General features: G+C 47.1%; 42 protein-coding genes and 1 pseudogene (2 of these 43 cut by a window edge). 28 read left to right on the top strand and 15 right to left on the bottom strand.

Going from position 1 to position 57671, the window contains the following annotated elements; translation table 11 throughout:
* From RHEIN_RS21375 to RHEIN_RS16860, 7 genes are all read left to right on the top strand, one after another.
* Window positions 1–454, top strand: partial view of a prepilin-type N-terminal cleavage/methylation domain-containing protein gene (locus RHEIN_RS21375; RefSeq protein WP_008900196.1) — the 3' portion only. Its footprint begins 239 nt before the window's first position; only the last 454 of its 693 coding nucleotides appear in the window; the start codon falls outside the window, past its left edge; its stop codon occupies window positions 452–454.
* Between the two features lie 25 nt (window positions 455–479).
* Window positions 480–1055, top strand: coding sequence for a prepilin-type N-terminal cleavage/methylation domain-containing protein (locus tag RHEIN_RS20520; protein WP_008900195.1), 576 nt, complete (start codon window positions 480–482; stop codon window positions 1053–1055).
* A gap of 22 nt (window positions 1056–1077) precedes the next feature.
* Window positions 1078–1617 carry a type II secretion system protein gene (locus tag RHEIN_RS20515; protein WP_008900194.1) on the top strand — a complete coding sequence of 180 codons (540 nt, stop codon included), beginning with the start codon at window positions 1078–1080 and terminating at the stop codon, window positions 1615–1617.
* Complete coding sequence (locus RHEIN_RS16875; RefSeq protein ID WP_008900193.1) at window positions 1611–2201, top strand: type IV pilus modification PilV family protein; 591 nt, start codon at window positions 1611–1613, stop codon at window positions 2199–2201. The genes RHEIN_RS20515 and RHEIN_RS16875 overlap by 7 nt, the downstream gene beginning before the upstream one ends.
* Window positions 2201–2992, top strand: coding sequence for a prepilin-type N-terminal cleavage/methylation domain-containing protein (locus RHEIN_RS16870; RefSeq protein ID WP_008900192.1), 792 nt, complete (start codon window positions 2201–2203; stop codon window positions 2990–2992). The genes RHEIN_RS16875 and RHEIN_RS16870 overlap by 1 nt, the downstream gene beginning before the upstream one ends.
* On the top strand, window positions 2982–3425 hold the full coding sequence (locus RHEIN_RS16865; protein ID WP_008900191.1) for a hypothetical protein: 444 nt from the start codon (window positions 2982–2984) through the stop codon (window positions 3423–3425). Before RHEIN_RS16870 ends, RHEIN_RS16865 begins: the two co-directional genes overlap by 11 nt.
* 73 nt (window positions 3426–3498) lie before the next feature.
* On the top strand, window positions 3499–8991 hold the full coding sequence (locus RHEIN_RS16860; RefSeq protein ID WP_008900190.1) for a DUF6701 domain-containing protein: 5493 nt from the start codon (window positions 3499–3501) through the stop codon (window positions 8989–8991).
* A gap of 93 nt (window positions 8992–9084) precedes the next feature.
* Here the strand turns inward: RHEIN_RS16860 and RHEIN_RS16855 are convergent, their stop codons facing one another.
* Window positions 9085–11082 carry a hypothetical protein gene (locus RHEIN_RS16855; RefSeq protein ID WP_008900189.1) on the bottom strand — a complete coding sequence of 666 codons (1998 nt, stop codon included), beginning with the start codon at window positions 11080–11082 and terminating at the stop codon, window positions 9085–9087.
* 393 nt (window positions 11083–11475) lie between these two features.
* Between RHEIN_RS16855 and RHEIN_RS16850 the strand changes: the two are divergent.
* From RHEIN_RS16850 to pssA, 9 genes and pseudogenes are all read left to right on the top strand, one after another.
* Window positions 11476–12520 (top strand): annotated as a pseudogene (locus RHEIN_RS16850) (rod shape-determining protein).
* Between the two features lie 14 nt (window positions 12521–12534).
* Window positions 12535–13422, top strand: a complete 888-nt coding sequence (gene mreC / locus RHEIN_RS16845) for a rod shape-determining protein MreC (RefSeq protein ID WP_008900186.1) — start codon at window positions 12535–12537, stop codon at window positions 13420–13422.
* Entirely contained in the window at window positions 13422–13904 is a 483-nt protein-coding gene (gene mreD / locus RHEIN_RS16840) for a rod shape-determining protein MreD (protein ID WP_008900185.1), read from the top strand. The genes mreC and mreD overlap by 1 nt, the downstream gene beginning before the upstream one ends.
* Before the next feature lie 8 nt (window positions 13905–13912).
* On the top strand, window positions 13913–14476 hold the full coding sequence (locus RHEIN_RS16835; RefSeq protein ID WP_008900184.1) for a Maf family protein: 564 nt from the start codon (window positions 13913–13915) through the stop codon (window positions 14474–14476).
* Window positions 14473–15942, top strand: a complete 1470-nt coding sequence (gene rng / locus RHEIN_RS16830; protein ID WP_008900183.1) for a ribonuclease G — start codon at window positions 14473–14475, stop codon at window positions 15940–15942. Before RHEIN_RS16835 ends, rng begins: the two co-directional genes overlap by 4 nt.
* Entirely contained in the window at window positions 15942–19916 is a 3975-nt protein-coding gene (locus tag RHEIN_RS16825; protein WP_008900182.1) for a YhdP family protein, read from the top strand. The genes rng and RHEIN_RS16825 overlap by 1 nt, the downstream gene beginning before the upstream one ends.
* Window positions 19909–20751 carry a carbon-nitrogen hydrolase family protein gene (locus tag RHEIN_RS16820; RefSeq protein ID WP_008900181.1) on the top strand — a complete coding sequence of 281 codons (843 nt, stop codon included), beginning with the start codon at window positions 19909–19911 and terminating at the stop codon, window positions 20749–20751. The genes RHEIN_RS16825 and RHEIN_RS16820 overlap by 8 nt, the downstream gene beginning before the upstream one ends.
* On the top strand, window positions 20744–22183 hold the full coding sequence (gene tldD / locus RHEIN_RS16815; RefSeq protein WP_008900180.1) for a metalloprotease TldD: 1440 nt from the start codon (window positions 20744–20746) through the stop codon (window positions 22181–22183). The genes RHEIN_RS16820 and tldD overlap by 8 nt, the downstream gene beginning before the upstream one ends.
* Window positions 22184–22277: 94 nt before the next feature.
* A complete protein-coding gene (pssA, locus tag RHEIN_RS16810; protein WP_008900179.1) occupies window positions 22278–23621 on the top strand; it encodes a CDP-diacylglycerol--serine O-phosphatidyltransferase in 1344 nt (447 codons plus the stop codon).
* Window positions 23622–23648: 27 nt separating this feature from the next.
* Here pssA and yjgA read toward each other — a convergent pair whose 3' ends face one another.
* Window positions 23649–24176, bottom strand: a complete 528-nt coding sequence (gene yjgA / locus RHEIN_RS16805) for a ribosome biogenesis factor YjgA (RefSeq protein ID WP_008900178.1) — start codon at window positions 24174–24176, stop codon at window positions 23649–23651.
* Between the two features lie 167 nt (window positions 24177–24343).
* On the opposite strand from yjgA, the gene pmbA reads away from it, so the two are divergent.
* Window positions 24344–25690, top strand: a complete 1347-nt coding sequence (pmbA, locus tag RHEIN_RS16800) for a metalloprotease PmbA (RefSeq protein ID WP_008900177.1) — start codon at window positions 24344–24346, stop codon at window positions 25688–25690.
* 54 nt (window positions 25691–25744) lie between these two features.
* On the opposite strand, the gene RHEIN_RS16795 is transcribed toward pmbA, so the two are convergent.
* The 8 genes from RHEIN_RS16795 to agaR all read right to left on the bottom strand — a co-directional run bounded on the left by RHEIN_RS16795 (window position 25745) and on the right by agaR (window position 36285).
* A complete protein-coding gene (locus RHEIN_RS16795; protein WP_008900176.1) occupies window positions 25745–27928 on the bottom strand; it encodes a M3 family metallopeptidase in 2184 nt (727 codons plus the stop codon).
* 218 nt (window positions 27929–28146) lie between these two features.
* Complete coding sequence (locus RHEIN_RS16790; RefSeq protein ID WP_008900175.1) at window positions 28147–29454, bottom strand: sugar MFS transporter; 1308 nt, start codon at window positions 29452–29454, stop codon at window positions 28147–28149.
* Between the two features lie 153 nt (window positions 29455–29607).
* Window positions 29608–30747 carry an N-acetylglucosamine-6-phosphate deacetylase gene (gene nagA / locus RHEIN_RS16785; RefSeq protein ID WP_008900174.1) on the bottom strand — a complete coding sequence of 380 codons (1140 nt, stop codon included), beginning with the start codon at window positions 30745–30747 and terminating at the stop codon, window positions 29608–29610.
* On the bottom strand, window positions 30737–31663 hold the full coding sequence (locus RHEIN_RS16780) for an ROK family protein (RefSeq protein WP_008900173.1): 927 nt from the start codon (window positions 31661–31663) through the stop codon (window positions 30737–30739). Before RHEIN_RS16780 ends, nagA begins: the two co-directional genes overlap by 11 nt.
* A gap of 3 nt (window positions 31664–31666) precedes the next feature.
* Complete coding sequence (locus tag RHEIN_RS16775; protein ID WP_008900172.1) at window positions 31667–32809, bottom strand: SIS domain-containing protein; 1143 nt, start codon at window positions 32807–32809, stop codon at window positions 31667–31669.
* A complete protein-coding gene (locus RHEIN_RS16770) occupies window positions 32809–34092 on the bottom strand; it encodes a class II D-tagatose-bisphosphate aldolase, non-catalytic subunit (protein ID WP_008900171.1) in 1284 nt (427 codons plus the stop codon). The genes RHEIN_RS16775 and RHEIN_RS16770 overlap by 1 nt, the downstream gene beginning before the upstream one ends.
* 2 nt (window positions 34093–34094) lie before the next feature.
* A complete protein-coding gene (locus tag RHEIN_RS16765; RefSeq protein WP_008900170.1) occupies window positions 34095–35471 on the bottom strand; it encodes a Gfo/Idh/MocA family oxidoreductase in 1377 nt (458 codons plus the stop codon).
* Window positions 35472–35499: 28 nt separating this feature from the next.
* Window positions 35500–36285: a transcriptional repressor AgaR gene (gene agaR / locus RHEIN_RS16760; RefSeq protein ID WP_008900169.1), complete on the bottom strand. Its 786-nt coding sequence runs from the start codon at window positions 36283–36285 to the stop codon at window positions 35500–35502.
* Window positions 36286–36608: 323 nt separating this feature from the next.
* On the opposite strand from agaR, the gene RHEIN_RS16755 reads away from it, so the two are divergent.
* On the top strand, window positions 36609–39455 hold the full coding sequence (locus RHEIN_RS16755) for a TonB-dependent receptor (RefSeq protein ID WP_008900168.1): 2847 nt from the start codon (window positions 36609–36611) through the stop codon (window positions 39453–39455).
* Window positions 39456–39612: 157 nt separating this feature from the next.
* The gene (locus RHEIN_RS16750) at window positions 39613–40926 is read left to right on the top strand and encodes a DUF3472 domain-containing protein (RefSeq protein WP_008900167.1); all 1314 of its coding nucleotides are present in this window, start codon (window positions 39613–39615) and stop codon (window positions 40924–40926) included.
* 44 nt (window positions 40927–40970) lie between these two features.
* Here RHEIN_RS16750 and RHEIN_RS16745 read toward each other — a convergent pair whose 3' ends face one another.
* Window positions 40971–41801 (bottom strand): alpha/beta fold hydrolase, encoded by an 831-nt coding sequence (locus RHEIN_RS16745; RefSeq protein WP_008900166.1) that lies wholly within the window; start codon window positions 41799–41801, stop codon window positions 40971–40973.
* A gap of 309 nt (window positions 41802–42110) precedes the next feature.
* Between RHEIN_RS16745 and rnk the strand changes: the two genes are divergently transcribed.
* The 6 genes from rnk (at window position 42111) to RHEIN_RS16715 (ending at window position 50281) form a co-directional block, all read left to right on the top strand.
* Entirely contained in the window at window positions 42111–42971 is an 861-nt protein-coding gene (gene rnk / locus RHEIN_RS21420) for a nucleoside diphosphate kinase regulator (RefSeq protein ID WP_008900165.1), read from the top strand.
* A gap of 106 nt (window positions 42972–43077) precedes the next feature.
* The gene (locus RHEIN_RS16735; RefSeq protein WP_008900164.1) at window positions 43078–44106 is read left to right on the top strand and encodes an FAD:protein FMN transferase; all 1029 of its coding nucleotides are present in this window, start codon (window positions 43078–43080) and stop codon (window positions 44104–44106) included.
* Between the two features lie 27 nt (window positions 44107–44133).
* Complete coding sequence (locus tag RHEIN_RS16730; RefSeq protein ID WP_139056491.1) at window positions 44134–44535, top strand: hypothetical protein; 402 nt, start codon at window positions 44134–44136, stop codon at window positions 44533–44535.
* Window positions 44536–44594: 59 nt separating this feature from the next.
* Entirely contained in the window at window positions 44595–45908 is a 1314-nt protein-coding gene (locus RHEIN_RS20510; protein ID WP_008900162.1) for a TolC family protein, read from the top strand.
* A complete protein-coding gene (locus tag RHEIN_RS16720; RefSeq protein WP_008900161.1) occupies window positions 45905–47152 on the top strand; it encodes an efflux RND transporter periplasmic adaptor subunit in 1248 nt (415 codons plus the stop codon). Before RHEIN_RS20510 ends, RHEIN_RS16720 begins: the two co-directional genes overlap by 4 nt.
* 9 nt (window positions 47153–47161) lie before the next feature.
* Window positions 47162–50281 carry an efflux RND transporter permease subunit gene (locus tag RHEIN_RS16715; RefSeq protein WP_008900160.1) on the top strand — a complete coding sequence of 1040 codons (3120 nt, stop codon included), beginning with the start codon at window positions 47162–47164 and terminating at the stop codon, window positions 50279–50281.
* Window positions 50282–50353: 72 nt separating this feature from the next.
* Here RHEIN_RS16715 and RHEIN_RS16710 read toward each other — a convergent pair whose 3' ends face one another.
* Window positions 50354–51421: a pectate lyase gene (locus tag RHEIN_RS16710; protein ID WP_008900159.1), complete on the bottom strand. Its 1068-nt coding sequence runs from the start codon at window positions 51419–51421 to the stop codon at window positions 50354–50356.
* Between the two features lie 270 nt (window positions 51422–51691).
* Between RHEIN_RS16710 and RHEIN_RS16705 the strand changes: the two genes are divergently transcribed.
* Window positions 51692–53044: a GGDEF domain-containing protein gene (locus tag RHEIN_RS16705; RefSeq protein ID WP_008900158.1), complete on the top strand. Its 1353-nt coding sequence runs from the start codon at window positions 51692–51694 to the stop codon at window positions 53042–53044.
* A 265-nt stretch (window positions 53045–53309) separates the two neighbouring features.
* On the opposite strand, the gene RHEIN_RS20505 is transcribed toward RHEIN_RS16705, so the two are convergent.
* Window positions 53310–54086 (bottom strand): alpha/beta fold hydrolase, encoded by a 777-nt coding sequence (locus RHEIN_RS20505; RefSeq protein ID WP_008900157.1) that lies wholly within the window; start codon window positions 54084–54086, stop codon window positions 53310–53312.
* A gap of 78 nt (window positions 54087–54164) precedes the next feature.
* A complete protein-coding gene (locus RHEIN_RS16695) occupies window positions 54165–55049 on the bottom strand; it encodes an SMP-30/gluconolactonase/LRE family protein (RefSeq protein ID WP_008900156.1) in 885 nt (294 codons plus the stop codon).
* A gap of 201 nt (window positions 55050–55250) precedes the next feature.
* Here RHEIN_RS16695 and RHEIN_RS16690 point away from each other — a divergent pair, with 201 nt between their 5' ends.
* Complete coding sequence (locus RHEIN_RS16690) at window positions 55251–56759, top strand: S41 family peptidase (protein WP_158005495.1); 1509 nt, start codon at window positions 55251–55253, stop codon at window positions 56757–56759.
* Window positions 56760–56796: 37 nt separating this feature from the next.
* Here the strand turns inward: RHEIN_RS16690 and RHEIN_RS16685 are convergent, their stop codons facing one another.
* Complete coding sequence (locus RHEIN_RS16685; RefSeq protein WP_040555333.1) at window positions 56797–57285, bottom strand: arsinothricin resistance N-acetyltransferase ArsN1 family B; 489 nt, start codon at window positions 57283–57285, stop codon at window positions 56797–56799.
* Window positions 57286–57471: 186 nt separating this feature from the next.
* Between RHEIN_RS16685 and RHEIN_RS16680 the strand changes: the two genes are divergently transcribed.
* On the top strand, window positions 57472–57671 hold the beginning of the coding sequence (locus RHEIN_RS16680; RefSeq protein ID WP_008900153.1) for a hypothetical protein. 283 nt of this gene lie beyond the right edge of the window; 200 of the gene's 483 nt are visible here — the first part of the coding sequence; the start codon lies at window positions 57472–57474; its stop codon lies off the right edge, out of view.

Here is a 57671-nt window from a genome sequence, read left to right as displayed (position 1 = left end):
CAACTTGACCTTTGTGACTATCGATAACCGCAGAGTGGGCGTGGACGCCAGTACAGCTCAGGTTTTAGGTGGTTTCACCCGTGGTTATCCTACAGCTGGTGTAACTACTGCAGCAACTGCAGCAGTAGTGAGCGGCACCGCAAACAACACCCAGGTGGCGAACATGACAGAAGCACGTTGTCTGGAAGTGTTTAACCTGTTATTACAAAACCCACCTGCAGCCATTGTTGGCACTGGTGCTACTGCTGCTACTTTAGCGCAAAATAAATTTGTTGTTGTGGAAGGAACTGGTACTGCTGCTAACATCTGTTTCTATTTCCAGACGTCAGGCAACGCCGCTGTGCCGACGCCACCAGCAACTGCAACAAACAACGTTCCAACCACTGTTGCATTCAACTATTTTTGGTACAATCCAGCGACTGGCGTAGTGAACGCTGTTCGTAATAAGCCATAAAGAAATTTTTTTAACGAGGTGAAGTATGAAGACATTAAATAAACAACAAGGTTTTACGTTAGTAGAACTGATTATAGTCATAGTAATTTTAGGTATTTTAGCTGTAACAGCAGCGCCACGGTTTTTGAATTTCCAGGGCGATGCAAAAGCTTCAGTATTAGCAGGTGTTGAAGGCAGTTTGAGAGCGGCCATAAGTCTTGTAAATGGCAAAGCGTTAATTGCTGGTCAGAATACTGCGGCTTTAGCCTGTTTTGAAGCTAATAACGTACGTGCTGCGCTTCAAGCTGAAATTGATGCGACTCCAGCAGCTCCTGCAAATACAAATTGTGCTTCAGGGGTTGATGTAGCTTTCGGTGCGCCTGATTCTGATGTTACTTCTTTACAAGCAGTAGCTGACTTCCCAAATAATTTCGTATTACATGATACCGAGTCTGCTACAGCTTTGAATTTGACTCCAGCTTTAGTGGTAGCTGCTGGCAATGTAGATATGGCTGCAAATCTGGCTGACTTAACTGCAGGTAACTGTATCGTTCGCTACACTGCTGCAACTGCAACAACTGCAGCAACAGTAGAATTAGTTAATGAAGATGAATGTGAATAATAGTTAAAGTCTGAGGTGAGCAGTGCGAAAGACATCAACAGGCTTTACTCTTGTTGAACTTATTATTGTCATAGTACTGCTGGGTATAGTATCTGCTACAGCATTACCTAAGCTTTTTGGTAATGCTGGTACCGACGAAATTACGGCGCAGGACCAGATGATTTCTGTTCTGCGCCGTATGCAAATTCAGGCCATGCAGCAGACTAATACTGCTACATTTTGCCATCAGCTTATTCTGACTCAAACCCAACTGGGTTTTCCGAATGTTTTGCCCTGTGACCCCACCGAAACTAATACTCAATTAACAGCTGGGGCTAATCAAAACTCTGGTCTGCAGTTTATGCGTCCGGCCAATAGCTCCCTAGGTTTAAGCTTGTTTAATACTGCGTTACCTGCGGGTGGAACTAGTCAAACCTTACCTTTCCTGTTTAGATTTAATTCTTTAGGTCAGCCTGTTACTAATGCTGGTGCAGTGATCTCAAGCGGCTTGCGTATTGAAATCACTGATGTGGTGACGTACCGCATTTGTATTGAACGAGAAGGTTATATCCATCCATGTTAAAACCTTCAGATGTTGCCTCACCAAGACAACAAGCTGGTTTTACTTTGGTAGAGCTAGTGATTGGCATGGTAGTGTTGGCGATCGCTTTAACAGTAATTACAGGGGTTTTAGGCCCTTTGTATCAGCGCAGCACAGATCCATGGCATCAGGTACGGGCGGCAGAGTTAGGCCATAGTTTTATGAATGAAATTATGGCGCGTTCTTTTGATGAACAATCTGATCGTGCTGATGGTTCTTACCGCTGTGATGCACTAACAGAACCTACACCTGTTACTCCCTGGCCTTGTACTGATGCAATTAATTTTGGTCCTGAGGCGGGTGAAACCCGTATTTCATTTAATGATGTGGACGATTTTCATAATTTCTCTGCCAGCGGTGATGCTATTACCAATATTCTGGCAAACCCTCTGACAGGTTTGTACAGCAATTATCAGGTCGCTATTGATGTGGCCTATGATGGAAACTTTAATGGTGTAATGAACGAGGTCGATCCTGCTGAGCGTTTAGCTAAACGTATTCTGGTCTCTGTAACTACTCCCTCAGGTGAGGTGATCCAGTTTGCGGCCTACAGGAGCAATTGGTAATGTGGTATCGCAGCTCTGGTTTTACGCTGGTGGAAATGATTCTGGTGATTGTGGTTATGGGGATCCTCGCCACCGCAACGACCAGCTATTTAGGACTGGGCGCCCGAATGTACGCCGAAAGCAGTGACAGAGACAAACTATTAAGCCAAAGCCGTTTTGCTGTAGAGCGTATGGTCAGAGAGCTGAGGAATGTGGTCCCAAACAGTGTCAGAGTGGATACCAGCGGTAATTGCATTGAGTTTATGCCTCTGCTCAATGCCGGACGTTATGTTTCTATTCCTGTCACCCCTGCTACTGCAGCTGTGGTTCAAATTTTCAGTCACTTACCTGCTGCTGAGTGGAATGTACAAGCAAACGATTACCTGACCATTTACCCTACAGAACCTGCTCATATTTATAATCCGGCATTAGGTAGAACAGTGCGTTTAACCGGAGCAACCAATACCAACCCAATTCAATTTACTTTTCCTTCCACAAGTTTTCCTGTTAGTTCTCCTAGTAACAGGTTGTATGTATTCCGTTCCCCAGTTTCTTATTGTGTGCAAGGTAATCAATTGTTTCGTTATGGTAATTATGTTTTGCAAGCCTCACAACCGGCTCCTGGAAGTGATTTGGCAAACGGTGTGCTGATGGCTGAGGGTTTAAATAATCCAGGCAGCATCCCCTATTTTGTGTTTGATCAGGCAGTGCTGAGCAGGAATTCAGTAGTACACTTATTTTTATCCTTTGGCTCTGGTTTTAATGACGACCTGTTTTTTAATCAAGAGGTTCATATTCCTAATGTGCCTTAATCAGAGCAGCTCTTTTGTCTGCAAGCAGCGTGGCAGTGCTTTAGTAGTGGCTGTCTTTATTATCATTGTAATGGTATTGCTAATTGGATCTCTAACACAACAGCTCACCAGCAGTAGTGAAAGTGTGTCGTACGAAGTGTTAGGCACCAGAGCTTTTCTGGCGGCTCAATCTGGTATGGAACGCGGCTTGCAAATTTTATATGGGCTTGATGCCGCCATTCAAACCAGTTGTGCCAACCCGTTGTTTTCACAGAATTTTGAACTCTCGGCTGTTGATGGTTTAAGGCAATGTCAGGTTCAGGTGAATTGCACAGCTGCAACCAGTAGTCTGGACTCTTCTACTACGCATTTTTATCTGACCAGCACCGGAACCTGCGGTGATGTGGCCTCTGTCCAAAGCTCCCGTACTATAGAAATGGAAGTATGGCAGTAGTGGGTGCTATAACTAACAGACAGTTATTGATTGAATTAATGCAGTTGCCCTCTGGCAAAAGCGGAGTTGTGGTATGAAGAAGTTTTTGCTGCTGGTGTTGGTTGTTTGTAGCTTTTGGGCTAAAGCTGCAACCTATAATTTACCATCCAGCCCACCTCCTGGTTGTACTAATAACGCCCAAGTTGTTACTTGTAACGGTAATTTAAATTTAGGCTGGAATGACGTTATTAATGTGACGGGCAATGTTATTTTAAATATCGGTAACAATGCTAACTTTGAAAACGCAAAAATCAATCAAAATGGCCTGCCTTCAGCCCTGACTATTAATATTGGCAGGGACCTGGACACTAACAGCGATTTCAGAGCCAAAGCAAATTTTAATATCAATCGCAATGCTAATTTTGGCTATGCCAATATTATCAATGGCAATGTTAGCGCTGATGATATTAACACCTCCAGTGAAAGCATTTTTGTTGGTAATCTGACAGCTGAAAGCGAAATTCGTACTGCATCAGCTAATACCATTACTGGTACTTTGCAAGCTGAAGAGATTATCACCGGCAGCAGCAACACTATTAATGGCAACCTGATAGCCGGGTATGTAGAAACTGGTTCTGCCAATACTATTCAGGGCAATATAAGTGCAGACGAAATCAATATCAGATCCAGTGGTACTCAGGTCACTGGTGATCTGAATGCAGATGAAGATATTTTTATCGGTAGTCAGGCGGTGATCAATGGCAGTGTCACCAGCGGCGATGATATCAGTACGAATAGTCCTGTCACTATCAATGGTGCTGTTTCAGCAGCAGATCAGTTTACTCTGGCCAGTGGCAGTTCAGTCACAGGCCCAGTCACTGCAACTGATGTCACTATGCAGCCTTCAAACGCCCAGATTAACGGCAATATTACAGTCTCAGACACCTTAACAGTAGGCAGTGGAGGCGTGGTTATTGGTTCTGTGGTTGCAGAAAACGTGGTTCTTGAAAACGGTAATGGTCGTATAGAAGGCGATGTTGACGCTGAAGAAGACGTTGAAGTTGGCTATGGCGCTCAGATTATAGGTAATGTTACAGCAGAGAATGTAGCAAATAACGGCACTATTCAGGGCGATGTCGAAGCCGAAAATACAGTGGATAACGGCAGTAGTGGTCAGATCACTGGCGATGTAACTGCACCTCATATAGATAACGACGGTAACATTTCCGGTGGCACCAGTTGTGACAGTTCCTCAGGCGGTAACGCTGTAGAGTGCGACGCAGCAGGAAGCACAGATAATTTATGGTGGCGCTTTAATGAAGCCAGCTGGAACGGAACAGCGGGTGAAGTAAAAGATTCAGGTACTTTGGCATTACATGGCCGGGCCCGCAATTCAGCTACTGTGTTTGATGCCAGTCCTGCTATTTCAGGCAACCCTGGTACTTGTGGTTATGGCGAGTTTGTAGGCCAGGCTTCTGGAAGTACATCGCAGAATGTTGAAATTCCAAATACGACAGTGATCAACAACGCAAATACTTTTTCAGTCTCCTTCTGGATGAATGTTAATGCAGCCAGCCAGCCGGCCAGTAGTTTTCAGACTTTACTGGCTTATGGTGATACTACTTTAAACAATACTGGCCGCTTTGAACTGTATCGGAATACTGCGGGTAATCTGGTGTTTGAACTGCGTATGCAAAGTAATACGGTTCACAATATTTCTACAGCTGGTGCTGCTGTGTTTGACGGTACCTGGCAATATATTACAGCCACTTACAACAGAGACAGCCGGACCATGCGTCTTTATGTGAATGGTACCCAAATGGCAATCAGGGACAGCAGTAATATTGGTAATGCGACAGATGCAAAAACACCACGTACAGTCACCGGAGCTATGGCTATTGGTGCTATACCGGGTGGAGCCAACGGTATTACAGGTAAAATTGATGAAGTCAGATTCCATGCCCGTGAACTGACACCGGCAGAAATAGCGGTTTTAAGAAACACCACAAACGCCTGTACTAACTCCAGTACTGTATTAAGCTGGGATTTAAATCAGGGGGGCTGGTCGGGCGCTGCTAATGAAGTTCTGGATTTCTCTGGCAATAACCTGCATGGCCGCACTTTTAATGGTGTTTTGGCTTCATCTGTAAGCCCGGCATTAAGTGGTGATCCTGGTACTTGTGCTTTTGCTCAGTTTAATGGTTCAAATCGTTATATTGAAACTGCAGATAATAACCTGCTGGATATCAGCACTAACTTAACCATAGGTGTTTGGGTCAGGCCGACAAGCAGGCCATCGGGTAGTAATCTGAGGGCTATTTTATCAAAAGACGGTAACTATGAAATTATGCAACAGTCTGATGGCCGAATTGTATGGCGCTGGACTGAAAGTGGGGGGACAAACCGTACTCTGGTGTCTGCCAGTGCACTTGCAAACAATAGCTGGACTCATGTACTGATCCGTTACATTTCCGGTAGTCAGCGTATTTATCTGAATGGGGTGGAAAACTCCAGCAGTACCCGCAATGCGAACCTGCAAACCAATTCCAGTACTTTGCAGTTGGGGCAGGACCACGGCGCTGCCAATAGTTTTTTTGCCGGTGATTTAGATGAACTGCGTATCTATGCCAGAGCTTTAACCAACAGCCAGATAGCGGCTGTTATGGCTGAACGTAAAGCTTGTACTCAGTGTTTTACCGAGAACTTTTATTCTACGGAAAACTGGTATGCCTCAGCCTATTTAGGCAGTGAAACTCCAACAGTCGAAACGAATCCTCAGCGACTGCGCCTCACCAGAAACATTACCAATCAGGCTACTTCAATGACCTTGCGTAAGTTGTTTCCGGGCAGAGGTAATCAGGTCAAAGTTGAGTTCAATCTCTATGCATGGCGACCCAGTTCAGTGGAAGGGGCTGATGGCATAGCTGTCACTTTATCAGATGCAAACTCAGTGCCTGCTCCCGGTAGTTTTGGTGGCTCTTTAGGTTATGCGCAGCGTAATAACGGCGATCCTGGTTTTGCCGGAGGTTGGCTAGGTATAGGTATCGATGCTTATGGTAACTTTTCTGCGTCCAGTGAAGGCCGTATAGGTGGCTTTAATGGCACAAACCGTCGTCCTCAATCCGTAGCCATACGAGGTTCATCACCCAATTACCGTTATCTGGCAGGTGCTGCATTATCACCTAATGTAGACAATGCGAATACCAATACTCCGGGGCCTGGGCATCGTTACAGGATTTCAGTGGACGCCCGCAATAACAATGAAGCTCTGGTTACTGTAGAACGAGATACCACTGGTTCTGGCAACAATTACAGCACTGTTATTTCATCTTTTAATGCCGCAACCGCACTGAATCAAAGTACGGTACCTGATAACTTCTATTTGTCCTTTACCGCCGCAACCGGGGGCAGTGTGAACTATCATGAACTTGCCACTATTCAGGTCTGTACTGTGCAAAATGCACCTGATGTAGTGATAGGTGCTCCATTACATCATTACGAAATAAGCTATGGTGCGCAGGGGCTGACCTGTAGTCCAACGGAAGCCACCATCAGAGCCTGTGCCAACGCTGATTGCTCTCAGCTTTACGCCGGCCCTGTGACTTTAACTCTGGCGGCAACTGATGGCGCCAATTGGGTTGGCGGTGGTACTGTAACCTTTACGGGCAGTACTACCAGATCTTTACAAAAAACCGGTGTCGGCAATACCACCTTAAGTGTGACTAATCCAAGTGTGGCTGCCAGCAATGCGCTGCAGTGCAGGCAAAATGGTGTGGCTGACGATTGTGTGCTGAATTTTGCCGACAGTGGTTTTGTCTTTGATGTTGCGGATATGGTGGCCAATGAATCGCAAAATGTGGTGATTAGTGCGGTGCGTAAAGACAATGCCAGTCAACAATGTGTGCCTGGTTTTGCCGATGTGACAAAAGCGGTAAAGTTGTGGTCTGATTATATTGACCCTGGAGCTACCGCCCGTCCGGAAAGCAGATCTGTGCTGATTAACACACAACCTATTGCTCAAACTGAGATTAGTGCTCAGGTCCGAAATCTGGCCTTTAATGCAAACGGTCAGGCGACAGTTGCTTTGAATTATATAGATGCAGGTCAGATGCAACTGAATGCCAGTTATGAAGGCACTGGCGCGGAATTAGGGCTGCTGATGACTGGTTCCGACCAATTTATCTCTCGTCCTGCCGGGTTATGTGTGCAGGAGAGCGATAACAACCTTTGCGCTTCTCCTTACGCAAATTGTGCGGCTTATAAAAAAGCAGGGGAAGACTTTCCTTTGTCTGTTATAGCAAAAGCCTCAGATAATGCCGGTAATACAAATCTTTGTGCTAACCCACTAAGCACACCAAACTTCAGACTGAATGATATTGCATTAACTCATTCACTGGTGGCTCCTCTGACTGCGGAAGGTGCCAGCCCGGGTAATTTAGGCGTGGGATCGTATAACCATATTCAGTCTGCCGGTGGCGTCGTCACTACCAGTCAGGCTGTATCTGAGGTTGGGGTATTTAGCTTTACTGCAACTCCGGCGGCCAATAGCTACTTTGGTTACACTATACTTCCGGCGACCAGCGCTCCTGTCGGCCGTTTTATTCCGGCTTATTTTACAGCTTCAGTCAATACTCCAGTGCTGGAAGCCGCTTGTAATGCAAACGACCCTGATCCATCAAAGACAAAATTTGCTTATCTGGGGCAGGCTGTGGGTTATCAGGTTTTCCCGCAAGCTACGTTAACCGCAAAAAATGTGCAGGGAGCAACAACTACAAACTATGGCCTGAGTTTTTTTAAAGCTCAGTCTATGACAGCAACTACAGTGGGACAAATGAATGATGCAACAGCTTATTCTACGTTAAGTACAGTGGCCACAGCTGAAATTACAGGTCGGGGCAAAATAGAGCCGGAAGGAGGAGATACTTTTGGTGGTGAATTTGAACTGGCTATGAGTAACCTGAATGTTTCGACACCAGAAAACCTCAGGTTTGCCCGCACTTTGCCTTACAGCGCTCCTGTTTTAAGTCCGGCTTTGGGGTTGACGCTGGATTTGACTGAAAGCTTTGTCAGAGACAGTGACGGGGTTTGTGTCAAAACTGCAGATAATGGCAGTTGTTTACCTGTTACTTTTAGCACTATTACAGCTCCTGAGTTGCGATATGGGCGTCTGGTTGTAAAACCTGCAGTAGGACCTGAAAATGAACGGCTTCGTATTGATGTAGAAGCCCAATACTGGGATGGCACTAAGTTTGTTCTTAATACTGATGATAACTGCACCCTATTTAATCCTGTGGATTGCACTGCTGACTCGACAACGGGTGGAGCTGCTTTGACATTGGAAAATAGTATGGGTGGTGCAGCTACGGCTCAAACCTTAAGTGCAGGTAAATTGCCTGCAGTAAACCCCATGTTTTTGGATTCTGACGGTGACAGAGGCTCGTGGCTACTGGAATGTTCTATTGCTGACGGGGACGAAGGATTGCCATGGTTGCTGCCTGACGATGAATCCGAGCCAAACGCGGAATTTGTCTTTGGCCTGCGCGCTGGCAATAAACGTCAAATCTTCTGGCAGGAACGACTGAATTGATTAAATGCTGGAAGTTGTTGGATGGGAGCGCAATTTGACAGGGGCGCGGGGTAACCGCGCCTGTATTCTTCGATAAAGCTCTAAAAATGTACCTTAGAATGTCAGCAGTACATTCGAATTAATCCGAATAGAAGCCTTGATCTTCGTTGGCCCTCCTTCACAATACTGCACCAGATCCATAGCTAATACGTCTAATTGGGGGGAGTTTTCGTCACCGCTATAGGCAATCTCATGAATGGTAAACTCACCTCTTGAGGTATTGCAGCCTCTGCCATTGCCAGTAAAATCTAACCCTGGAGTGTTAAATGGTTGAAATGGATGACGACTGGCGCCAGTGTAATGGCCAGTTGTCAGCGGAGCTCCGTTGGCTGCAGAGAAACTCAAACTCCAGTTATAGTTCTGATCATTTTCACTGTACTCAATGCTTGCTCTTATCGTATTCCATTGCTCAAACATACTGAGATAGTTCACAACACTGCCCTCTGTTTGATGCAACACCGTTTGGCCCTGACCTATATAGTCACCTTGGTCACTCGTAAAATACAAAGTGTTCAATCCCTGTGTGTAAGGTGATAACTGCAAAAGCTCTGACGCTGAGTTACCTTGGCTATCAGTCACTGTGAGTTTAATCAATGGCTTCTGTACTGGGACAGAACCCGTGTAATAAAAACTGGTTTCTTTATTGTCGGGCGCACTAAATATCAAACCTGTATTTGTGACTTCAGACCAGCTGTAAGTCAGATTCAGGCCGGTTTTAGATTGTGAATTAGCGGCTGAAAGTTGTGGATACTGGTCTTTAGTAAATACTTTGGTGCTTGCGGTGATCAGGGCTTTTACCGCGTTATTGCCTTTAAACATGTCCCAGTTTGCTACATCTATGGTATAGCCTTTGGCGGATGTGATAGTAAAATAGCTAAGACGATATTCCTGATCATATTTCATACCTTCAGGAATAAACAGGATCAGTTGAGAACCCTTGATCTGGTACTCAAGAGGAATGTCGGCGGTCGACCAATTACCCAGCAAATAGAGATTCAAATTCTGGGATGGCGCCAATTCGCGTGAGAATTGCAGTGTCACAGTGTCATTGACATTAAGGTTGGACAATTTTTCCGGGTGATAAAAACCGCTGAATGCAAAGTTATCGGCTCTGAATTCAGACAAATAGTACGAACTTAAACCTGGCCATGACCATAAGGCTCCTTCAATCAGACTACTCCAGTGGGTACTGCCCGGATTTGACGCGCCAGTAAAAGAGACATTGGCCAGGTAGGAATTCTCAACGTAATTTGCCTTCACTTCTAACTTGTTATTTTTAACGTCGGTAACGCTAATGGCTCCTTCGTGTGGATACTCGCCAACATAACCAGAAAAGCCTTTGCTGGTCGCTATTTTTAAGCCACTTTTAAAGTCGTCTATTGTTAAGTCTGTTTGAAAAGATGAGGTATACAAGGCTGTTTTTGTATTGAGTTGATGATTCAGTACTGTATTACTCAGGCTGTAAATACCTTCACCTTTAAAGTTAAATCTGAGTTTGTTATTGATAAGAGCGGGTTTGATTGAATAAAGATCGGCACTTTCGGTGATACTCAGCTCAAAAGGGTCTACCACAACTATGGCGGGTGCAGAGCTTATTTCAAGACCATTAAAATTCAGTTGAAGTTGAATATTGGCTGCCGTTGATTCTGCTTTTACGCTAATGACTGCCGAACCGTTCAGTACTTCGTTAAACTCTGCAACCAGACAATCTCTGAAGGTTTCAGTGATCACTGTGCCTGCTGTGGCCTGACCTGGCCTGGAAATAGAGCCAGTCCAGTCAACGGACCGGATGCCCCCGTTGCTACAAATAATGTCCTGATTGCGATCTGTTTCACTCAGATTTTGGATCCTGCCATAGCTGTAATGGCTGAGTTGTAACAGCGCCTCTTGAAAAGCAAAAGCTACAGGGGTTACTTCCTGATAGTTTTCTGCAGTCAATAATAAATCCGGTAAGTTGGATACTGGAGGTGTAGGAGGCGTTGAATCACCAGAACCGCCTCCACAAGCGGACAGAGCCACTACCACAGATAAAGCAAAAACATGTTTGAGCATAACCACTGACATCCTTGTATGAAAGATAAAAAGAGGAGCAGTTTAATGGTATTCATAAGTAAAGTTAAAGTTTAATTATTGCGTCGGTGTTCAAACTGATTCGATTGCTCCGCTGGGGGAGATGCTTGTTACGACCTTGCCGTCTGTCACGCGGTGTTATGAGACTGGCGGGGCAAGCCCCGCCCCAACGGATATATATATTTCTGTCACAACAAAACTTATGTGATTCCCCTTTGTCTGACAACGAAACATTTGGCTTTTCAATGGCTTTGGTTTAATTTGGTAAAAACTAAAGATAAAGCTATTTTCTTGGCGTTTTGTTACTTAAAATAAGCGACATTATCTTCGGCACCTTGTGTCACCACCTCTTAGTTAAAAGGATTAGTCTGTTCCATGTTCAATAAACTGCGTGGTCTGTTTTCAAATGATCTGTCGATCGACCTGGGGACAGCCAATACACTCATCTATGTAAAAGATCAGGGCATAGTCCTGAACGAGCCTTCAGTAGTTGCTATTCGTCAGGAAAGAACTGGCGGACCTAAGAGTGTTGCGGCCGTTGGCCACGCTGCCAAGCGTATGCTTGGTCGTACTCCTGGCAATATTAAAGCCATTCGTCCAATGAAAGACGGTGTAATTGCCGACTTCTATGTGACTGAAAAAATGCTGCAGCATTTTATCAAGCAAGCGCATAGCAACAGTTTCCTGCGTCCAAGCCCACGTGTACTGGTCCTGTGTGCCTTGTGGTTCCACACAGGTTGAACGCCGCGCTATCCGTGAATCTGCTCAGGGTGCTGGCGCCCGTGAAGTGTATTTAATAGACGAGCCTATGGCCGCCGCTATTGGTGCAGGTTTACCTGTGTCTGAAGCTACAGGTTCTATGGTGGTCGACATTGGTGGTGGTACTACTGAAGTAGCTATTATTTCCCTGAACGGTGTGGTGTATTCCTCATCAGTTCGTATTGGTGGTGACAAGTTTGACGACGCCATCATCAACTACATCCGTCGTAACTACGGCATACTGATTGGTGAAGCCACAGCGGAACGTATCAAAACAGAAATTGGTTCTGCTTATCCAAGCGACGAAATTCTGGAAATTGAAGTCCGTGGTCGTAATCTGGCTGAAGGTGTACCTCGCAGCTTTACCATGACCAGCAACGAAATTTTAGAAGCGTTACAAGAGCCATTGGCTGGTATAGTTTCAGCTGTTATGGTTGCTCTGGAACAGTCTCCACCAGAACTGGCTTCAGATATTTCTGAACGCGGTATGGTATTAACAGGTGGTGGCGCTTTATTACGTGACTTAGATCGCCTGCTAATGGAAGAAACCGGTATTCCTGTAGTTGTGGCTGATGACCCGCTGACCTGCGTAGCCCGTGGTGGTGGTAAAGCTTTAGAAATGATCGATATGCATGGCGGTGATGTGTTTAGTTACGACTAACAAGTCAGTCCTGAATGAAACCTATCTTTGAGCGTGGCCCATCTCTGCCGCTAAGACTGTTTTTTGCAGTCTTGTGCAGCGTTGGGCTGATGACGCTGGATCGTTTTACCGACAGCTCCACACAGTTGCGTAGTTATCTAACCGCAACTGTAAGTCCCTTATATTATCTGGCCAATTTACCCCAGGCCATGATGTCTGATGCTTCCGAACAATTTATGTCTCACCAGCGTTTGCTGCAGCAAAACCAGAAGCTGCGTGAAACCTTGTTGCGGCAAAATACCCAAATGCAGCGCCTGCAATTTTTACAGCAGGAAAACGACAAATTACGCTCCCTGTTAGGTTCAGTACCAGTAGCTGAGAGTAAGCGCCTGGTGGCTGAAGTGCTGGCTGTGTACAGCCATCCGTTTAGTAATCAGATTGTGATTAACAAAGGCAGTAACGACGGTGTTGTGGCACAACAGCCTTTGATTGATGACTTAGGGGTATTGGGTCAGATTGTCAGTGTGGGTCCTACCAGCAGCCGGGCTTTACTCATTTCCGATACCACTCATGCCATCTCAATGCGGGTTGAACGCAACGGTGATCATGTAGTGGCTGAAGGTTTAGGTCAGGCCGACGAAGTGCGGCTGATGCATATTCCACACAGTGCTGATATTCAGCAGGGCGATAAACTGATTACCTCCGGTCTGGATGGCGTTTTCCCTGAAGGTTACCCTGTCGCTGAAGTGGTGCGTATTAGTCGAAATGCACAACAGCCGTTTTTACAGGTGTACGCCAAACCTTATGCTCAGTTGGATCGCATTCGTTATGTGTTATTGGTCTGGCCTAAAGCTAAACCGGAAATTGATGAACAAATAGCGCCGCCTGATGCAGAAGCTGCTGCTGTAGCGGGAGATTTCTGATGGAAAAGTCGCATCGTTTAGTTCTGGTGTATTTGTCTTTGATGTTTGCGCTGGTGCTGGCTGTAGTGCCACTGCCGGCCATTGTGAAGTTATTCCGGCCTGACTGGCCTTTGCTGGTGTTGTTTTACTGGGCTTTGGCTTTGCCGTTTCGCGTCAGTATAGGCACAGCTTTTGTCACAGGTTTTTTATTGGATGTATTGGTCGGCACTGTGCTTGGTGTCAATGCACTGGCGTATTCAGTGATTATTTATTTCTGCTCAGTGCATCATTTAAAAATCCGTAATTTCTCTATATTGCAGCAAAGCTTAGTGATAGCCCTGTTTTTAGCCTTTTATCATTATTTTATCTTTTGGTTGAGTCACTTCTTAACAGGTGTTGTTTTTACCATGGCGTATTTGTGGCCTGTAGTTACAGGCGCTGCGGTCTGGCCATGGATCTTTTGGTTACTACGTCGTATCCGCCGCCAGTTTAAAATTCATTGAGTACCGCTATGATAGCCCTTGCGTCCGCTTCTCCCCGTCGCCGTGAATTATTAACTCAGTTGCAGCAGGATTTTGTGCTGGTCAAAGGCGAAATTGATGAAAGCCTGCTTGAAGGCGAAACTGCCGATCAGTATGTGTTACGTTTAGCAGAACAAAAAGCTCAAGCCGGCTATCAGAGCCAGCAGCTACCGCTGCCGACTCTGGGTGCTGATACCATAGTGCAGGTGGATGAAGTCGTTTTAGGTAAACCTGTTGATTTGGCCGATTTTAAGCGCATGATGGGGTTATTGTCGGGCCGCAGTCATTGGGTAAAAACAGCTGTGGCTATAGCAACAGCACAGGGTATGATCAGTACCACTGTCGCGACTAAAGTTTGGTTTAAACCACTGTCCGAACAGGAAATACTCTGGTACTGGAATACCGGCGAGCCCGCTGATAAAGCCGGTGGTTATGGTATTCAGGGGCTGGCAGGACAGTTTGTACAGCGTATAGATGGCAGTTATTTTGCTGTGGTAGGTTTGCCTTTGTATGAAACCGCACAGCTGTTACAGACTCTGAAGGACATGCAATGAGCGCAGAATTACTGATCAACGTCACTCCAAGTGAAACCCGGGTGGCTTTGATTGAAAACGGTGTATTGCAGGAAGTGCATATTGAGCGCCAGGCCAAACATGGGTTGGTCGGCAACATTTATATGGGTAAAATCAGCCGTGTCTTGCCTGGCATGCAGGCTGCTTTTGTCGATATAGGTTTAGATAAAGCCGCTTTTTTACATGCCTCCGATATAGTCACAGCAGGTTTAAACATAGCGGATCCTGAACTTAAAGCAGGACCGGTGAAAGATATTCGCCTGCTGGTGCATGAAGGTCAGTTTTTGCTGGTGCAGGTGGTGAAAGACCCGCTGGGTACCAAAGGCGCGCGCTTAACCACAGATATCACTTTGCCAAGCCGCCATCTGGTCTTTATGCCGGGTTCTGCTCATGTTGGTGTATCACAACGTATTGAAAGTGATCGCGAGCGTCAGCGCTTAAAAGATATTGTCAGCACTTGTCTGGAAGAAAGCGGTGGTTACATAGTTCGTACAGCAGCCGAAGGTGCGGGTGAAGACGAGCTGCTGCACGATGGTAAGTTTTTACAGAAGCTGTGGGCTAAGATCCAAAAACGTAAAAAAAATGCCCGTAAAGAAACTATGTTGTACGAAGAGCTCACGCTGGCGTATCGTATTTTGCGTGACTTTGTAGGTTCTGATTTAGAAAGGGTGCGCATCGACAGCAAGCTGACTTATCAGCAATTGCATGCCTTTACCGAAGAATTTGTGCCTGAAATGACAGCACGGCTGGAGTATTATCCGGGCGAGCGGCCAGTCTTTGATTTGTTTGATGTTGAAAATGAAATTCAGCGTGCGTTGGAGCGGCGCGTTATGCTGAAAAGTGGTGGTTATCTGATGATCGACCAAACCGAAGCCATGACCACTATAGACGTCAATACAGGTGCTTTTGTTGGTCATCGCAATTTAGAAGAAACCATTTTTAATACCAACACAGAAGCCACTCAGGCGATAGCCCGTCAGTTGCGGCTACGGAATCTGGGCGGCATTATTATTATCGACTTTATCGATATGCAAAGCGAAGAGCACCAAAAGCGCGTATTGCATAGTTTAGAACTGGCATTAGGCCGTGATAAAACCAAAACCAATATTCATGGTTTTTCTGCTTTGGGTTTGGTTGAAATGACCCGCAAACGCACTCGTGAAAGCCTGGAACATGTGCTTTGTGGTGAATGCCCTGTTTGTGCTGGCCGCGGCAGTTTAAAGACAGTGGAAACTGTTTGTTTTGAAATTTTGCGTGAAATAGTACGGGTGAACCGGGCTTATGTGGCAGATAAATTTGTGGTTTATGCGTCACCTGCGGTAAAAGATGCCTTAATTAATGATGAATTTCACAGCATGGCTGAACTCGAAGTCTTTATTGGTAAACAAATCAGTGTGGTGATCGAACCTCAATACGGTCAGGAACAATTTGATGTGGTGATGATGTAGTGCGGACTGTAAAACAGGCCTGGTTTTATTGCTTACACAAAATTTGGATCTTCTTTGCTATCTTCGTGGTGTTGATGGCAACACTAGTCTCGGCTTTACGTTTTGGCCTGCCTTATGCCCCAGGTTATAAAACCGACATCGAACACTGGATCAAAGCTGAATATGGTACTGAAGTACGAATTGGCGCTTTGTCAGCAGGCTGGCAGGGCACTGGTCCGGCTTTGGTATTGCAGCAACTGCAAGTACTGGACAGCAATTTTCAGCCGCAATTAACCATAAAGGAAACCGGCATCCGGCTGGATTTCTGGCGATCATTACGCACTATGAAACTCAGTGCTGCTCATTTTGAACTGACAGGTTTAACCTACAGAGTGGATGCGCAGCGTTGGTTAGGTACTGGTGTAGCTACTCCTTCGGATAACCAGCCGTTATTTGATGCGCTGCAGGATTTATTCTTTAAGCAGCTGCAGCATTTTTCTGTACTCGACAGTCAATTGGTGTTTAACAACACGCAGGATGAAGATATCCGGCTGGATATTAAAGCGCTGAACTGGCGAAACGAGGGTGAACGACATCAGGGCTGGGGCGAATTGTCTGTCGCTGATGTCACTGCCAATACCTTGTCTTTTATTATCGACTTAACAGGCGAGCCGTCCAAAGCCAATGGCCAGTTGTATCTGGCCAGTCAGCAGCTGGATTTATTGCCCTGGTTCCAACAGTTACTGCCGCAAACCCGCAAGCTGAACAGCGCTAAACTCAACTTTGCTGCCTGGGGGGATATTAAAGCCGGTAAGTTGCAAAAAATTGATGTGGCTTTGTCTGACAACAATGTGGGCTGGCTAAAAGATGGTGTCTGGAACAAAGTGGCCTTATCTGACGGCTATTTGCGCTGGTTGCCTATGGCTAAAGGCTGGAGTTTAAGCTCAAGCCCTATGACGTTGAGTAACAGTCATCAAAGCTGGCCGGGTTTGCAATTGCAGCTTAATCAGAATGAGCTGGGTTATCAGGCGTCCTTACAAAACCTGCAGTTAGGTATAGCGCGGCCTTTGCTGGAATTATTCTCTGATGGCTCTGAACAATTGCAGTCGCTGTTGGCTTACCAGCTGGACGGCAAAATAGACAGAGTGGATTTACTCACAGAAAACGACCAGTGGTATCTGTCAGGGCAGTTTAATGAGTTGTCTTCTGCGCCAGTCGCCGATGTTCCGGGAGTGAAAGGTTTTCACGGCAGTTTTGTGGCTTCGCCGCATTTTGGCTGGCTGGGCTTAAAAGCCAGAGAGGGCGCCTTGCAATGGGGCCAGGCTTTTAGTCGGGACTGGAACTACAAAGGCGCTGAATTAGAACTGGCCTGGCGTAAACGTGCCGGCAACTGGCAAATTCTGGTGCCTTACCTGAGTTTATGGCAGGACGCTTTTAGCCTGGAAGCTGAGCTGGTGGTGAATCTGGACGACAAACCTAATATGGATTTAATCGCAGAGCTGCATGGGGTGCCTGTGCAGAATGCGGAGCAGTTCTTCCCTAAGTTTTATATGCCTGAATCTGTCATCAACTACCTTAAGCCTGCTTTGTTATCCGGTGATGTCAGTTCAGGTAAAGTGTTATGGTCCGGCGAGTTTTCCGCTTACCCTTACGCAGAAAAAGACGGTGTATTTCAGGCTTTGGCTGACGTAACTAATGCTGAGTTCTTATTTGATGAAAACTGGCCAAGCATTACCGAGTTATCCGCAGAATTACTGTTTGAAAATGCCTCTATGCTGATCAGCAGCAAATCGGGTTATCTGGTGGATGCTCCTGTTGAACAAGGCGTACAAGTGGCTATTCCGGATTTGTACAACGCCGACAACTTAATTATTGATATTAAACAACAACTGCTGGCAGAGCAGGTGACTACCCTGATGCAGGCTTCGCCTATGCATGATTCAATCGGCGAAACTCTTGCTTACTTAGGTGTTACAGGGCCGGTGAAAGGTGATATGCGCCTGACCATAGGTTTAGAAGAACCCATTGTGGATGTAAAAGGGACCATCGACTTTGAACGCAATGGTTTATCTTTGTCTGCCCCCGTTTTAGTCGGCGAAAACCTGACGGGCCGTCTGGAGTTTCATAATGACAAACTCAGCGCAGATGATTTACAGCTTTTTATCAGTAATATTCCACTGCAGTTTGGCTTTCGTGGCGAACAACAACAAGACAGCTACAAAGTCTCTTTGTTAAGTCAGGGCTTACAAAACAGCCAGGAGCTGTTGCTGAATTTAGCGCCGCAACTGGAACATTTTGCCAGCGGCCCTTTAAACTGGCAGTTTAAACTCGACTTGCTGCTGGCAGGAGAAGGCTATACCTATCAGGCCGACTTAGCGCTGGATCTAACCGACACAGAATTAATGTTGCCCATGCCTCTGGCGAAAAAGTCCGGTCAGGCAGGTACTGTTTTCTGGTCTTCCAGTGGCAGTCAGGACAATTCAGTGATAGCTCTGAGTTATCAGGATATGGTGTTTTTTGATGCCAGTTATGCGCATGCGCAGGGACAGATAGGCCGGGCTCATTTAAGTTTAGGCGCCAAAGACAATGCCGGTTTTGCCGATGGTTTTACCATCAGTGCGCAACTGGACAAAACTGATTTTATGCCCTGGTTTGAGCTGGTTCATCAACAAGTCAGTCAGCAATCCGCTGAAACTGGCTTGCTTCCCGCTTTAACCTCGGTCAAAGCCAGTATAAATGCGCTGACTCTGACGGAGGAAATTCAGTTTGATCAGGTGCAGCTGCAGATAAAACCAGAAGCTGATTATTGGTTGGCAGATGTAGCAGCCACTCAAACCAAAGGTCAGTTAAAACTGCCAAGAGACTTAATGGCACAGGGCATTGAAGCCAATCTGGAGTTTTTGAAATTATTCCCCTTTGACCCTCAGCAGGTTGAAGCTGAAGCTTTAGTGGCGGAAGAAGCCATGGCCAAACTGACGAAAGAGCAACAAATTGCCAAAGCTCTGGCTGAAGTGGTGAAACCTGAACCTATGCTATGGCTGGCCGATTTGCCGCCGTTAAAGCTGGACTGTAAGAGTTGTGTATTTGGGCCTTTTGATTTAGGCCAACTGAGTATGCAAACCGAATCTGACGGTGAACGTTTAACTATTCACAGCTTTGAATCGCGCTACAAAAAACATCAGTTAAGTATTAAAGGTCACTGGCAAAAAGATGCGGAAGCGGGTGTCACCAGTTTATCTGCTAAATTAAGCAGCCCTGACTTTGGCCAGTTAATGAAAGATTACCATTTAAGCTCTGCCATAGCGGGCAGTCCGGCCGAAGTACAGATAGATAACTTAAGCTGGGCTGGTGGCCCCACTCAGTTTAACTACGCGACTTTAGGCGGCAAGCTGAACTGGACCTTAGGTGAAGGCTCTCTGTCCGAAGTCAGCGACAAAGGTGCGCGCTTATTGTCCGTGTTCAGCCTGGGTTCTCTGGTACGTAAGCTGAAACTGGATTTCAGGGATATTTTCTCTAAAGGTTTTTTCTACACCGAAATGAGAGGTGATTTGCAGCTGGATAAAGGCGTGGTCCATACCAACAATACGCTGGTGGACGGGGCTGCAGGAAAAATTGAAATTCAGGGTTATGCCGATTTAGTCACACGTCAGCTGGATTATCAGATGGCATTTTTGCCAAAAATCACCTCCAGCTTACCTGTGCTGGTGGCTTTGCTGCAGTTTAATCCGGCCACTGGTTTAGCTGCTTTGGCGCTGGATGAAATTGTCGAATCTGCTGAAGTGGTCTCCAAGGTGAACTTTGTGGTCACAGGCAATTTTGATCAGCCCGAAGTGCTGGAAGTGGCGCGTCATACCACAGAAATTGAAGTGCCACGTTCTGAGTTATTAAAAGCTGAGCAGGAAAAACGCTTACGTTTACAGCAGGAACAAGAAGCAGAAAAAAATCCTGTCAAACCATCAGCCAGCAGACCACGCAAGGAAAAAGCCAATGGCTAAATTCTGGCGTTTATCTGCTGTGCAGCTGACCAGTGGCCCGGAGCCTGCGGTTAATCTTGCTAAAGTAGATCAGTTACTGGCGCAATTACCCAAAGCTGAGCGACACCTTGCTGTATTACCTGAAGGCGTGGCTGTATTTGCCGGTCCTGATGGGTTAAACCTGCAATTAGCCGAGGCTTTAGGGGCTGGCCCGTTGCAAACAGCTTATGCCGACTTAGCGAAAAAACATCAGTTGTATTTACTGGTGGGTACTTTACCCACCCAAACTACTGATCCGATACGTTTTGCTGCCAGTAGTCTGTTGTATAGTCCTGCTGGTGAATTAATTGGCGATTATCAGAAAATCCATTTATTTGACGCCTTAGTAAACGATAGCAGCAAGCAGTATCTGGAATCGGCCACTACTATGCCGGGTAAGAAAGTAAGTCTGGTGCAGCTTGATGAGCTAAAACTTGGCATGCTGATTTGTTACGATATGCGTTTTCCGGGTTTAAGCCAGGCTCTTGCAGCGCAAGGCATGAATGTGTTGGCTGCTCCTTCGGCTTTTACTACAGTGACAGGCGACGCGCACTGGCATACCTTGTTAAGAGCCCGGGCTATAGAAACTCAGAGTTTTGTCGTAGCGTCAGCCCAGGTGGGCACTCATATTAATGGTCGCCAGACCTATGGCCATAGTTTAATAATCGACCCATGGGGCCGCATTCTGGCAGAAGCCGATGGCAGCAGCGAAATGGTGCTGAGTGTCGAAACAGATTTAGATCTTTGCCAGCAGTTGGCAGAGAAAATGCCGGTAAGGCACCACAACAGATTTCAAAGTGAGTTAAAGCATGAGTAATGTCGAACACAACCTGTTAAGCGCCAGTGACTTAAGCGCCAGTGATTTACAGCAAAGCCTTGGCTTTTTATTTGCGCACAAGCTGGATTATGCCGACCTGTATTTTCAGTCCAGCGTGCATGAATCCTGGGGCCTGGAAGATGGTTTAGTCAAAGACGGCTCTTTTAATATCGAACGTGGTGTGGGTGTTCGCGCTATCAGCGGTGAAAAAACCGGTTTTGCCTACGCTGACTCCATTTCTGCAGCAGCCTTAAAACAAGCAGCTGAAGCTGCTCGTGGTATAGCAGGTGCTGGCAAACAAGGTTCAGTACAGGTATTTAAACAGCAGTCCCAACCGCAGATTTATTTGCCTTGTGAGCCGCTGCAAAGTTTAGATAACACCGCTAAAGTTGAGCTGCTCAAGCAGATGGAAGTTTATATCCGCAGCCTCGACAGCCGTGCCGAGCAAGTGGCTGTCAGCTTATCCGGTGTGTATGAAGAAGTGTTGGTGGCTGCATCAGACGGCACTTTTGCTACAGATATTCGTCCTCTGGTGCGGTTAAACTGTTCGGTACTGCTGCAGCACAATGGCCGTCGTGAACGGGGTGGCAGTGGTGGTGGTGCCCGCACCGACTATCAGTATTTCTTTGAAGACGTCAATGGTTCACCGCGCTGGCAGGGTTATGCCCGTGAAGCTGTGCGTATGGCTCAGGTCAACTTAACTGCGGTTGACGCACCTGCAGGCACTATGCCTGTGGTCTTAGGCTCTGGCTGGCCTGGCGTGTTATTACACGAAGCTGTAGGTCATGGCCTGGAAGGTGACTTTAACCGCAAAGGCTCCTCTACTTTTGCTGGCCGTGTCGGTGAGCAAGTCGCGTCTAAACACTGCACTATTGTTGATGACGGCACTTTAGCCCATCGCCGTGGCTCGCTGAATATCGACGACGAAGGCACAGCCAGTCAATACAACGTATTGATCGAAAACGGTATTCTGAAAGGCTATATTCAGGATAAGCACAACGCCATGCTGATGAATGTGGCGCCAACAGGCAACGGCCGTCGTGAATCTTTTGCCCATTTGCCGATGCCCCGTATGACCAATACCTACATGCTAGCGGGTGAATACGACCCACAGGAAATTATTGGCAGCGTGAAAAAAGGTATTTATGCCCCGAATTTTGGCGGCGGTCAGGTGGATATCACCTCAGGCAAGTTTGTGTTTTCTGCCTCTGAAGCTTATCTGATTGAGGACGGAAAAATTACCACGCCAATTAAAGGCGCAACCCTGATTGGCAATGGCCCTGAAGCTATGCAGCAGGTGTCTATGGTCGGTAACGACTTAGCGCTGGATGCAGGTGTTGGGGTTTGTGGTAAACAAGGTCAAAGCCTGCCTGTAGGCGTAGGCCAGCCGACATTAAAACTGGATGCTATGACTGTAGGTGGCACTGCTTAAACTGAGTTCAGACGAAAAACACTAGGACTTTGTGCCGTTTTACGGCAAGATCCAACTCATTAAAATTAAGCGCTGACTGAGAATTTCGCCTGTTATGTTACAAACTTTGTTAAACAGACGTCGTCTGGCTAAATTGCCAAAAACAGATCTGGTGGCAGAAACCGTTTCTGTGTTGTGGTCGGCCGCTGAATATAAAAGCACAGTGCTGGATTTGATCCAGCGCGCTCAGCATCGTATTGTGATCACTGCTTTGTATCTGCAGGCTGATGAAGCAGGTGAACAAATTCTGCGGGCTTTATTTGCTGCTAAACAGCAAAAACCTGATTTGCAGGTGACGGTCTATGTTGATTTTCACCGTGCCCGCCGTGGCCTTATTGGTCAGGAAGGCGCACGGACCAACAACGATTTTTATCGTGAAATTGCCAAAGACTACGAACATCCTATTCAAATCATTGGGGTGCCTGTTAAAAAGCGTGAGCTCTTTGGCGTTTTGCATTTAAAAGGTTTTGTCTTTGATCAAACTCTGCTTTACAGCGGTGCTTCACTGAACAACGTCTATCTGGCCGAACAAAACCGTTACCGTGCTGATCGCTACTTGGTACTACAAAATCAGGTGATGACAGATGCCATAGTGCAGGCGCATCAGCAGTTGTTTGGCGATGAAGAACAAACACCAGAACTGCTGGATGACGAAGCTTATGTCAGCCAGGCCGTCAAACGTCAGTCACGTTTATGGTTAAAACACGCCAAAGCCACCCGTTATCAGTATGCAGATAAAAACGACTCTGCGTTACGCGCCTCACTGCTGATAGGCTTAGGCCGTCGTAATAACGAGCTGAACAGTACAGTGCTGGCTTTGCTTTCTGTAGCACAGCAGGATGTACTGATTTATACCCCTTACTTTAATCCACCCATAGCTTTAGCCCGTGCACTGCGTAAGTGTTTAAAACGTGGTGTGCCTGTGACTATTGTGGTGGGGGATAAAACCGCCAACGACTTCTATATTCCGCCTGGGCAGCGTTTTAGCAAAATTGGTGGCTTGCCTTATTTCTACGAAACTATTTTACGCAAGTTTGTGCGGGCAAATCAGAAGTTTATCGACTCAGGTTTGCTGCATGTCAAACTGTGGAAACACGAAGACAACAGCTATCACCTCAAAGGCTTAAGTGTGGATGGCGTTAAGCACCTGTTTACCGGTCACAACCTGAACCCACGGGCTTTTGCTCTCGATTTTGAAAACGGCATTTATGTCGAAGACGATTTGCAGCAATTGAAGGCTTTACTGGAGCAGGAAAAACAGGTGATCACGGCTCACAGCAATGAAATTGTGCATTATTCAGAAATTGAGACAGTGCGTGATTATCCGGAAGTAGTGCAAAAGCTGCTCAGCCAGCTGCGCCGTATAGGTGCCGATTTGGTGGTGAAACGGCTGATATAAAAATGGGGTCAAATCTGACCCCATTTTTTAGTCTTCTAAAATAGCTGGTTTAATCAGCTGGAACAGTTCACGGAAGGCCTTAGGTGGCAGGTTCTTTTCCTGTTCTCTTTGCGCATTACGAATAAGCGCACGTAACTGCTGTACGTCTACATCCGGGAAAGCTGCAACAAATTCAGTTAATGCATCCGGATTGGCAATCAGTTTATCGCGCCAGGTTTCCACTAAGTGAAACTTACGGGTCGCTGCCTGATTGGTGTTTCTAAGCACAGCTAAAGCACGTTCAATAGGCTCCAGATCACGGGTACGCATTAAACGACCGATAAACTGGATATGACGGCGCAGCGCTTCATGCTTTTTAGACAGCTTATCAGCCAAAGCCAAAGCGTCTTTTAACTCATCATCTAAATCTAACTTAGCACGGGCTGCAGGGCTTAAAGAAACCAGATCTTCACCTAGTTTCTGCAATGCAGTCATCTCTTTTTTGACTTGGGTTTTACTTTTACCATGCTCAACATCCCAGTCGTCGCCATGGGTAAAGTCGGTCATATCGGCCATAGGATTCTCTTACCATCTTGTTTAATGTGCATAGTATACCCGATAGGCTGCACTCTGTCGTGCATCGGATTGGGCTTGGTAGGGGCGACCATAAAGGTCGCCCCTACGTCCAATTTCTCCGGAACTATGGTAAGCTGAACGCAAAATTCTGGTAGGTATAAACACAGATGAGTCAAACCGAAGTTACAATCTGGCAAGAAATCGCCGAAGTGAAAGATGCTGTCAGCCAGGTGCTGGCGCATGCAAAACAATTAGGGGCCAGTAGCGCCGAAGCCTCTATGAACCGTACCCGTGGTTTAAGTGTTGAAACCCGTCACGGCGAAGTTGAAACCGTTGAGTTTAATCAGGACGGTGGTTTAGGCATCAGCATTTATGTCGGTCAGCGTAAGGGTTCTGCTTCTACTGCTGATTTAAGCCCTGCCGCTTTAAAACGCACTGTCGAAGCTGCTATTGATATAGCCCGTTATACCTCTGAAGATCCACATGCGGGTTTGGCTGACGCTTCCTGGCTGGAATTATCGCCACCAGATCTGGATTTATTTCACCCTGCTTCAGTGTCGACCGAACAAGCTATTGAGTGGTGTAAAGCTTCGGAAGAAGCGGCTTTTGCTTATGATGCCCGTATTACTAATTCCGAAGGCGCTTCGTTTTCGTCGCATCAGGGCTTAAAAGTCTATGGTAACAGCCATGGTCAATTGGTTGGTTACCCCAGCAGTCGCCACAGTTTAAGTTGTGTCGTCATTGGTGAAGACGGCGACGATATGCAGCGCGATTACAGTTACACAGTAGCCCGTGAATTAGGTGCTTTACTCGACCCGGCTCAGATTGGTCGCGAAGCTGCTTTGGAAACAGTACAACGTTTAAATGGCCGCAAGCTAGGCACGCAAAAAGTGCCGGTGATTTTCCGGGCTGATATCGCCAGCAGTATTTTTGGTCATCTGGTGTCGGCGATCAGTGGTGGTAGTATTTACCGTAAATCCAGCTTCCTGCTGGATAAAGTCGGTCAACCTGTGATGTCTGACAAAGTGACTATTATTGAGCGCCCGCATTTAAAACAAGCTTTAGCCTCCAGTCCTTTTGATGGTGAAGGCGTGAAAACCCGTGACTTAACTGTACTGGATAATGGCGTATTAAATACTTACCTGACTACCAGTTATTCAGGCCGTAAGTTAGGTTTGCCTAGTACGGGTCATGCCGGTGGTATTCATAACTGGTTAGTGCAGCATGGTGAAGCCGATTTAGCTCAGCTGTGCCGTGATATGGGCAGGGGCTTGTTAGTGACAGAACTGATGGGGCAGGGCGTCAATACAGTGACAGGTGACTACTCTCGTGGTGCAGCTGGATTCTGGATTGAAAACGGTCAGATCCAGTTCCCTGTGTCCGAAATCACCATAGCTGGTACTTTGCAGCAAATGTTTATGGATATTCAGGCCATAGGCAAAGATGTAGACCCTCGTGGTGGTGTGCTGACAGGTTCAGTATTGATAGGCCAGATGCAAATCGCGGGTCACTAAAAATAAAAAGGGTGGCTCACATTGTGAACAATGTGAGCCACCCTTTTTTAGTTGTTAGTTAATACCGGTTTTTAAACCTCGACGGATTAACAGTGCATCTGTAGTAGGTTCCTGACCACGGAAAGCTTTGTAGGCTTCCATTGGGTCTTTGCTGTTACCAATAGACAGAATGTTTTTACGGAAATTAATACCGTTTTCCAGCTTCAGGCCACCCTGGTTTTGTACATGGGCATAAGCATCAGCCGCCAGAATTTCACTCCACATATAAGCGTAGTAACTGGCAGAGTAACCGCCTGAGAACACGTGAGCGAAGAAGGTTGATTTGTAACGTGGTGGTACAGCAACCAGGTCAACACCATGTTTTTTCAGCGCTTCTGCTTCAAACTTCTGTACGTCTTGCAATGGAGCATCGGCTGGCAGAGCATGCCATTCCATATCTAACAGCGCCGCAGACATGTATTCCAGCGTATCAAAACCCTGGTTGAAGCTGCGTGACTTCATGATTTTTGCCAGCAATTCAGCCGGAATAGCATCGCCTGTTTTGTAGTGTTTTGCATAGTTGCCAATCACATCAGGGTGAGCTGCCCAATCTTCCTGGAAGGTAGACGGGAATTCAACAAAGTCACGGGATACTGAAGTACCAGCTAAAGTCGGGTAGGTTACATCTGAGAATAAACCATGCACAGCATGACCAAATTCGTGGAACATAGTGGTTACATTGTCATAGCTGACCAATGTAGGTTCACCGGCAGGGCCTTTAGGAATGTTCATCACGTTCACTACCACAGGCTTCTGATTTAACAGCTTGCTTTGTTCCACAAAAGAACTCATCCAGGCGCCGCCACGTTTGCCGTCACGGGCGAAGTAGTCGGCATAAAACAACGCAATGCTGCTGCCGTCAGCGTCAAAGACTTCATAAGCTTTTACATCCGGGTGATACACAGGTAAATCCGGACGTTCTTTCATCGTGATGCCAAACAGCTTGTTCATGGTGTAGAACATGCCATCTGTTAATACGCGTTCAAATTCGAAGTATTCACGCACTTGCGCTTCGTCTAAATCGTATTTGGCTTTACGTACTTTCTCAGCGTAGAACTCCCAATCCCATGGTTGTAATTCAAAATCACCGCCAGTTTCTTTGATCATCGCCTGAATAGCTTCAGCTTCTTTTTTGGTGTTTTCGACTACTGCCGGCACCATAGAAGCGAACATGTCCATCACAGCTTTTGGTGTTTTAGCCATGGTAGGTTCTAACTGGTACGTGGCCCAGTTGTTATAACCTAACAAAGCAGCACGTTCAGCGCGTAACTGAGCCAGGCGGGCAACTATAGGCTGGTTGTCTGTTTCGCCTGAAGTGCCGCGGTTTGCAGAGGCTTCCCATACTTTTTTACGTAGCTCGCGGTTTTCCAGCGAAGCCAAAGCCGGCTGACGAGTGGTGTTAGTAATTTCAATAATGAATTTACCTTCTTTGCCTTTGGCTTTAGCCCCTTCAGCTGCTGCAGTAATTTCTGCTTCAGATAAACCAGCTAACTCTTCTTTGGTATCAACATAAACAGCGATTTGATCTTTCATCGCCATCAGGTTTTGCTGATATTTGTTGGTCAGAGTGGATTGTTCTTCGTTTAAAGCGCGGATTTTCGTTTTTTGTTCTTCCGTTAAGTTAGCGCCGGCACGAACAAAACGCTCATAGTAATCTTCCACTAAACGAGTGGCTTCAGCGCCTAAACCTAAAGTTGCGCGTGTGTCATATAAAGATTTTACGCGGGCAAATAATTGCGGGTTCAGGTTGATATTATCTGAGTGTGCAGCAAATTTAGGCGCCATTTCAGACTGAATTTTCTGAATAGTTGGGTTGCTGATGGTGCCTGTCATATTGTAAAACACGCTTGAAGCACGGCCTAACAACTCACCACTTTTTTCCATGGCCACTATAGTATTGTCAAAAGTGGCTGGCTCTGTGTTACCTGCTATGGCAAGGATCTCAGCCATATGCTGCTTGATACCTTCTTCCAGAGCTGGTTGGTAATGCTCAACTTTAATTTTATCGAATTCAGGCGCTTCGTATTGCAGAGTGCTTTTTACTAATAATGGATTGCTCACTGCACTTTGCTCCGCTGCCGTGGCTGCAGTTTGAGTTTGTTCAACTGCGGCTGTAGTGTTAGCTTCTTCTGCTGGCTTGGAGCAGGCGCTTAAAGTAATAGCTGCACCAATGGCACTGGCGATTAAGGTCTTACGCATGGATTTTTCCCTCTGGGTATCTTGGTTACTTTTTTGTTATGAAATCACAGTAAAAAACATCAACTGTTAATCGGTCGAGTATGCCAAAAGCAAGGCACAAAGAACAGGTTTTGCAGTAAATGGCCTGATTAGCGGGATAAGCGGTAATGCTTTGTGGTCTGTTGACAGGAGGATGGAGGACCCTGCTGCAGATTTAACCGCAGCAGGGTGGAACCAGATTATTTTAACTTATGCCCTTTGATTGCATAAAACAAAATCATGCCATAACAAGGCAGCAGCAACCAGTACGCATTTTGATTGCCTTGTTGTTGCGCTAAATAACCATAAGCCAAAGGAATAATAGCACCGCCTGCAATGCCCATTATCAGCAAAGCTGAAGCTGTTGCTGTTAATTTGCCTAAACCATGCAGCGCCAGCGGCCAGACAGCAGGCCACACCAACGCATTGGCTAAACCTAATAACGCCAGATACAACACAGGGTCCGGCACTGCTGGAATGCCCAGCCAGCCCAGTAAAAATTCAGACAAAACAACAGACTGCAGATCACTGCTTAAGACACCAGCTGTAAAAGCAATACCAGCCACAGCTGAGGCTATTAAGGCTTGTTGTTGGCTCAGCCAGTTGGGGATCAGCGCTATGCCCAGCAGATAACCCAACACCATAAACGCCATAGTGTAGGAGGTTAAGCTGCCAAAATGTGCCAGCCCTAAACCCTGACCAAATAAACCTATGGTGTCGCCTGCTATCACTTCGACCCCTACATAACAAAACAACGTCAGAGTACCCAAAAGCACTTGCGGGTATTTCAGTACAGCACGCCATTCAGTGTTTTTATCAGCAGGGTCGTCCAGTTGTAGTTCTGGCAGAGGGGAAAAATGCACAAAAGCCATCAGGCCAATTAATACCACAGCCATCAACAGATAAGGCTGGACCAGACGGCCTGACAACTCGGCCAGCAGCGCGGTTTTTTCGCCGGGGCTAAGCAGGGCTAAAGCTGAATCACTAAAGGCGTCCATGCCCGTTAAAATCCAGGCGCTGAATAAGAGTGGCACTATAAAACCTGCGCCTTTATTCACTATGCCCATCAGGCTGATGCGCATGGCGGCACTTTCGCGTGGACCAATACAAACAATGTAAGGATTAGTTGCGGTTTGCAGAATAGTCAGGCCTGTGCCGAGCACAAACAAGGCCAATAAAAACAGTTCAAAAGTGGCACTAAAAGCTGCTGGAATAAATAACAAAGCGCCTGCTGCCATCACAGCTAAACCTATAATCATGCCTTGTTTATAGCCAAAACGGGTCAGTAAACCCGAGGTGGGTAAAGCCATCACAAAATAAGCGATATAAAATACAAAAGTCACCAGCAACGCCTGAAACTCATTGAGCTGACAGGCAATTTTCAGAAAAGGGATCAAGGCCCCATTCAGCCAGGTGACAAAACCAAACACAAAAAACAGTATGCCTATCAGGATCATAGGCAATAGGCTGCTATGCCGGGCCAAAGGCTCAGCTGTTAAATTGTTCATAAATTTCCCCGTTGTCCCCGTCGTACTTGAAGCCGCAGATTTGTTGACTGCGCTACTCGCCCCAGTCACATAGGACTACTATGCTCCTGGGGTCTCGCTCACTTGTCGCCTCGCTGCAACACCAATTACTTAGGGGAGTATTATTGTTGTTAATTAGGCTGTGCTGCCCGCTATCCAGCTTTGTTGGATTTGATACTTGTTATTCATCCAGATTAAATCGGCTTGAGCGCCGGGGCGGATTTGGCCTCTGACTTTGCTTTGACCAATAAAATCAGCAGCTGTGGCTGTTGCCATTTGAATGGCTGTGGCTAAATCCAGTTGCAGTTGCTCTTTGGCATAACGTACCGCACTGGCCATATCCAGCACTGAACCTGCTAAAGAGCCTTCGGCATTGGTCAGTTTTAACCCCTGGCGTGTGACTTTGCCGTCAAAAAACTCGAACTCTTTTTGATCAGTTCCTACAGGCGACATGGCATCTGTCACCAATACTAAACGTTCTGCGCCTTTGGCCTGATAAGCCAGCCGTGCTGATAAAGGATGCACATGTTCGCCATCCAGAATAATGCCGCAAAAGGTGCGTGGATCGGCAAGGGCTGTGCCCACCATACCAGGCTCACGAGAAGTTAAGCCCGACATGCCGTTGTACAAATGCGTAAAGCCTGTAGCCCCTGCGTCCAAAGCGGCCAGTACTGTATCGCTGTCCGCGTTGGAATGACCTAAACAGACAATAACGCCAGCATCACTAAGGCGGCGAATCTGCTCCGGGCTGACGGCTTCAGGTGCTATGGTCAGCATACGCACCCCTAAATCTGTGCGCTGATACAACTCCAGTTCAGCCGCAGATAAAGAGCGTAAATGTTGGGTTGGGTGACAGCCTCTTTTGGCCAAAGACAAATGCGGCCCTTCAAAATGAATGCCGATAATACCGGGTTCAGAGCGGGCTAAAGCGGCCGCTACTGCATCTGCGGCTTGTCGCATGGTGTTGATATTGTCGGTGATCACAGTGGGCAACATGGCTGTGGTGCCAAAAGCTCGGTGCGCTGCCATCATCAGGCGCAAAGCTTCGACAGTGGGTTGCTGGTTAAACAAAATGCCACCACCGCCATTCACCTGGGTATCAATAAAACCTGGTAATAACATACCGTCTGGTAATTCCAGCACAGTCACACCAGCTTCTGCAGTGCTGCTGATCTGTTGAATCACACCGTCGGCAATCAGCAGGTACTGCTGCTGTTGCCAGCGACCTTCAATCAAAGCGCTGTGGGCGTGCAGATAAAAAGGCTCAGACTTCATAGCTTTGTCCTTCGGTTAACGCTTTGCCTAATAAAGCAGCGCCACGTACGCCACTGGCGGCGCCCCACTGAGCTTTTTTAAACTCAGGCACTGCAGCTCCGGCAAATAAATGTGCAGCAGTCGCTTTTGGTAAAGCGGCAATAATTTCGGGGATATCGGATAAACCACCACCCAGCACAATCAGATCCGGGTTTAAGCTCAATACCTGATTGGCCATTACAGAACCCAAAGCGCTGATATAAGCCTCGAAGGTACGAATAGCTGCGGGTTTTTCGGCGCGGTAATCGGCTAACCACTGGTAAGTGTCGGCGTTCTGGCCACTAAAATACTGATACAAACGCGCTAAACCTGTGCCTGAGATATAAGGTTCGTTACAGCCGGTTAAGCCACAACCACAACTAAATAGCGGTAAATTAAACTGCTGCACTACGGCAGCAGCTAAACCCTGATGACCGTATTCACCCGCTAAACGCTGGGCACCCTGATAAAGTTTTCCGTTCAGGCAAAAACCACCGCCAGCGCCAGTGCCGAGGATAAAACCCAGCACTTTAGTGTGTTGTTGGCCTGCACCCAACACAGCTTCAGATAAAGCAAAGCAGCGACAATCGTTGCCTATAGCAACAGGGCGCTGCAACAAAGCAGTTAAGTCTTTGGCCACTGTTTTGTTGGTTAAACAGGGCACATTACTGGATAACACAGTGCCATCGCTTCGGATCACGCCAGGCAAAGCTATGCCCAAAGTGCCAGGGCTTTGGCACAACGCATCGGCCTTTTGAATTTGCTGCAGTACAGTCTGCAAAAACTCATCGTAGCTTTGTTGAGGGGTGGCTACCCGCCAGCCGTGCTGCAGCTCAAACTTTGCATCCAGCACTGCCAGTTCTATTTTAGTGCCGCCTATATCCAGTCCGTACCACATGGCTTAGCCTTTAAAAGGATATAAAGTGACACCTTGCACCACACGATTCACCTGACCGCCAGGGCAAGGATTATCAGGGGACACTTTTAATTGCAGCGCTTTGTAAAAAGCAAGTGCCTGGCACCAGACAATAAAAGGCAAAGTCAGCCAGACATCTGCCAGGCAACTGTCTCCGCCAAGCTGAGCTTCGGACAACACTGCACTGTCGAGCGCCAGATTATCCCGTTGCAGTTCGGCCAGCAGATCCTGGTCATACAAACTGCTGTACGGATCAGAGCTTTGCAGCAACAAGATCTGGGTCTCTTTGTTAATCAATGATTTAGGGCCATGGCGAAACCCCAGCGGGCTTTCAAAACTGCTGATCACCTGGCCTGCGGTGAGTTCCAGATACTTCAGCGCGGCTTCCTGAGCTATAGCTTTCAGCGGGCCGCTGCCTAAAAACACCATACGCTGGCAAGGTTGTTCTGCCTGAGCTTTAATCTCCGGCAATTTATGCTGCAGTACTTGTTCGGCCAGTGCGCAGGCCTGCTCAAAAGCGCTATGGTTTGAGGCAAAGGTCAGCAACGTAGCCAGGTACATAGAGCTGAAACTGCTGGTCATGGCAAAGCTTTGATCATGGCTTTGTTCAGGCAACTGATACACGGCACTGCACTCAGGATGGCATTTGGCGTATGAGGCCAGTTTGCCATCTGCATTGCAGGTGATCATCAGATGCTGCACAGCCGGCACTAACTGATCAGCCAGCTCTACAGCAGCCACACTTTCAGGGCTATTGCCGGAACGGCCATAAGACACCAGTAAAGTCGGCAGGCGGGCATCTAAATACAAAGACGGATGGCTGACTAAATCTGTAGTGCTGATGGCTTCGACTTTTTGCGTGGCAAAAGGCAGTTGCTGCTGCAAAAAGGCCGCCAGCGCTGCACCTATATAAGCTGAAGTGCCAGCTCCGGTTAAAATAATGCGCAAATCAGTTTTAGCCAGCAAAGGCTGTAAAAACTGCTGTAAAGCTGCTTGTTTTTGCTGATGCTCCAGCTGCACTTGCCGCCATAAATCGGGTTGCTGCTGAATTTCACGGGCAGTCCAGTAGCCACCGGCTTGCCCCAGCTCTTCGGTGCCAAGCTGTAAAAATAAATTCTGCATTGACATTAAATACTCCTGATTGTCGCAGCTAAAGCACAGGCTTTGGCATAAGTGGCCAGCACCTGATCAATATGGTGGATCACTAAATCTTCAGCTTTGTTGGCTACTGCGCCTCTTAATACAGCCTGATAAGAGGCAGGTAAAAACTGGCTGAGCAGTGGCAAAGGCAATGGTGTTGATAAATTGCTGAATAAAGTAGTGATGGCCTGCTGCAGTTCAGCTTCAGGCCAATAATAACGAATACGGTCACTGAAACTGTAGAGCAGTTGCCACTGCTGCGCTGAGTCAGTGTAAAACTTTTGCCAATATCCGGTATTGTTTTGCATCAGCGCTTTGCAACGGCTTCGCAGCTGTGAGCTTTGTTCCGGAGCTACCAATTCATCTTCAATAAAACTTAGAGCAAATAAGGCTTCCCGCAGTGCAAAGGTCAGGCCAGGGCCTACTTTCAAAATCGCAAAATGGCCTTGCACTAAAGCTTTTAACTGTTCGGGCAACTGATAATCAGTGGAATGAGCTTCATACACCAGGCCTGGTTGGGTCTGAATATAAGCACTTAAGGACTGACTGGCAGGGACATCAAATAAATGCACCTTGCTGTTATCAAACTCAACGCCGGGTTGTACCACTAAAGCTATGACTTTTTGCCAGACATCATCGCCTAAGCCCGCCGCAGTAAAAGCCGCTTTATGCGTATTCAGCGTATGTTGCACCGCCTGAACCGGGGTTGGTGCTAATTCATGTTCCAGTTCTGTCACGCCGCCAGGGGCCGGTACTTCAGTGCCTATCACATAACAGAGCGATTGATCCGGCCCACGGTGCTGTTCTGCTACTTTGCATAACCTTGCGGCCCGTGTCGCTATCACTTCATCGGACAAAGCCTCAGGGTCGTCAGCACAGGCCATGCTGGTGTCTAAATGAATTTTGCTAAAACCCGCTTCTACAAAAACGGCAATCAGCTGTTCAGCTTTTAGCATCGCCTGTTCTGCTGGCTCTTTACACCAGACCACAGGGCCTAAATGATCACCACCAAAAATCAGTTGCTGTTGCTGAACACCTTCGGTTTCAGCCAGTTGCCTGACATAGGCAATAAAATCAGCGGGCAACATACCGGTGTAACCACCAAACTGATTAACCTGATTGGCGGTGGCTTCAATCAATAGTACAGAATTGTCGGCTTTGGCGCGGCGCAAGGCCGCGGTTAAGACCAGAGGCTGGGCTGAACAGACCGAATAAATGCCACTGCCCAATCCCTGTTTATTCTGCTGTAAAATCTGCGATAAGGCGCTCATGCTTAGCTTTTCCCTACAATGCCAAGTGGTGTGCCGTTTTGCCAGGCTCCACGGGTAAAGTCTGGGAAGTCTTTGGAGTTGCTGCGATCGGAAACCGAAGCCACAGACAAAGGCAATACAGCTGACCAGGCGGCACCGTCATACACGTCCTGATCCAGAGCTTCACCATTACGCAGGCAATAAATCATCCGCCAACACATTAAAAAGTCCATGCCGCCATGGCCGCCGTTGCGTTCAGCTTCTTTGCCCATACGGACCCACAAAGGGTGATCGTATTTGTCATACCAGGGTTCCATGTTGGTGTCCCATTCATGGAAATTGCCACTGCCGCCGTTTTCTAATGCAATACGGTTAGGGAAACCGGCAAACACGCCATTGGTGCCCTGAATAAGATTATGGCGGGAATAAGGCCGTGGTGTTGTAGTGTCATGCTGGATCATGATAGTCCGGCCTTTGACTGTCTTAATCACACTGGTATTGATATCGCCATGAATGTATTTCAGTTGATTACGTGGGTGATCGGCCGGGAATTCCCGTTTGGCATAAGCGGCGCGGCCTAAAGCTGGTGAGCTGACCGAACTCAAATAATCAAACCTGTCGCCTCTGTTGATATTCATATATTGAGCCACAGGGCCTAAACCATGAGTGGGGTACATATTGCCGTTCAGCTGGGTATGGTACAAAGTGCGCCATGAACCGGTTTTGCGGTCTAGTTCTTTCATCTGCCAGCGCAATTCGTGAATATAGGCCGCTTCAGCATGCAGCAAGTCGCCAAACAAACCCTGACGTACCATATTCAGTACCATCAGTTCATCACGGCCATAGTTGACGTTTTCCATCATCATGCAGTTCAGCTGAGTGGCTTCAGCTGTGTCGACCAGATCCCACATTTCTTCTAAAGTTAAAGCCATAGGCACTTCAACAAAAGCATGTTTACCGGCCAGCATGGCTTCTTTGGCCATAGGGTGGTGCCATTTCCATGGGGTGGAAATCACCACTATATCTACGTCCTGACGGTTTAATAGTTCACGGTAGGCATAATCACCATTGCCATAATAGGCTGCTGTTGTATTGCCATAGTCCGCCATTTTTTTGCGGGCACGGTCCAGTACTAAAGAGTCCGGATCACAGATCGCAGTAATACGGGCGCCTTCAATTTTATTGAAGTGGTCCACATAACCAGTGCCACGTTCACCCACACCAATTAAGCCAACCCGTACTTCGTTCATTTTTGGTACAACTAAACCCATCACCGATTTGCCTTTTGGCTTGGTGGTCATGCCTGTGTTGCTGCCAGCCTGAGCGCAAGATGCCAAAGCGCCTAAAGCTGCTGTTGCCATAGATGCTTTTAAAAATGAACGACGATTAAATCCAGACATATTCTTTCCTTCCCCGTTTTTAATTTAGCTACAAGTTTGTTTTATCTATGATGTGTAGTTGCACACCTTGTTTTGTTAAATGTTCTGCATACTGTTCTGGTATTCCGCTGTCGGTCACCAGGCTGTGAATGTTGGCGCTGCCGCAAATCACATGAAAAGCGCGTTGATCAAACTTGGACGAATCCGTCACCACAATAATTTCGTTGGCTATGTCACACATCAGCCGGTTTAAGCTGGCTTCTTTTTCAAAGTGGGTGGTTAAACCTGCTTTTAAATCAAAACCATCCACCCCTAAAATCAGTTTGTTGAAGTTGTAATCCCGCAGGCTTTTTTCCGCCACGTTGCCGTAAAACGACATCGACTTTTTGCGTAACAAACCGCCGGTTAACATCACTTCAACTTCTTCTTTTTGCGCCAGCTCCATCGCAATGTTTAAGCCGTTGGTCATCACAATCAGATCTTTATGATCGGCTAAATGTGCTGCCACCTGCTGAGTGGTCGTGCCTGAATCCAAAATCACTCTGTCGCCATCACGGATCAAGCCAGCCGCCGCTGCACCCAGTTGTTGTTTTAACGCCGAATAACAATGGCGTTTTTCTTTTAACGACAACTCGCGGCTCAGCTCACTGTTTATCAAGGCTCCGCCACGGGAACGCACCAGTAATTTTTTCTGATCCAGCACCGCCAAATCACTGCGTATGGTCACTTCCGAAACCGCAAAACGATCCGCCAGTTCCCTTACTGCCACTTTGCCCAGTTGTTGCGTCAACCGGACTATCTCCTGCTGTCGCTCAATCGTATTTAAGTTGTCCATTTATTTTCCTGTTCATGCACTTTTTGTTGCGCTGAACATAACATGCCGTTTTTAGTTTCGAAAGCTTTCGAAAGTCCCTGTGTTTGCACCTGCTTTAGCGAAAGACCTTGATTTATCTGGCCTTCTGACTGGTTTCAGGCCGCTCTGGCTGCTTTCAGTTGAATCTAGCATGGCATGAAAAGAAAATAAATAAAAGTTTTTTTGCGCTTCGATGTTGATCATTGATGTTTTTTAGCGCTATAAGTAAATAATCGCAAGTTAAATAAATCTTCGTTGACTTGCGAATTTGCAAAAACTATAAAAATTACCAGAGCGGGGAATACATGAACAGGATCACAACAAAACCAGCCATGCTTAGTCTGGCTATCAGTGCCGCCTTAGCTGGATTTAGCTGGCAGCTTGCCGCAGAGCAAGCTGAAACCAAAACAGCAGAAACTACAGCAGCAGTGCAGGCAGAAAAAAATACGAAAGACATTGAAGTCATTCAGGTGTCAGGCATTCGCAGCAGTATTAAAGAGTCTTTGTTTCAAAAACAAAACGCCACCAGCATGGTGGATTTAGTGGTATCTGATGACATAGGTAAGTTTCCGGATGAAAACTTAGCTGAAGCTTTGCAGCGTATTCCGGGCATTACCATTACCCGAAATGGCGGTGAAGGTCAGAATATTCTGGTGCGTGGTTTAGGTGGTGGATACAACATTACTACCTTAAATGGCCGCAAACTGGCGTCTGAATATGCTGGCCGTGATTTTAACTTCGACACCATAGCCTCAGAGCTGGTCAGTGTGCTACGGGTGTATAAATCCCCTGAAGCCCAGCTGCCTGAAGGTGGCATTGGTGCTGTGATTGATATAGAAACCCGCAAGCCACTGGATATGGATGGCACTACTATTTCGGCATCAGCCAAAGGTATTTACGAATCACGCACTAAAGACACACATCCACATGCGTCTTTTATCTATGGCCAGAAAAACGAAGATGACAGTTTCGGTGCCTTGTTTTCAGCTGTCTATTCAAAGAAAACCTTACGGGCTGATACCTATTCAGCCTCAGGTTTTTTTGATGAAGACGAAGGCTGGGGTGTTGACAGCGCTGGGGTGCCGGTTGATACCAACAACAACGGTATGATAGATGCAGGTGAAACTTATGCTTCTAAGATCCCAAGTTATATGTATTTTGCTAATGCTCAGGATGTTCGTGAACGTTTAGGTGCAACTCTTGCTTTGCAGTGGCGACCCACAGATCAGTTGGATATTAACTTCGACAGCCTTTTCTCCCGCTACAACACAGACGGCAACAGGTATCAGATTGGTTTTGTAAACTATGATGAAACTCACACGCCAGGTACGCCGCTGTTTAGTGATGCTACTTTTGATGAGATGGACCGTGTGGTCAAAATGCGCCAGACCGGCGAGAACACCATGGTGGAACTGCTGAATATCAGCTCTCCCCGTAAAACTGACACTTATCAGTTAGGTTTCAATACAAAATACCAGTACAACGAACAATGGTCTTTTACTCTGGACGCAGCTTATTCAGAAGCCAAGGATCAGAATGCAGGCGACAACCGCTTTATTGTGGCCCGTGGTTTTGTGGATTCAATCGACATTGATTACAGTTCAGGCAACAAATTACCAGATGTGGTAATAAGCCCCGGCCTGACCGCAGATCAGGACTATGGTGCTCACTACAGCTATAACTCAGGCACTGGTGTAACCGACAAGATTGGTGACTTCAAGCTGCTGAATACCTATACGCCACAGGATGGGCTGATCACGAAAGTGGATACAGGTTTCACTTATGTGAACCAAAACAAAGGTCAGAATCAGTATGCTTCAGCCAATGCCAGCCAGTTCAGCCGGGGTGGCTTTTATTTAACCCGTGACGGTTATGCCTTTGATGACAGTACGGTATTTCAGAAGGGAGAATTTGAGTTATTCCGAATTCCGGCTGATGTCTTTGTTCCTGCTAATTTTGATAACTTCCTGGAAGGTGAAACCAGTTTGTCTCCTTCGCCATGGCCAAGTTTTGATTACGACAAACTGCTGGCTTATTACCGGGGTATCAATGCCGAAGCCGCTGATAAAAGTATAGTGGCGGTGCAAAACAGGGCAGGTAGCTATGAAGTGGAAGAAGCTGTCACCACGGCCTTTGTTCAATTGACGATGGAACCGGAAATTTTTGGTTTAAGTTCGATGTTGAACCTGGGGTTAAGGGGCAGTAAAACCGATGTCACTTCGACAGGTTTTGGTTATGACCTGAGTAAAGTGCAACTGGACAGCTCAGGGCAACCTGTTAATAACGATTGGCGTCAGGTTTTGCCTGTCAGCTACGACGACAGCTACAACAGTATTTTACCAAGCTTAAACTTTAAACTGAATTTAACCGATGAGCTCTTGCTGCGCTTCTCGGCTGCTGAAGTGTTAAGTCGTCCTTCTTTATATTACCTGCGCTCATGGGCTGCGCCGAGCTTCACCACCAGAGAGCAGAACCTGCCCACTCTGGCTATGGGGAATCCCGGCGTAAAACCTGAAGAAGCCAATCAGGCGGATCTGACTCTGGAATGGTATTACGGTGAAAGCAGTGCTTTAAGTGGTGGTGTGTTTATAAAAGACATTAAATCATTTATTGCCGAAGAGAAATTTGTCGCCAATGTTCAGGGCACAGACTATCTGGTGACAACTGCGGTCAATGGCGACTATGGCGCTAAAGTTGAAGGTTATGAAATGGCCTGGCAACAATCGCTGCAGGAATGGTTGCCAGAACCTTTTAACGGTTTAGGCTTCCAGCTGAATTACACCTATGTCGACAGTAACTACGAGGATCCTGCGCTAAAAGCCAAAGATCTGCCGTTTCAGGGCATGTCGAAAAACTCCTACAACGCTGTGGTTTATTATGAACAATATGGCGTACAGGCCCGTTTAGCTTATAACTGGCGTTCTAAATTTGTGACTAATCCGGAAGATTGGGGTGGTGCATCCTGGATAGCGGATTACGGCCAACTGGATGCCAGTATCAGTTATGACTTTATGCACGGTCTGACGGTTTTTGCTGAAGCCAGTAACTTAAGCAACAGCCGCTACTGGGGTTATGTCAAACGTGAAGATCAGGTCAACTATTTGGAACGTTTTGGTACTCAGCTTGCCGTGGGGATCAGAGGCAGCTTCTGATTCTGATCTGTTGAGGTATCAGATTAGATGGCGATTTGAGACGGGGGTCGCAGGGCTGTGGCTTGTCCCGGCCCGTCAATGGGCACCGCGGTATCATAAGACGGGCGCGGATAAACCGCGCCCCTACAAAAGCCGGATAACAGTCAAGGATAAACCTATGATGCGATATTTAATGGCCCTGCTGGGTCTGAGTTTTTTAACAGCTTGTGGCGGCAGTTCGGCGGAACAAACTGCTGTGACTGCAACGCCTGTGCAACAGCAACCTTTGCCTTACCAGTTAAGTCTGGCAGCCAATAGCTGGGTGGAAGGAGACGCCCAAGCGACGGGCGCTATAGTGACAGATCAGGGAATAACGAACTGGCAACATGCTGATGATGTGTTGGCTGTGTATTTGTATCTGCCACAAACAGGAGAGCTGGATTTAGCTTTAACAGGGCAGGTGGCACAAGGCGAATCTAAACTGGAGGTCAGTGTAAATGAGCAACGTCAGACTGTGACTTTAACTGGCGCCAGCAGTAAACAGCATGCCGTTGGCCGTTTTCAGGTCACTCAAACTGGTTATCAGAAAATTTTGTTGCGGGGAGTCAGCAGTAGCGGTCAGACTTTTGCTGAACTGACTCAACTGAATTTTGGTGGTTCAGCCGCAGCAAACGCCAGTTATATAAAAGATGAAGTGTATTGGGGGCGACGCGGTCCTTCGGTGCATTTAACTTATCAATTGCCTGAAAACAGCACAACACGCTGGTTTTACAGCGAAATGGAAATTCCATCTGGCAGCGATACTTTAGGCAGCTACTTTATGGCCAATGGTTTTGCCGATGGTTATTTTGGTATTCAGGTGAATTCTGCCACAGAGCGGCGTGTGTTGTTTTCTGTCTGGAGCCCTTATGAGACAGATGACCCAAGCAGTATTCCGGAAGAATTTCAGGTGAAATTACTGCGTAAGGGCGCGCAAGTACAAACAGGGGAGTTTGGTAACGAAGGTTCAGGCGGCCAGAGTTTCCTGCGTTATCTGTGGCAAACCGACACCCGCTATCGTTTTCTGCTCAAAGCAGAACCGCAAAACGACAACCACACCCATTACAGCGCCTGGTTTTATCCGCCAGAGTCTGGCCAGTGGCAGTTGATCGCCAGTTTCAGCCGGCCTGATACACAGCGTAATATAGAAAGGCCGCATTCCTTTTTAGAAAACTTTATCCCTGAAACCGGAGATACAGGCCGTAAAGTGTATTTCCCGAGTCAATGGTTTGCTGATGCAGCAGGCAACTGGACACAAAACCGCAGTGCCAGTTTTACTGTTGACGGTACAGGTGGCAGCGGCAACCGACTGGATTTTAAAGGCGGTGTCACAGAGCAGGGCTTTATGCTGCAAAACTGTGGTTTCTTTAGCGACACCACAGCAGTGGGTACTTCATGGCAATTGCCCGTCAGTAACGCAGTACCACAAATTGATTTTGCGGCTTTGCCTTAATAAGGAGTCAGAGCGAAAGCTCTGACTGAAGTTTTGCTCCACTGTTAAACGGAGTCCGCTTTTAAAAACTGGATTAAATCCCGGCTTAAGCGGTCTTTTTCTGTGGCAAATAAGCCATGTGGTGCGCCATCGTATTCAATCAGTTCAGCGTCCGGAATAAAGTTACGGATTAAGCGTGACGAACTTTGAATGGGTACTGTGGCATCTTCAGTGCCATGGATCACTAACACAGGCACCTGTATTGCTTCTAAATCTGCCCTGAAGTCAGTGGACGAAAAAGAGTTCAGGCACTGTAAGGCCGAACGTAAACTGCCTTGCATAGCTATGCCTTGCATCCAGTCTAAATAATCGGAGCTGACCGGGTTAGATAAGATACTGACGCCAAAAAACTTCTGGAAAAACGCGGTGTAAAAATGCGGCCTGTCGGTTTTTAATGCCAAAGCCGTTTGTTCAAAAGTTGCAGCGTCAGTACCGCTTGGATTGTCCGGCGTCAGTAAACGAAAAGGTAAGACGGAGGAAATCAGCGCAATTTTAGTGACTTTTTTGCCTTCAAAACGTGACATATAACGCGCTACTTCGCCACCGCCCATCGAAAAGCCAACCAGAGCTACATCATTTACTGCTGTGTGGTTGATCAGTTCAGCTAAGTCGTCTGCAAGGGTATTGTAGTCGTAACCATGCCAGGGTTGGGAAGACCGGCCAAAACCACGTCTGTCATAAGCAATCACTCTGTGGCCGGCATTTACCAGCGCTATGGCCTGTTCTTCCCAGCTGTCGGAAGATAAAGGCCAGCCATGGATCAAAATCACAGTGCTGCCACTGCCCCAGTCTTTGTAATAAAGTTGGGTATTGTCTTTGGTCGTGAAATAGCTCATGTCGTACTCCGTGTATTGGGCTGACTTGTGAGCATGGACTGATTTTAACCACATATCTGTGGGCTAAGGCACAAAGCGGCAAAGCAAGCCGGGCTTTGAGTTCTGTCGCCAAATACGATATGGTGTCCAAAGTAGAATTCCTTTTCCATTGCAACAAGACGGAGGTTCTTTTGTTCAAAACAGCAATAAAGTCGCCGTCTTATCACGCTGCTTTTTTTACCGTCTTCCATTCTTAAGCCGGCTCCGTTTGACGGGGTCGGCTGTTCGCTACGTTCTCTGATTTTGACTATTTAAATTCCGGAGTCTGGAATGACTATCTTTACTAAAAAAACATCGGCTAAAACCGATGTTTCGGCGCTATTTTTTATGGCAGCTTCTGCTATCCACCCCTTACCGCCCTGGCAAGTACAGCAGCTGTTGTTGCAACTGGAGTCTGTTGCCAAACAAAAACGTAAACCACTGAGCGAAACCGGCATGCTGCCAGGGTGTTCGGTGCGGTTGCTGGATTTGTCTGATCAGACGGAATCCTGGATCACTCTGGTTTACCCGCAGCAAGCACAACCAGAACAAGGTTTTATTTCGGTGTTATCCCCTTTAGGCGCTGCTTTATTGGGGAAAAATGTGGGGCAGGTGGCTGAAGTTCAGCTGTTTCGTCGCACTTTGCGTTTTATGTTGTGTGATCTGATGTCGGTCAAACAACCCCCAGCTTTTACTTTTACCCCCTCTGTACAGGAGAAACTAATGAATCCAACTTTACCTGACCCCGCATTACCTGAATTGCTGTTGTCCAGTCTGGATCTGGACCGTTTAGACGCACTGTTAAGCCGATTGCCAGCTACAGATCCAGCCCGCTTAGCACTGGAGCAAGAGCTGGAACGTGGTGCTGTGGTTGAACCCGAAGAAATGCCAAAGGATGTGGTTACTATGAATTCCACAGTGAGGCTGCGTTTATTGAAAACAGGCGAAGAACCTTGCCTGACACTGGTGTATCCAAAAGATCTGGATGCGGCAGGTGATAAAGTCTCAGTGCTGGCTCCTGTAGGTTCAGCTTTGCTTGGCTTACGTGAAGGCGATGAAATTCACTGGCCTATGCCTGATGGCGATATTCAGCCGATACAAGTGCTGCAACTGCTTTACCAGCCAGAGCGAGCCGGACAATTGCACAGATAAATCAGCACTGTGGCGATAGTTAAGCCATTAGATCAGATAAGTGCAAAGCTTTGACCAGACGCTCTGTGGGATAATAACCACAGAGCTGTTCTGAAGGAAAAACGATTTGAATACCGCATCTTTTTTGGGTCTGAAACAACATTTTTTCGCTTTTGTTGTTGTAGTGACCTTAGCTGCCTGTGCAAAACCTGACAACGAAAAAGTGTTGCTGGAAGGCAAAACCATGGGCACGACCTACCATGTCAGCTATATCAGCCAGCCCGGCATGCCGGATCAGCAGCAGGTGCAGGCTCAGATTGATCTGGCATTAAAAGAGGTGAATCAGGTGGCCTCTACTTATATCAAAGATTCTGAATTGTCCTTATTTAACAGCAGTGATTCGACAGAACCGCGTGAAGCTTCGGAAATGCTGCGGCTGTTATTTGCAGAAGGGATCCGGCTGGCGCAGCTGACCGATGGTTATCTGGATATTACTGTAGGTCCTTTGGTTAATTTATGGGGTTTTGGCCCCACACACAGACCAGAAAAAGTACCGGATGATGCCGCCATCACTATGGCCAGAACACAAATTGGAGCACAGTATCTGCAACTGGATGGCACCCGCGTTTATAAAACTAAGCCACAGCTTTATGTCGACTTATCCACTATTGCCAAAGGTTATGGTGTTGATTTGGTGGCAGAAGTGTTGGAGCAGCAAGGCATCAACAACTTTCTGGCTGAAATTGGCGGTGAAATTCGTCTGAAAGGCAGCTCTCTGGAAAACAAAGACTGGACTGTAGGACTGGAAAAACCTGTGGCTGAAGGTCGTGTGTTGCAGCGCCTGATCCGGCCTAAAGACAATGCTGTGGCTACTTCAGGTGATTACCGTATTTTCTTTGAAGAAAACAACCAGCGTTATTCGCACTTAATAGATCCTAAAACCGGCAAGCCTGTAACACACATGATGTTGTCCTCTACGGTGATCCATCCGTCCTGCATGACAGCGGATGGCTTATCCACAGCTTTTATGGTGATGGGCCCGGAAAAAGCCATGGAACTTGCGGACCAACAGCAAATTGCCGCCTTGTTTATTGTGAAAAACCAACAAGGTGAATTTGTAGAGCTTTACTCAAAGGCCTTTGAACCTTATCTATAAGCTTGAGTTGGTGAAGAACTATAGGCTATGATGCGAACAGTTCTTATCGAGGGCTTTATGCCAAAACCTATGCTCCGCTTGCTTGTACTGATGTTGATTATGCTGAATCACGCCGTTTCGGCCTGTGAAAGCATTGTTATGCATTTGCCGGAGGAGGATCACCCTTTTTCTTTATTCGACAAGTCCAGTCACAGTGAACATCAGCATTGCGCTACGCAAGACGGTGCCCAACAAAGCGCAGAAGACGCTGCAGGGCACGAAGCTGAACACAACGACAATCATCATCCCACTCATGCTCATGTTGCCTGCTATATAGCCGAACTTTATTCTGTATCTGCAGACCCTGTGGTGCACAAAGCATCAGGCTTAGCTCAATATGCGATGATCACCACCAGCTATACCCCTTTAGTACCTCCACCCAACGCTTAAAGTCTTCAGTTAAACATCCGTTTTTTACTTTTATTTAAATGATCTGGTGGAGCATAGTTATGACTATGAATTCCGGCCATGCGGCTTCTATGCTGCTGGCCTTAGTGTTGCTGTGGGCTATGCCTGCCCAAGCGACAACACTTACTATTGAAGAAGCGTTAAAACGCACTTTAGTGCAAAGCCCTGGCTTGCAATTGTACCCCTATCAGCAGCGTATCCATGATGCCGCTGCTATCAGTGCCGGACAAAGGCCTAACCCTGAACTGAATCTGGAGCTGGCCGATGTACTGGGCACTGGCGACAGCACTGGCTTTAAAAATGCCGAACTGACCTTAAGCCTGAGCCAATTGATTGAACTGGGTGATAAACGCCAGAAGCGGCTTGAGCTGACCCAATGGCAAAGCAAATTAACAGAGCAGCAATACCAGCTGGATAAAGTGGATGCGCTGGCGGCTACGATGCGAACTTTTCTGCAGCTATTGCATCAGCAGGCTTTGTTGCAGTGGACAGAGCAAAAAATGGCGACTGAACAGCAAATGCTTGAAGTGGCTAAACAGCGCGCCAAAGCGGGAAATGTAACAGATGCTGATGTCACCCGACTTGAACTGAAAGTGCTGCAAAGCCGGATGGAGCATAAAAGTCTGTTGGCTGAAAAGCGGGTTAACCTGCGTCTGTTAGCCAGTCATTGGGCAAGTCAGCCTGATTTTAATGCGGTATCTGGTGATTTAAGCCTGCTTCCTACTTTGCCTGTTTTAGCTGATGTACTGACGCAACTCCAACAAGCACCACAGCTGCAGTGGTGGCTGACGCAGAGCAGAGTGCTGGATAGTCAGTTGCAGTTAGCCAAAGCTTTAGGTCAGGCCGATTTAACTTTGGGGGCTGGTATTCGCCGCAATGAACAAAGCAACGACAATGCTTTTGTGCTGCAGGTCAGTATGCCGCTGATTCTGGAAAACCCAAATCGGGGCGCTGTGTTGGCAGGTGAAGCTTTGGCTGAGCAAACCAAGCTGCAGCAGCAACAGACTATGCAGCAGCTGCAATTACAAACAGAGCGCACTTATCTGCAACTGACTCAGCTTAGCGAGCAAATCCTTGATTACCAAAAAGCAGTGATCCCGCTGGCGCAACAGCTACTGGAGCAGATGTCGGCCGGTTATCAACAAGGTGTCTTTGATATGACCGACTTACTCTCAGCGCAGCAGGAAATTTTGTTAGCCAAACGCAACGTCATTGACCTGCAATACGCTTTGCATCTGCAACTTTTAGAGCTGGAACGCCTGACCGGTTTACCTATGGCGGTGAAAGGTCCACAAGCCTTAACGCAGCAATCCAGACTTTACGGTCTCCCTTTACAACAGGAGCTTTCTCAATGAATTTTTTCCGCTTTTTAACCATTTTATTGCTAAGTGTTTGCTTGAATTTTACTGCTTTGGTTACTGCTCATGGTGATGACCCTAGTGCAGATCACGAAGACGGGCAATCTGAAACCGAACCCGCCAAAGGCCCACAGGGTGGGCGTTTACTGACCCAGGGTGACTTCGCTGTAGAAGTGACCATTTATGAAACTGAAGTTGAGCCCGAGCTGCGTTTATATCTTTATCAAAACGGCAAAGCCATAAAAGCTACAGAGCTAAAACTACAGGTCACTTTACAACGGCTGGGTGAAGCTGCAGAAGTGATCAACTTTAGCCCTGAGCTGGATTATTGGCTTGGCGATACAGTCATTCGTGAGCCTCATTCCTTTGCAGTAGAAATAAAGACCAGTTATCAGGGCAAAAACTATGAATGGCATTATGACTCCTTTGAAGGCCGTCTTCAGTTGTCCGAGCGTTCTATTCAAAAAGCCGGTATAGAGCTGGAGCAAACAAAAGCTGGCCAAATCCGTACTCAGCTGCATTTATTTGGAGTTGTGGCAGCTCTGCCAGAACAGCAGGTGCAGCTTGGTGCTGCTTATGCTGGCTTAGTGCAACAAATGGTGGTTAACGTCGGCGATAAAGTGACGAAAGGCCAGTTAGTGGCGACAGTGCAAAACCCGGCCAGCTTAAAAATTTACTCTGTTTATGCGCCTATTTCAGGTGAAGTGACGGCCAAATACGTCAGTGTTGGCAGCAGGGTATCTGAACAGCCGCTGTTGGAAATCAGTGACTTTTCTTCAGTCTATATCGAAATGTCCGCTTTTCCGTCTGATACAGAAATGCTCAAAGTGGGTGATGATTTTCTGGTAAAAGACTTACATGGTCATCAATCTGCCCTAAGCCAAATCAGTTATATAGCGCCACAAATGACAGGTGGCCATATTGCCCGCGCCCGCGGTGTAGTAGCCAATCCGGACGGCCACTGGCGGCCAGGTATGCATGTCAAAACAGACGTCACGGTTGCTACTATAGATGCGCCTTTAGTGATCAACAAAGCCGCTTTGCAGCAGTGGAATGGCAAAACCGTAATTTTTATCCGCCATGGCGACAACTTTGAAATTCGTATGCCGCAATTAGGCCGCGCCGACGATACACAAGTAGAAGTGTTATCCGGTGTGCCACTGGGTGTGGAATATGTCACAACTCATAGTTTTATTCTCAAAGCCGACCTGATGAAGTCTGGCGCCAGCCATGATCATTAAGGGGTTGTCATGATAAATAATATCCTCAAAACAGCATTGGCAAAGCCAGTGCTCGTCATGCTGCTGACGCTGTTATTGGCTGCGGCAGGACTTTGGCAAGCATCGCGTTTACCTGTCGATGCAGTGCCAGATATCACCAATGTGCAGGTGCAAATTAATACGGCTGCAGAAGGTTTTTCACCACTGGAAACTGAGCAGCGTATTACTTACCCCATAGAAACTGCGATGGCAGGTTTGCCGCAGCTGGAATATACCCGCTCATTGTCGCGTTATGGTTTATCACAAGTCACAGTGGTCTTTACCGAAGGCACTGATATTTATTGGGCCAGACAACAAGTGTCGGAGCGGCTACAAAATGTCAGAAACGAACTGCCTGCCGACATAGATCCGGAGATGGGGCCCATAGTTTCAGGCCTTGGCGAAATCTTCTCTTACACTGTCAAAGTGGTGCCTGACGCCAAAAAAGCCGATGGCTCTGCCTATAACCCGGAAGATTTACGCACTATTCAGGACTGGGTGATCCGGCCTCAGCTACTCAAAGTGCCGGGTGTCACCGAAATTAATACCATTGGCGGTTATGTCCGCGAATATCAGGTGGCGCCTGATCTGATCAAACTGCTGGCCTTTAAACTGACGCTGGATGATTTGGCGCAAGCTCTTGAGCAAAACAACAGCAATGTGGGGGCTGGTTATATAGAGCGCAATGGTGAGCAGTGGTTGATCCGCTCACCAGGCCAGTTGAAGTCGCTAGAGGATATCAGAGCTTTAGTGATCGCCAAAAGAGACGACGGCCCGGTGCGGGTGAAAGATGTCGCCGAGGTGGCTATTGGCAAACAACTTCGCACCGGCGCTGCCACTCAGGATGGCAACGAAGTAGTGCTTGGCACAGTGATGATGCTGATGGGGCAAAACAGCCGTACTGTCTCGCAGCAAGTCGCTAGTCGGCTTGAAGAGATCAACTTACGTTTGCCCCAAGGTGTGTTAGCCGAAGCAAATTACAACAGAACTACATTGGTGGATAAAACCATCAAAACAGTAGAAACCAATCTGCTGGAAGGTGCTGTGCTGGTGGTAGTGATCCTGTTTTTGTTTTTAGGTAATGTCAGGGCGGCGCTATTAACAGCGCTTGTGATCCCACTGAGTATGCTGTTTGCCATCAGCGGTATGGCGGCCAATAAAATGAGTGGCAACCTGATGAGCTTAGGTGCTATTGATTTTGGCCTGATAGTCGACGGATCTGTGATAGTGGTAGAAAACTGCCTGCGCCAACTGGGTTTAGCTCAGCATCGACAGGGCAGATTACTCAACTTAAAAGAACGGTCTGCCGTGGTTTTAGCCGCCACCAAAGAAGTGATGACACCTGCTATGTTTGGCGTCTTTATTATTATGCTGGTGTATCTGCCCATTTTTGCTTTAAGTGGTGTAGAAGGAAAAATGTTCCAGCCTATGGCTTTTACTGTTATAGCGGCGTTATTGGGCGCTTTAATTCTGGCCATTACTTTTATTCCGGCTTCTATTGCCTTGTTTGTCAGTGGCAAAATTTCGGAAAAAGAAAATGCCTTAATGCTGGCACTTCGCAAGGCTTATCAACCTTTGCTGGTGCTGTCTATTAAAACGCCGCTGTTGGTATCTGTTGCCGCTGTGCTTCTGATGTCGGCAGCGCTTTGGCAAGCCACTAAAATGGGCTCGGAGTTTTTGCCTCAACTGGATGAGGGTGATATAGCCATGCATGCTTTGCGTATTCCGGGCACCAGTTTAACGCAGTCGGTGTTGATGCAAATGCAGCTGGAAGCGGAAGTAGCCACTTTGCCTGAAGTAGACAGAGTGTTCTCAAAAATTGGCACGCCGGAAGTCGCCACAGACCCTATGCCACCTAATGTTGCCGATACTTTTATTATTCTAAAAAACCAGCAGGACTGGCCCAATCCGGATAAAAGCAAAGCTCAGTTTGAAGAGGAACTACGGCAATTAGTAGAGCAAATTCCGGGTAATAAATACGAATTTACTCAGCCGATAGAAATGCGCTTTAACGAACTGATCGCCGGGGTTCGGACCGATGTGGCAGTGCGGGTTTATGGTGATGATCTGGATATTTTGGCCGAAGTGGGTGAGCAGGTCGCTGCAGTGCTTGCTGCAGTGCCTGGCGCTGAAGATGCACGAATGGAACAGGCGGCCGGTTTGCCCTTACTTTCCATAGAACCGCAGCGTGATCACTTAGCTTTAGTCGGTATGGATGTGGCGCAAATGCAGCAACTGATCCAAACCGCTATTGGTGGCCGTCAGGTGGGATTGATGTACGAAGGCGACAAGCGCTTTAAGTTGTTGCTCAGGTTGCCTGAGGAATTACGGCAAGACCCTGCAGCTTTAGCCCGTATTCCAGTCACTTTGCCCCTCAATGACTCGGCTGAGTTGCGCTATGTGCCGCTGGGTGAAATTGCCACTATTAAAGAAATCACAGGCCCGAACCAAATTAACAGGGAAAGTGGTAAACGTAATGTTGTGGTGACAGCCAATGTGACAGGCAGAGACTTGGGCAGTTTTATTGCTGAAGTGCAGCAACGTATGAATGCTTTAGAGTTGCCCGATGGCTATTGGCTGGATTACGGTGGCACTTTTAAGCAATTGCAGTCGGCGACAGAGCGTTTAAGCATAGTGGTGCCTTTAACTCTGCTGCTGATCATCGGCTTGCTGTATGGCGCCTTAAACTCAGTGCGGGATACTTTAGTGGTATTCAGCGGTGTGCCGCTGGCTCTGACAGGTGGCGTATTTGCGTTGCTTTTGCGTGATATGCCGTTGTCGATCTCTGCTGCTGTAGGTTTTATTGCCTTATCAGGTATAGCTGTGCTGAATGGCATAGTGCTGGTTAGTTTTATCCGCCAGTTGCGAGATCAGGGCGTGGAGCTTTTGGCCGCGCTGGAACAGGGCGCTCTATCGAGGTTAAGACCAGTACTGATGACAGCGCTTGTGGCCAGCCTGGGTTTTGTACCTATGGCTTTTAACACAGGCACTGGCGCAGAAATTCAGCGGCCTTTGGCCACTGTAGTGATAGGCGGCATTATCACCTCTACTTTACTGACCTTGCTGGTGCTGCCTGCTTTATACCGGTTGGTGAATTTCAGAAAAGTGTAAACAGAGCATAAATACTAAAGCAGGGACTGCTAAATTCAGTCCCTGTTTTTTTATCGATTCAGCTTCAATACATTACAGCTTGGTTACATCGGTTTTGCTGACATTACAGCTGGCGCTGTTCCAGTATTCTTTATCTTTTACAGATTTACCCTGTCCTTTTTTCACTCCGGTGTAGTGTTCGCAAATGGGTGGCTTGCCTGCTTTGTAGTCTTTAATTTTCAGATTACGAATAGTAGCCACGTCTTTATAGTTGCTGTTGACTCCAGCTATGCTGTCAATTTTTCCATTCACTGTCACACCTGAAATGGTCAGATAACGTGGGCCACCATTGTTGGTACAGTCACCACAAGAGCGCCATAATTTGCCGTGTTCTCCTGTCAGAGTAAAGTTACCTGTCAGCACAGTGGTGCTGTTTTTTGAGTTGTGCTGAAATACCTTATCGGGTTTACCACCGGAACCATTGGCACTGTTAAAGGCTAAACCACCTTTGATTGTCATCGTCTTACCATTGTTGGTGGCGGCATCTTCGCAAATATCTTCCCAGACGACGTTTTCAATAGTGCAGTTGCCACTGCTGCAATGAATACCATCTGCACCACCGCTGGCGGAAATACGCAGGTTTTTCACGCTGGCGTTTTTCAAGGTGATCACCGGTTTCTGGCCTTCTGCATCGCCGGCACAACTACTGCCCACAGTTACACCGCCACAGTCTACTGTTTCGTTGCTAAAGGTAGCTCCAGCTTTGCAGCGGCTGGCATTGGCTATAGTGGCAAAGGGTTGATAACTGAATTGGGGTACTGTGGCAGATAAGTTGGACAGATGTTCCTTGCCATCAGCGTCAATTACTTTTAACCAATACCAATAGTCCTGATGAGGGGCAAAGTTGTTGTCTTCCGCCACTTGTTGATAGGGGTCTAATACCGCAATACGTTCGGCCTGCTCAAACAGGCTGCTGGTGCTGCGGTAAATTTCCTGCCGGGCTACAGCTGGAACTTCTGTTGACCAGCTAAGGTAGGTTTTGTCGGCTTTTTTGGTCAGCATCAGTGTGGTGTTGAGCTCAGTTTGCCCGGCAACAGACAGCGACAAAGGCAATAACAGAGCGCAAGACAGTACTTTGATGGAACGATGTAGTAAGTTCATAGAACCTCCGGTTGTTGTATTCCGGTCACAGTACGGTATTTATTAACAATAAATAAACCTTAATTTAACTTAAGTTCAAGAGTTTCCAATAGTGAAACTTTTGGTGGGAGATAGTCGCTGTATTCAGGCGTTAAGTTCTGCAACTGAGCGCACTTTATTATCTAAATCAGCAATTTATCGTTAAGATGCTTGAACGATAGCCAACAGCACCACGTCAACCGGCAGGCCGCTTTACAGTCGGTCCAGCGATCTGATCAGACAGGACCTTTTATGCAGCAGTGGTTTAATGCCTCTTTACAGCGAAAAATCAGTAGTTTACTGGTGGTTCTGCTGTCCTTTTTATTTGTTGTTATTCTCTACTCCATTTTTAAACTTAAACTTATAAGTGCGGAAATGCATGAGGTGGCAGAAATTGATGTGCCTTTGACTGCAATGCTCAGTGAGCTGGAAATGATGCAATTAAAGCAGCATTTATTTATTGAACAATTTCGCTTAAATGGTAAAGATGCCAGAGTTGAGTTAAAGCCAGAACAAGCTTTTGCCGCGCAACGCGAGGCATTAAAAGCTCTGCTGGATAAAACTGAGTTGGTGTTAAACAAAAGTTTGCAGCAACATCAGGTTCGTTTTGCAGCGGCTGAGCATCAGCAAATTCTGGCCAGTATCCAACAGTTTCATCAGCAAAGTGACAGCTTTGAGCAGCAGCTTATGTTGGCCTTGCAACAAGGCAATACCACAGAGCAGCAGTGGCGCCGGTTTGAAGACGAAGCTGCCCTTTTAGACCAAAGCATGATGTTAATTTTACGGCATATGGAAAAATTAACGCTCGAAGCCAGCCGTTATACCGACAAACATCAAAATGAATTTATGCTGGTGAACACAGGTCTTGGTTTTTGCGCTTTTGTGATTGGCTTGTATCTGACTTTTTATATACTGCAAATTTTTCGTCGTCGTATTGGCCGTATTCAGGCCGAAATTAAAAACGTACAACAGTCCATAGAGCTGGGCGAACCTATCAGCAGCCCGGTTTTTCATCAGCCACAACATCAGGATGAGCTTACAGAACTTGAACATGATTTGAAAATGATGGTGCAGCGCCTTTCTTTGGAAATCAGTAACAGGCAGGAAATAGAACAGCAATTGCTGGTGCTGGCGACACGGGATAAATTAACAGGTGCCTTTAACCGCCATAAGTGGGATGAACAACTGCGTATGGAGATGAGCCTTGCCGAACGTGGTGGCCTGTTCAGTATTGCCATGCTGGACGTGGACCTCTTTAAAAAGGTGAACGATCAGTTTGGCCATCACACAGGTGACAAAGTATTGCAGTCTTTAACAGAGCATATCAGCCGCCGCTTACGTAAAACAGACTCGTTGTTTCGCTTAGGTGGAGAAGAGTTTGTCATTTTACTGCCGCAACAAAAAGCCGAAGCCGCATGTCAACTCGCTGAAATGTTAAGACAACATATTGCCAGTCTTGACGAGCCAGGTTTGCCCCAATTCACCATCAGTTTTGGTGTGACAGAATACCAGCAGGGTGATGACAAAGATTCAATGCTAAAAAGAGCCGATCAGGCGTTGTATCAGGCCAAAGCTATGGGGCGAAACAAAGTACAGTTGGGCTAAAAGCCACAAGGGCAGGCCCATCGTTCATTCGATCCAGTGTAATGCTCACTGGTCAGACGCTGCAATTGCCCGAATGTGGCAATGGTCATCAAGTAAAGTAGTAAAGCCGTGCAAGATGACGGCAGCGCCCACACTCTTTTTGGCGCCAACATTAGTGTGGAGTTTTAGCCGCCGTTCATCTTCAAAACACAAAACTGTCTTGGTTCAAGTGAAAAGTCAGTGTCTGCTGAGACTGGCACTGCTTGTTCAGGGTTTTAACTGTTGTTCATGACGCAGTAGATTTCATACCTTTTAGCAGCTGCAAAATTTCTGCTGAAACCAGCTCTGGATAGTCCTGATGTATGAAATGCCCGCTATCAGGAACCACTATTAGTTTGCCTTGCCTGAACTTTTTGGCTTGTAGTTGTTGCTGCTCAATCCAAACCCGCATAAAAGTATCGTCAGACAGAGGGGGAGGATTGGTGGCTGAAAACAGTACTACAGGGATGTCGGGAAAATTTTGATAGTCTTTATGTTGTTGATAGGTTTGTTCTAAACCATCAATCTCAGCAGCAACCCAGGGAGCCAGCGTTAGCTTTAGCAGCGCTGGTATATCACAGAGTCGACCTTTGGCTTGTTCGCAAGCCTGAGTAAAACCAGCAGGTCTGCCATCAACTAAAACCACAGCCGCTGTTTGAGTCGGAAATTCTGTTGCAAAACTCAACGCAAAAGGTCCACCAATAGAATGCCCTACCAGAATATAAGGCGGTTGCAGGCCATGGGCTTGTAACTTTTGCTGCAACTGATGCGCAATTTCCTTGCCAGTGCGGGCCTTGAGCGACAAACTTTGTTGCCTGTCATAACTGACGACAGTGGCATGGGGCGACAGAGCTTTGCTGAGCTCATCCCAGGACCTGGTGTTATCTCCGGCACCTGTTTCAAAGATAATGGTTGGGCTGCCTTTGCCTTTTACAATGAACTGTTCTCCAAGCAGTGCTGCGGGGTCTGTAGCACAGGCGTTCAGAACAAAGATGGCAAGCAGCGATATCAGGATGTTTTTCATGGTAAAGGCTCCTTAATTTTTGGAGCAGCTTAGCAAAGCATTCTGACTAAAATATGAACAGAAGGCTCTTGGTATCCGCTATTTGAGCCTAATGCTGTAGGCCTGCACTGAATTGCCAAAAAAAGTCGGGACATACAAAGTCTTCGTTGCTGCATCCCAGCCAATATCTGCGGTGTTCAGTTTGGCAGCTCTGGTATCCAACAGCTCTTGAATGCGGCCATCGGCATAAACGTAATACACCAAACCTGCCCAGCAACTGACAATAAAATCGCCATTTCCTACAGCTTCCACGCCGTCGGCTCTTTCGGCAAAGCCAACTGCCAGTTGCACAGGGGTTTTGTTGTTTGCTGTTAAATCGCTTTTCAGCAGTTTATCACCAGCACCAATATACAACTGCTCAGCCACTACTGTTAAACCATTCGCCGCTTCTACATTGTCCAGAAAAACGCTGATCTTGTCTTGTTCCAGCTTATAAACGCGGTTCAAACGGGTATCAGAAATATACACCACGCCTTTGCTGTCCACAGCCACGTCATTTAAAAATACCGCTTCTGGCGCTTTGATTTTGTTCAGTATTTTTGCTGATGCTATATCTACCACTACGACTTCTGTTAAGTCAGCGACATAAAGTTTGCCTCGATACACCGCCAAACCTTTAGGCGCATTCAGGCCACGCAACCAGTCTTTGTTGCGAATACTGCCGTCGGTATTTAACAGGGCTATACCACCTACACCATCAGCTTCATTGCCTTTACCATCAATTTCCGAGACAAATAACAAGCTGTCGGTTTTGTCATTGTTGTGCTGCTGATACCAAAGCACAGACTCTGGCACCCGCAGCCCTTCGGTTTGCCATAAAGCTTCTAAGGCAGGTTTGGCGGTTGCAGTCTCTGCAGCAACCACCAGAGGGGTGATCAGCATTGGCAGCGAAAGGCTAAATAAAAGGGGCAGCAAGGTTTTCATCTGTATGTCCTTTAATCACAAAATGGGTTCTACCTTAGCCAGAGCTTAGAGAAAAAGCGAATCGGTTATGGGACAAGAGGTAGATAATTTGCTGTTGTTTCGGATATGAAACTCCTGTTTCAAAGTTCAATCTTGAGTTGTTTCTGCGCTTCAGTTAATCTTTTTCTTTATTTAACAATTAGGTAACTTATGAAGAGCAGGATGAAAACAGGAAGTTTCTGGTTGGCAGCTGCGGCCTTGCTGTGTGCTGTGCCCTCAAGTCTGATAGCCGTTGAGCAATCTCCGGTGTTACCCACTACAGCTCAAGGCTGGTCAGAACTTGCCCGCCAGGATATTGAAGCGGCTTATCAGATCACGGCAGAAAATCATCCGGGCATGGCGGACAAGCAAAACCCTGGTTTTCAACAGCAGTTACTGCAGGCCAAAACCAATGCACTGCTATTGGTCACTCAAGTGACTGATGCCTATGGTTATGAAGCAGCTATTGATCGTTTCAGCACCAGTTTGCAGGACGGTCATGCCGGAGCCTATGCCAGATTACCCGATTCAGTACCCAGTATCAGGCGCTGGCCTGGTTTTAATACAGTCTGGCGCGGCGATGCCTTATGGGTGTTTCACAGTGAGCAAGCTGGTGTCACAGCCGGAATGCAGGTGCTGTCTTGTGACGGTAAATCAGTGGAAAGCCTGATCAAAGACAGAGTTTTTGCTTTTGCAGGACAAGCAGACCAGCCGGGGCACTGGTGGTCCTATGGCGGCAGACTGATGCTGGATGATGGTAATCCATTTAACCCGCCATTAAAGCAGTGCCAACTGGTAAAACCCGGTGCTGAAGCTGTTACTGTCACACTGAACTGGCAGCCCCGGCCTGAGTCGGCTATGCAGCATGTACAGGCCGCTTATAACGGCGACAAATTAGCTGTTGGCTTAAGTTGGCAGCAGAAGGATATAGCCTGGATTGCTATGCCTACTTTTAGTCCTGAAGCTGATGATATTAAGCTGTATGAAAGCTTGTTCAGTAGCCTTGAACAGCAGCGGTCACGGTTGTTGCAGGCAAAGGCTATAGTGCTGGATTTACGCCACAATCAGGGCGGCTCCTCGTACTGGAGTGTTCAGGTCGCCAGTGCTTTATGGGGCAAAAAACGGGTTGAATCTCTGCGTAACACCTTGTTTAGCAGCACTGAAGTCTGGTGGTTTGCGTCCCGTGGTAATACAGACTACGTAAAATCTTTATACGATGTACTCAAAACTCAGGGCCAAACCGACATGTTGCCCTGGATCCAGGCTGTAGGGCTGGGCATGCAAAAGTCGCTGGACTCGGGCAATGCTTTTTATGTTGAAGGGGCTGACTCTGAAGTTGATGCAGCATCAGTCCAGCCAGAGACAACTGCAGAGCTGCAACCGCTGCAGGCACCTGTGTATGTCATTATGCCGGGCCAATGTGCCAGCGCCTGTCTGGATGCTGTGGATGTATTTAGCTTGTTTGAAAATACTAAACTGGCTGGCGCACCCAGCAGTGCCGATTCCACTTATATGGATGTCCGATTTGAGCCGCTGCCATCAGGCCTTGGCAAGGTGATTATTCCAAACAAAGTTTATGTAAACAGACCCAGAGCCAATGGCCAATATTACACTCCGGCTTTAACCCATAACGAGCTGGATTGGTCGACACAGGCGCTGTTGCAAAAAGTATTATCCGACATAAAAAACTAACCTGTTCTGTCGTTTAACCTTGAAAAAAGCCTGTGGGTTACTGAAGCAACTTTTGCCAGTAACCCACATCGCGCCACTGCTCAAACTTAAAACCTGCTTGTTGAAAGTGGCCGCATTTCTCAAAGCCGAGTTTTTCATGCAGTGCTACGCTTTTTTCATTGGGTAAAGTGATGCCACCTATCACCAGATGCAAACCTAAGTCTTTTAATTCAGCCAACAACTGCTGATACAACTGACTGCCAATTCCCTGGCTGGTAATGCTTGCTTTTACATAAACGGTGCTTTCTACCGAAAAGCGATAAGCTGACCTTGCCCGCCACTTCGTGGCGTAGGCATAACCCAAGAGTTCGCCGTTTTGTTCCAGTACTAACCAGGGTAAGCCATCGTTTTGTACTTGCTCAATACGCTCAGCCATTTGTTCAGCGCTGACAGCCTGTTCTTCAAAAGTAACGCTGGTATTGACTACATAGTGGTTATAAATCGCCACTATGGCGGCTGCATCTGCTGTTGTTGCCTGGCGGATCATCTTCTCTCTCTCTGGTCGCGAAGAAAAAATACAGCATGCCAGCTTTGGCATTGCGGGGGCAAGCGACTCACCTACAGGCCCAGAAAACAGCAGTTCAAAATAATTGTAACCCAGGGGTTGCAAATTGATACCTTTGGGTTTCATAATGAAACCTAAAGGTATCATTAAAGTCAGCAGGAGTAAGCGATGAGCCAATGGCAACCTGAACAACAAATAGCGGCATTAAAGTACGGCGCATATATCACACTGCTTTGCTGTGTCATGTTTGGAATTGGCTTGTTAGATACTATTTTGACTGATGTGACAGGCAAAAGTTATATGCTGCTTAGTGTGGCATCAGGGCTCTCTGCCCTTGCTTTCTTGATCGTATTAGTGCGCTGGAGCCG

The sequence above is a fragment of the Rheinheimera sp. A13L genome, from assembly GCF_000217935.1.
In the GTDB taxonomy this organism is placed as follows: domain Bacteria; phylum Pseudomonadota; class Gammaproteobacteria; order Enterobacterales; family Alteromonadaceae; genus Pararheinheimera.
Note: the sequence above shows the minus strand (reverse complement) of the source record. Positions and strands in the feature narration are given on the sequence as shown.

Excerpts from the sequence above, each read along its gene's own strand:
- nagA (WP_008900174.1), bottom strand. The coding sequence starts at position 30,747 with ATGAAGTCTGAGCCTTTTTATCTGCACGCCCACAGCGCTTTGATTGAA.
- pssA (WP_008900179.1), top strand. The coding sequence starts at position 22,278 with ATGTTACAAACTTTGTTAAACAGACGTCGTCTGGCTAAATTGCCAAAA.
- RHEIN_RS16820 (WP_008900181.1), top strand. The coding sequence starts at position 19,909 with ATGGCTAAATTCTGGCGTTTATCTGCTGTGCAGCTGACCAGTGGCCCG.
- RHEIN_RS16770 (WP_008900171.1), bottom strand. The coding sequence starts at position 34,092 with ATGAGCGCCTTATCGCAGATTTTACAGCAGAATAAACAGGGATTGGGC.
- agaR (WP_008900169.1), bottom strand. The coding sequence starts at position 36,285 with ATGGACAACTTAAATACGATTGAGCGACAGCAGGAGATAGTCCGGTTG.
- RHEIN_RS16860 (WP_008900190.1), top strand. The coding sequence starts at position 3,499 with ATGAAGAAGTTTTTGCTGCTGGTGTTGGTTGTTTGTAGCTTTTGGGCT.
- rng (WP_008900183.1), top strand. The coding sequence starts at position 14,473 with ATGAGCGCAGAATTACTGATCAACGTCACTCCAAGTGAAACCCGGGTG.
- RHEIN_RS16690 (WP_158005495.1), top strand. The coding sequence starts at position 55,251 with ATGAAAACAGGAAGTTTCTGGTTGGCAGCTGCGGCCTTGCTGTGTGCT.
- RHEIN_RS16790 (WP_008900175.1), bottom strand. The coding sequence starts at position 29,454 with ATGAACAATTTAACAGCTGAGCCTTTGGCCCGGCATAGCAGCCTATTG.
- RHEIN_RS16755 (WP_008900168.1), top strand. The coding sequence starts at position 36,609 with ATGAACAGGATCACAACAAAACCAGCCATGCTTAGTCTGGCTATCAGT.
- RHEIN_RS16710 (WP_008900159.1), bottom strand. The coding sequence starts at position 51,421 with ATGAACTTACTACATCGTTCCATCAAAGTACTGTCTTGCGCTCTGTTA.
- yjgA (WP_008900178.1), bottom strand. The coding sequence starts at position 24,176 with ATGGCCGATATGACCGACTTTACCCATGGCGACGACTGGGATGTTGAG.
- RHEIN_RS16875 (WP_008900193.1), top strand. The coding sequence starts at position 1,611 with ATGTTAAAACCTTCAGATGTTGCCTCACCAAGACAACAAGCTGGTTTT.
- mreD (WP_008900185.1), top strand. The coding sequence starts at position 13,422 with ATGGAAAAGTCGCATCGTTTAGTTCTGGTGTATTTGTCTTTGATGTTT.
- RHEIN_RS16795 (WP_008900176.1), bottom strand. The coding sequence starts at position 27,928 with ATGCGTAAGACCTTAATCGCCAGTGCCATTGGTGCAGCTATTACTTTA.
- mreC (WP_008900186.1), top strand. The coding sequence starts at position 12,535 with ATGAAACCTATCTTTGAGCGTGGCCCATCTCTGCCGCTAAGACTGTTT.
- RHEIN_RS16750 (WP_008900167.1), top strand. The coding sequence starts at position 39,613 with ATGATGCGATATTTAATGGCCCTGCTGGGTCTGAGTTTTTTAACAGCT.
- RHEIN_RS16870 (WP_008900192.1), top strand. The coding sequence starts at position 2,201 with ATGTGGTATCGCAGCTCTGGTTTTACGCTGGTGGAAATGATTCTGGTG.
- RHEIN_RS20510 (WP_008900162.1), top strand. The coding sequence starts at position 44,595 with ATGACTATGAATTCCGGCCATGCGGCTTCTATGCTGCTGGCCTTAGTG.
- RHEIN_RS16765 (WP_008900170.1), bottom strand. The coding sequence starts at position 35,471 with ATGTCTGGATTTAATCGTCGTTCATTTTTAAAAGCATCTATGGCAACA.
- RHEIN_RS16720 (WP_008900161.1), top strand. The coding sequence starts at position 45,905 with ATGAATTTTTTCCGCTTTTTAACCATTTTATTGCTAAGTGTTTGCTTG.
- RHEIN_RS16780 (WP_008900173.1), bottom strand. The coding sequence starts at position 31,663 with ATGTGGTACGGACTGGATATAGGCGGCACTAAAATAGAACTGGCAGTG.
- pmbA (WP_008900177.1), top strand. The coding sequence starts at position 24,344 with ATGAGTCAAACCGAAGTTACAATCTGGCAAGAAATCGCCGAAGTGAAA.
- rnk (WP_008900165.1), top strand. The coding sequence starts at position 42,111 with ATGACTATCTTTACTAAAAAAACATCGGCTAAAACCGATGTTTCGGCG.
- RHEIN_RS16855 (WP_008900189.1), bottom strand. The coding sequence starts at position 11,082 with ATGCTCAAACATGTTTTTGCTTTATCTGTGGTAGTGGCTCTGTCCGCT.
- RHEIN_RS16730 (WP_139056491.1), top strand. The coding sequence starts at position 44,134 with ATGATGCGAACAGTTCTTATCGAGGGCTTTATGCCAAAACCTATGCTC.
- RHEIN_RS16685 (WP_040555333.1), bottom strand. The coding sequence starts at position 57,285 with ATGATCCGCCAGGCAACAACAGCAGATGCAGCCGCCATAGTGGCGATT.
- tldD (WP_008900180.1), top strand. The coding sequence starts at position 20,744 with ATGAGTAATGTCGAACACAACCTGTTAAGCGCCAGTGACTTAAGCGCC.
- RHEIN_RS16865 (WP_008900191.1), top strand. The coding sequence starts at position 2,982 with ATGTGCCTTAATCAGAGCAGCTCTTTTGTCTGCAAGCAGCGTGGCAGT.
- RHEIN_RS16775 (WP_008900172.1), bottom strand. The coding sequence starts at position 32,809 with ATGTCAATGCAGAATTTATTTTTACAGCTTGGCACCGAAGAGCTGGGG.
- RHEIN_RS16695 (WP_008900156.1), bottom strand. The coding sequence starts at position 55,049 with ATGAAAACCTTGCTGCCCCTTTTATTTAGCCTTTCGCTGCCAATGCTG.
- RHEIN_RS20520 (WP_008900195.1), top strand. The coding sequence starts at position 480 with ATGAAGACATTAAATAAACAACAAGGTTTTACGTTAGTAGAACTGATT.
- RHEIN_RS16835 (WP_008900184.1), top strand. The coding sequence starts at position 13,913 with ATGATAGCCCTTGCGTCCGCTTCTCCCCGTCGCCGTGAATTATTAACT.
- RHEIN_RS16705 (WP_008900158.1), top strand. The coding sequence starts at position 51,692 with ATGCAGCAGTGGTTTAATGCCTCTTTACAGCGAAAAATCAGTAGTTTA.
- RHEIN_RS16745 (WP_008900166.1), bottom strand. The coding sequence starts at position 41,801 with ATGAGCTATTTCACGACCAAAGACAATACCCAACTTTATTACAAAGAC.
- RHEIN_RS20505 (WP_008900157.1), bottom strand. The coding sequence starts at position 54,086 with ATGAAAAACATCCTGATATCGCTGCTTGCCATCTTTGTTCTGAACGCC.
- RHEIN_RS16715 (WP_008900160.1), top strand. The coding sequence starts at position 47,162 with ATGATAAATAATATCCTCAAAACAGCATTGGCAAAGCCAGTGCTCGTC.